Source organism: Pseudomonas mandelii (assembly GCF_024138395.1).
In the GTDB taxonomy this organism is placed as follows: Bacteria; Pseudomonadota; Gammaproteobacteria; order Pseudomonadales; family Pseudomonadaceae; genus Aquipseudomonas; species Aquipseudomonas mandelii_E.
The window spans coordinates 1-51,736 of sequence record NZ_JAMYDU010000031.1 but is presented as its reverse complement, the minus strand read 5'-3'; the positions used below and the strand labels follow the sequence as shown (position 1 = coordinate 51,736).

Genomic DNA, 51,736 nt, shown 5'->3' with positions numbered 1-51,736 from the left:
ACTCGACAGGATTCGAACCTGTGACCGCTCGGTTCGTAGCCGAGTACTCTATCCAGCTGAGCTACGAGTGCATTTGTGTTTTTATACCAGATCACAACTGGTTGAAGCCAAGTTATTCACATTACTGCAAACAACTCTTAAATGGTGCACTCGACAGGATTCGAACCTGTGACCGCTCGGTTCGTAGCCGAGTACTCTATCCAGCTGAGCTACGAGTGCATTTGTTGCCGCGCATTATAGGCCATTGAATCTTTTTGTAAAGCACTTTTTCTAGTAATTTCAACAACTTACCGAAGAAGCCAGATTACAACGTACTACGCAAATAATGGCGGAGAACGGGGGATTCGAACCCCCGACACCCTTTTGAGGTGTACTCCCTTAGCAGGGGAGCGCCTTCGGCCACTCGGCCAGCTCTCCGCAACACGGGGCGTATCTTAACCAACCTTTTCCCCGTTTGCAAACATAAAAAACGATAAAAATTAATGGCTTGGTTCTTCGTCCTTCTCTTTCTTTATACGCAGGTAAATTTCCTCACGATGCACAGCAACCTCTTTCGGGGCGTTGACACCGATACGCACTTGATTTCCTTTAACGCCGAGCACGGTCACAGTGATTTCGCCATCACCAATAATCAGGCTTTCTGCGCACCGACGAGTCAGAATCAGCATACCTATCTCCTCACGCATTTCATTTCAGGGACAACAGTCTGCAAAAAAAAGGCATTCGACCTACAACCAGAACGGTCGCAGCCCTACATGCCTGAGTATTGACTAGCGCGAGCAAAAGAACAGTTTTGGTACGCGCCATTCAAAAAAACGAAGGGCGCGGTCAGACCGCGCCCTTGGGGAAACGCATTACTCGCCCTGTCGGACCGGCGCATCCAGTTCGAACGCCGTGTGCAGCGCGCGCACAGCCAGTTCCAGATACTTCTCTTCGATCACCACGGACACCTTGATTTCCGAAGTCGAGATCATCTGAATGTTGATGCTCTCTTTCGCCAGGGATTCGAACATACGGCTGGCCACGCCTGCGTGGGAGCGCATGCCGACGCCGACGATCGAGACCTTGGCAATCTTGGTGTCGCCAATGACTTCCCGGGCACCGATCTCGCGAGCAGTGTTTTCCAGCACGGTTTGCGCAGCCTGGAAGTCGTTGCGGTGCACGGTGAAGGTGAAGTCGGTGGTGTTATCGTGCGCAACGTTCTGCACGATCATGTCGACTTCGATGTTCGCGGCACTGATCGGGCCGAGAATCTTGAACGCCACGCCCGGGGTGTCTGGCACGCCACGGATGGTCAGCTTGGCTTCATCGCGGTTGAAAGCGATGCCGGAAATGATCGGCTGTTCCATGGTTTCCTCTTCATCAATAGTAATGAGGGTGCCCGGACCCTCCTTGAAGCTGTGCAGTACGCGCAGCGGAACGTTGTACTTGCCGGCGAATTCCACCGCACGGATCTGCAACACCTTGGAACCGAGGCTGGCCATTTCCAGCATCTCTTCAAAGGTGATCTTGTCCAGGCGCTGAGCCACGGACACCACACGCGGGTCGGTGGTGTAGACGCCGTCGACGTCGGTGTAGATCTGGCATTCGTCAGCCTTCAAGGCTGCCGCCAGCGCCACGCCGGTGGTGTCGGAACCGCCACGACCGAGGGTGGTGATATTGCCGTGCTCGTCGACGCCCTGGAAACCGGCGACAACCACCACACGACCGGCCTTCAGGTCGCCGCGAATCTTCTGGTCATCAATCTGCAAGATACGCGCTTTATTGTGCGCGCTATCCGTCAGAATCCGTACCTGATTGCCGGTGTACGACACCGCTGGCACGCCGCGCTTGATCAGCGCCATGGCCAACAGCGCAATCGTCACCTGCTCACCGGTGGATACGATCACATCCAGCTCACGAGGAACCGGCTGGCCGTCGCCACTGATTTGCTTGGCCAGATCGATCAGACGGTTGGTTTCGCCGCTCATTGCAGACAGCACAACCACCAGGTCATCGCCCGCATCGCGGAATTTCTTAACCTTGTCGGCGACCTGCTCGATTCTCTCGACAGTGCCGACTGAGGTGCCTCCAAATTTCTGTACGATCAAAGCCATTTCAAAGCCGCCTCTGCCCATGAAGGGCGCCCAATAATCACTCAAACAGCGTTCTGGCCCGCCACTAGACCGCGGGCCAGGCACACGGCCTTATAAACCCTGCTCTACAAATGGAACCGTCAGGGCCAATGCAGCATCCAGTGCGCCAGCGTCAATACCACCGCCCTGCGCCATGTCTGGACGACCACCGCCCTTCCCGCCCACTGCCGCAGCAGCCTGTTTCATCAAATCACCGGCTTTGAGTTGGCCAGTCAGGTCTTTGGTCACGCCTGCAACCAGGACGACCTTTTCCTCATGGACACTGCCGAGCAGGATCACTGCGCGGCCGAGTTTGTTTTTCAGTTGATCGACCAGCGCCAGCAGCGCCTTGCCATCCTGACCGTCCAGACGCACGGCCAGCACTTTCACGCCTTTGACGTCCAGGGCAGAAGCCGACAGATCGTCGCCCGCCGCGCTGGCCGCCTTGGCCTGCAACTGCTCGAGTTGCTTCTCCAGCAGACGGTTGCGCTCCAGCACAGCCGACAGCTTGTCGATCAGGTTATCGCGGCTGCCCTTGACCAGGTTGGCCGCTTCCTTGAGTTGTTCTTCAGCCGCATTCAAGTAGGCCAGCGCTGCTGCGCCGGTCACTGCCTCGATACGACGCACACCGGAGGCCACGCCGCCTTCGCTGATGATTTTCAGCAGGCCGATGTCGCCGGTACGGGTGGCGTGAATACCACCGCACAGCTCGACGGAGAAATCGCCGCCCATGCTCAGCACGCGAACACTGTCGCCGTACTTCTCGCCGAACAGCGCCATGGCGCCTTTTTGCTTGGCGGTTTCAATGTCGGTTTCTTCGGTTTCAACCAGGGAATTCTTGCGAATCTCAGCGTTGACGATGTCTTCCAGCGCCTTCAACTGCTCAGGCTTGATCGCCTCGAAGTGGCTGAAGTCAAAGCGCAGGCGCTGACTGTCGACCAACGAGCCTTTCTGCTGAACGTGCTCGCCCAGCACCTGGCGCAATGCAGCGTGCAACAAGTGAGTGGCAGAGTGGTTCAGCGAAGTCGCGTGACGCACTTCGGCATCGACATGAGTCTCGACCGGAGCACCCACGATCAGGCTGCCCGACGCCAACACACCGTGATGCAGGAACGCGCCGCCGGTCTTGGTGGTGTCGCGCACGTCAAAGCGCGAAGCACCGGCCTGCAGGAAGCCGCAGTCACCAATCTGACCGCCCGATTCAGCATAAAACGGGGTCTGATTGAGAACGACCACGCCCTCTTCGCCTTCACTTAATACGTCGACCGATTGCCCTTCTTTATAGAGCGCTACAACTTTGGCCGCGCCCTTGGTGGCGTAGTAACCGGTGAACTCGGTGGCCACATCAACCTTGACCAGGCTGTTGTAGTCCATGCCGAAGGAACTGGCGGAGCGAGCACGGACGCGCTGGGCTTCCATTTCGCGCTCGAAGCCTTCCTCGTCGATGGTCAGGCTGCGCTCACGCGCGATGTCGCCGGTCAGGTCCATCGGGAAGCCGTAAGTGTCGTAAAGCTTGAACACCACATCGCCCGGCACCACGTCGCCTTTGAGTTCGGCCAGATCCTGCTCGAGGATCTTCAGGCCTTGCTCCAGGGTCTTGGCGAATTGCTCTTCTTCGGCTTTCAGGACGCGCTCGATGTGCGCCTGTTGGGATTTCAGCTCTGGGAACGCTTCGCCCATCTCGGCGACCAGTGCCGCAACGATCTGATAGAAGAAGCTGCCCTTGGCGCCCAGTTTGTTGCCGTGACGGCAAGCGCGACGAATGATCCGGCGCAGCACATAACCGCGACCTTCGTTGGACGGCAGCACGCCATCGGCAACCAGGAAGCCGCACGAGCGAATGTGGTCAGCCACGACTTTCAGCGAAGCCTGAGCGTCGTTGGTGCAACCGATGGCCTTGGCCGATGCGGTCAGCAGGCTCTGGAACAGGTCGATTTCATAGTTCGAGTGAACGTGCTGCAGCACGGCACTGATCCGCTCCAGGCCCATGCCGGTGTCCACCGACGGCGCTGGCAACGGGTGCAACACGCCATCGGCGGTGCGGTTGAACTGCATGAACACGTTGTTCCAGATCTCGATGTAACGGTCGCCGTCTTCTTCCGGCGAGCCCGGTGGGCCACCCCAGATGTCGGCGCCGTGATCATAGAAAATCTCGGTGCAAGGACCGCACGGGCCGGTATCGCCCATGGTCCAGAAGTTGTCGGAAGCGTACGGCGCGCCCTTGTTGTCGCCGATGCGAACCATGTGCTCGGCTGGCACGCCGATGTCTTTGGTCCAGATGTCGTACGCCTCGTCATCGCTGGCGTAGACAGTAACCCAGAGCTTTTCTTTCGGCAGGTTCAGCCACTTCTCGGAGGTCAGGAAGTTCCAGGCGTAGGTGATGGCGTCACGCTTGAAATAATCACCGAAGCTGAAGTTACCCAGCATTTCGAAGAAGGTGTGGTGACGGGCGGTATAACCGACGTTTTCCAGATCGTTGTGCTTGCCGCCGGCGCGCACGCATTTCTGGCTGCTTACAGCGCGAGTGTACGCGCGCTTTTCCTGGCCCAGAAAGCAGTCCTTGAACTGGTTCATCCCCGCGTTAGTGAACAGCAGGGTTGGGTCGTTGCCCGGAATCAAAGAGCTGGAGGCTACACGGGTGTGGCCTTGCTCTTCGAAGAAGCGAAGGAAGGCTTCACGGATTTCTGCGCTTTTCATTAGGTTCTTCCACGGAGGCTGCGGCCAAAGGCCTGTGCGAAACGTCAACAGACGAAGCGACGGCAAAGGGCCGCATTATATCGGCGTTAGTGACTAGGTACAGCGTGTTTGTACGTTACAAACAGTCAATTGGACGGCTAACACGGTCAGTTGTGAGAAAAGTCGGCAAATGTGGCGACCACTTGCTCGATTTGCGCACGGCTGACGTCCATGTGCGTGACCATTCGCAGACGACCGGCAGCGCTGAGCTTGATCCCGCGTGTCGCGGCAAAGGCCTTGAGCGCTTCGGCCTTGTCGCCCATCTGCACGTAAACCATATTGGTCTGCACCGGCTCGACCTCATAACCCGCCACGCGCAGACCTTCGGCCAGCCATTGTGCGTTGGCATGGTCATCGGCCAAGCGCTGAATATTGTTATCCAGCGCATAAAGCCCGGCCGCGGCGAGAATTCCGGCCTGGCGCATGCCGCCGCCGACCATCTTGCGCAGACGCCGCGCCTTGGCAATCAACTCGGCCGAGCCGCACAGCACCGAACCGATCGGCGCGCCCAGGCCTTTGGACAGGCAAACCGAAACCGAATCGAAATGCTGAGTGATCTCCCGGGCATCGACACCCAGCTTGACTGCCGCGTTGTAGAGGCGAGCGCCATCCAGATGCAGCGCCAGGCCGTTTTCACGTGTAAAACGACGAGCCTGGGCCAGGTACTCCAGCGGCAGAACCTTGCCCTGCATGGTGTTTTCCAGCGCCAGCAAACGAGTGCGGGCGAAGTGGAAGTCATCCGGTTTGATCGCGGCGGCGACCTGCGCCAAGTCCAGCGAACCATCGGCCTGGACTTCCAGCGGCTGTGGCTGGATCGAGCCGAGCACTGCCGCGCCGCCACCTTCGTACTTATAGGTGTGGGCCTGTTGCCCGACAATGTATTCGTCACCGCGATCGCAGTGGGCCATCAAGCCCAGCAAGTTGCTCATGGTGCCTGTCGGCACGAACAGTGCCTGGGCAAAACCCAGTCGTTTTGCCAGTTCCGCTTCCAGTCGGTTGACCGTCGGATCTTCGCCATAAACGTCGTCACCGGTGGCCGCATTGGCCATCGCGTCGAGCATCCCTGCGGTCGGTTGGGTGACGGTGTCGCTGCGAAGATCGATAACGCTCATGAATCTGGCCTCGGTAAGCAGGGAAATTCCCTTTGGGAATGGAATTACTGCGGTCATGTCGGCGAATAATCAAGCCTTGTTCCAGGAAAAGACTGGTTATGCCAACGGAAAAGTCGATAACAATCATCAGATAGCAGCAATGCACAGGTAAGAAATATGTGTTAAAAACGCTTCGCCGCCAAACAATCTGGCGGCAAAACGTTCTCAGGGCGGGGTGTAACTCCCCACCGGCGGTAATTGCGCGCAATGCGCATAGCCCGCGAGCGCTTGGCGACAGGCACGGCAATGGCCGTGATGACGGCAAGGTCAGCAGACCCGGTGTGATCCCGGGGCCGACGGTCATAGTCCGGATGAAGAGAGAACGGGATTGGCGCCGCCTAGGCTCTGTACCAAAGCGCCGTCCGCAAGCACTTGTGCCTGCGTACCCTTAAATCCCATTCGATTCATAACGCCCTGTTTTTCACACAAACAGGAGTCAGAACATGCAACCCACCGCAATCGATAGCAAAAGCAAAAACCATCAGGGCGAGCGCGTCGCGTTCATCCAGGCCTGCTGGCACAAGGAAATCGTCGATCAGAGCCGTAAAGGCTTCGTCGCCGAAATGATTGCTCAGGGTTATCAGGAGTCGGACATCGATTTCTTCGAAGTCGGCGGCGCCTTTGAAATTCCGCTACACGCCAAACTGCTGGCCAAGTCCGGCCGTTATGCCGGCATCGTCGCGGCGGGCCTGGTGGTCGACGGCGGCATCTATCGCCACGAATTCGTCGCTCAGTCGGTGATCAGCGGCCTGATGCAGGTTCAGCTGGAAACTGAAGTACCGGTGTTCTCGGTGGTTTTGACCCCACACCACTTCCATGCCGGCGAAGAGCATCAGAAATTCTTCTTCGAGCATTTCGTGCATAAAGGTCAGGAAGCGGCGAAGACTTGCGCGGATACACTGCACAAAATGCGTGCGTTGCGTCGCAGCGAACCCCGCGCGGTAGCGGTCTAAACACAAAACCTGTGGGAGCGGGCTTGCCCGCGATAGCGGTGTGTCAGTCACCCTAGTTATCGACTGACAGTCCGTTATCGCGGGCAAGCCCGCTCCCACAAGGATTTATGTCGGGCCAGAGATCAGGGTCAGGCGAGGTTTTTGTCGGTGGTCGGCACGATCAGGATGCCGGCGCGCAGGCCGTTCTTGACCTTGGGGTTCGGGAAGATGATCCGGGCGCCCTTCTCTTCGATGACCCAGCGGGTATTGGCGATATCCTCGGCCAGCACATAACCCACTTTCAACTCCGAAAAGTTTTCAATATCTGCCGGCAGGTTCAGGCGGAAGTTATCGCTGTGCTTGATGATTTCCCGTGCGACGCTGAATAACTGCAAGCCATCCAGCCCTTCGTCGGTGATTGGCGGCTCGGTGCCTTCGATGATCTGCTTCAGGCGGGTTTCAAGAAGGTCGACGTTGACCCCATCGTTCTGCCCGAACGGCCGGGCTTTGCCCAGCTCCAGGGTGAAGGACTCGGCATCGAGCTTGTCGTAGGTGTAGGAGCTGAAGACGATGGAAGGCTTGTTCTGCAGCAGCACCGCTTCCATGCCGGCGGCGCGCAGGCGAGCCAGCTCCAGGCGTGAATGCTGACGGCCTTCTTTCCAGGGGTACAACGCGAACTGCTCGATTTTCGAGCCACGGATCGCCGTGTGCAGGTCGTAATGCAGGCGATTGCGATCCGGCAGGCTGAAAAAAGTCGCCGCCAGCCGCTCCAGCTCACAAGCGCGTAACGCCTCGGAACCGCTCGTTTGTTCGTGACGGCCGTTGAACAGCCGATTGACGTCCTGCTCGATAAAACGCTCACCGCGGCGGATAGCCTCGGGGTTGCCGAACAGAAACAGAATACGTGCGCACGGCTTCAAATCACCGCGGGCGATGTCATGCAACAGGCGATCGAGCAGCTCGATCGGCGCTGTTTCGTTGCCATGGATGCCAGCCGATAGCAGCAGGTCCAGGCCATTGTCGCGAGCCTCAGGTGGCCGGACTTCCAGCGCACCTTCGCTCAACCAGCGCATCCGCACGCCTTCGACAGTCAGTTGAGTCTTCTCCGCCGGTTCGCGGCCGGCGAGGGTCAGTTCAAGCAGTTTGCCGAGGGCGAGCATAGAGCGGTTTCCTTAGTGGTCGTGATTGCAATCCGGGCCGTGCACGTGGTCCTCATCATCACCAACGTCGGCCGGTTCCATCTCCAGTTGCAGACTTACCAGATTAGTCGCCAATGGGCGCAGCAGCAGGTTTGCGTATTCAGCGTCACCTTCTTCGACGTCTACGCCGATCAGCAACTGGCCGCGGCCGTCCTGCTGGATCCACAGCTCTTTGCCTTGCCACATGACCGCGACGCGGGTGCAGGAAGTTTCCAGTTGCGTGCCGTCGGTGTCTTCAAGGATCAGCTGCAGGGTATCGCTCATGTTTTACGCTCTCGTCTGGAGATAGCGCGGCGCATTCAATTCATGCGCCGACGTTCAATTGATCTGGAATGGATAAACCGCGCCCAGTTTAAGGATTTGCGTCAGTTCATCCAGTGCCGTCCGGCACTCAAGCAGCAATTGCGGGTCCGCGAGATCGTTTTCGGTCATGCGGTCGCGGTAGTGCTTGTCGACCCATTCGGTCAATGTGCCGTACAACGGTGCCGTCATGATAACCCCCTGGTTGACGGCCGCCAGTTCGGTTTCGTTGAGTGCGACGCGTAACCGCAGGCAAGCCGGGCCACCGCCGTTTTGCATGCTCTGCTTGAGATCGAAAACTTTTACTTCGCGGATCAGGCCGCCAGAGCTGGTCAGGCCTTGCAGGTACTGCCAGACACGCTCGTTGCCACGGCATTCTTCCGGCACGATCAACAGCATGGAGCCATCAGGACGCGACAGCAGCTGGCTATTGAACAGGTAGGAACGAACGGCGTCTTCTACAGTAACCGCAGAACGCGGTACGCAGATCGACTGAAATTTCCCACCGACTTTTGCGAGTTTGCCGTGCAGTTCAGCGAGCATCTGCTCGGTGTCGAGGAAGGCGTCCTCGTGATAGAACAACACTTCGCCGTTACCCACCGCGATTACGTCATTGTGGAACACACCCTGATCGATCACCGAAGGGTTCTGCTGGGCATAGACCACGCCGTCATCGCTCAGACCGTGCAGACGCGCGACGGCCTGTGACGCTTCAAGAGTCTGGCGTGCCGGGTACTTCTGCGGATTCGGGTAACGGGTGTCGAATGCGCTGCGGCCGAACACGAAAAACTCGACGCCGGCTTCACCGTATTCACGGCAGAAACGGGTGTGGTTGGCCGCGCCTTCGTCACCGAACTGCGCCACGGCCGGCAACGCGGCGTGGTGAGCGAAGTGTTTCTGATCGGCGAACATCGCCCCCAGTACGCGACTGGTGGTCGGGTGTTCGATGCTGCGGTGGTATTTGCAGTTCAGATTGGCAGCGGTGAAATGCACGCGGCCATCCGCGGTGTCGGCGCTCGGGCTGACCGTGGCGGCATTGGCCACCCACATGCTCGACGCCGAGCAATTGGCAACCAGCAGCGGCATGGCCTCTTTGGCGGCGCGCTCGATCACTTGAGCATCGCTACCGCTGAAACCCAGGCGGCGCAGCGCGGCTACGTCCGGACGTTCTTGTGGCGCCAAAACGCCTTGCTGAAAGCCCATTTCCATCAGTGCTTTCATCTTCGCCAGGCCTTGCAGCGCGGCTTCCTTCGGGTTCGAAGACTGCTGGCTGTTGCTCTGGGACGCGACATTGCCGTAGGACAGGCCGCCGTAGTTATGGGTCGGCCCCACTAGACCGTCAAAATTGACTTCATAGGATTTCATCAGCGAGGCTCCACGAGAATCTGTTTTTTTAGGCATCAGTAACTATTCTTTGAGACCGCATCGCGGCCTTCGCGGGCAAGCCTCGCTCCTACAGGTTTGTGGTGCGCGCCGATCACGTGAACGACACAAAACCTGTGGGAGCGGGCTTGCCCGCGATTGGGCATCACGCCATCTTCACGCCAGGCGTCAAAGCTGCAGGCAAGGTCAGGCTCGGGGTTTCCAGCGAGGCCACCGGGTACGCGCAGTAATCTGCAGCGTAGTAGGCGCTGGCGCGATGGTTACCCGAGGCACCGACACCGCCGAATGGTGCGCTGCTCGCCGCACCGGTCAGCTGCTTGTTCCAGTTGACGATACCGGCACGGCTTTCCAGCCAGAACTGCTGATAACGCGCTTCGGAATCCGACAGCAGACCGGCCGCCAGGCCATAGTCGGTGTCGTTGGCTTCAGCGATCGCCGCTTCAAAATCAGCGTAGCGGATCACTTGCAGCAGCGGACCGAACAGCTCTTCGTCCGGGCGATCGGCAACTGCCGTCACGTCCAGAATGCCCGGGGTCAGCAAGGCTGCCTGGGCCTGAGGCTGAGTCATTTCCAACAGCGCCACGGCGCCGTTGGCCAGCAGATGTTCTTGCGCATCCATCAGCGCTTTCGCAGCGCCGAGGGAAATCACCGAGCCCATGAACGGCGCCGGTTGCTGATCGAACGCACCGACTTCAATCGTCGAGCTGACCGCTACCAGACGCGCCAACAGCGTGTCGCCCCAAGCGCCTTGCGGCACCAGCAAGCGGCGGGCACAGGTGCATCGCTGACCGGCAGAAATGAATGCCGACTGAATGATGGTGTAAACGGCGGCATCGAGGTCCGCGACCTGATCCACCACCAGTGGGTTGTTACCGCCCATTTCCAGCGCGAGGATTTTGTCTGGACGACCGGCAAACTGCTGGTGCAGGTGATTGCCGGTACGGCTGGAACCAGTGAAGAACAGACCGTCGATGCCCGGGTTCGCCGCCAGGGCAATACCGGTTTCACGAGCGCCTTGCAGCAGGTTCAGCACACCGGCCGGCAGACCGGCTTCGATCCAGCACTTGACCGTCAGCTCAGCGACTTTCGGGGTCAGCTCACTCGGCTTGAACAGCACACTGTTACCGGCCAGCAGCGCCGGCACGATGTGACCGTTCGGCAAGTGACCGGGGAAGTTGTAAGGGCCAAACACCGCAACCACACCGTGTGGTTTGTGGCGCAACACCGCAGTGGCGTCGCCCAGCGGGCCGCTCTTCTCGCCGGTACGTTCGCGGTAGCTCTGCACCGAGATGGCAATCTTGTTGACCATGCTGGTGACTTCAGTTGCCGCTTCCCACAGGGGTTTGCCGGTTTCTTCACCGATGGTGCGAGCCAGCTCGTCAGCGTGATTCTTCAACGCAGCGGCAAAGGCTTCCAGCACGCTGAGGCGTTCTTCCAGGGTACGACGGGCCCAGCCCGGGAACGCCTGACGCGCGGCTTGCACAGCCGACTCGACCTGACCGGCCGTGGCGCCTTCGCCGGTCCACAACACTTGCTGGGTCACCGGGTTTACCGATTGAAAGGTTTCACCCTGACCGGCCAGCCATTCACCGGCGATGTATAGCGAATTCATTATTTCGACTCCCGAGCAGCGGACAACGGAACGGCGCGAACTTGATCGCCGGCGTTGAGTTGAAGACGTTTGGCGGTCAGCGGATCGACCACCAAAGTGCCGGCGGCGAAGCGTGCTGGCGCGGCAGTGATCCGGCAGTCTTCACGCTTGCGGTTATGAATCAGGAACGGCGTGGCGTCGTCACCCGGGGTGCCGATGGCCAGCACCAGCGCCTGGCTGTCGCGCACCGCACGGATCTTGGTGGTTTCGCATTCCACCGCAGGGCCGGCATCGAAGATATCGACGTAGCCTTGATAGCTGAAACCTTCGCTCTTGAGCATCGACAGCGCCGGCTCGGTGTCCGGGTGAACCTGGCCGATCACATTGCGCGCGTCTGGCGACAGGAAGCAGGTGTACAGCGGGAATTTCGGCATCAGTTCAGCGATGAACGCTTTGTTGCCCACGCCGGTGAGGTAATCGGCCTGGCTGAATTCCATCTTGAAAAAATGCCGACCCAGGCTTTCCCAGAACGGCGAACGTCCGGCGTCATCGGACACACCGCGCATTTCGGCGATGATCTTGTTGCCGAACAGTTGCGGGAACTCGGCGATGAACAACATCCGCGCCTTGGCCAGCATGCGGCCGTTGAGGCCACTGCGGAAATCGGCGTGCAGGAACAGCGAGCACAATTCAGAGTTGCCGGTCAGGTCGTTGGCCAGGAACAGCGTCGGAATTTCGCGATAGATGTTCAGCTCTTGCGAGGCGCTGACGGTCAGGCCGACCCGGAAGTTGTACCAAGGCTCACGCAGGCCGACGGCGCCAGCGATGGCGGAAATGCCCACCACGCGGCCGTTGTCGTCTTCGAGCACGAACAGGTAGTCCGCATCGCCCCGCCCGGCTTCGCCGCGGAAGGTCTTCTCGGCCCAGCCGACCCGATGGGCCAGACGTTCTTCGTTGGCCGGCAAAGTAGTCAGGCCGGTGCCGGTGCTGCGGGCCAGGTCGATCAGAGCGGGTAAATCGCTGCTGCGTACGGGACGAACGATCATGCTATCTCCTCAAACGGGCCGCTTGAGCCACCCGTGAAACTCGCTGCTTTACTAAGCATTCACTCTTTATAGGCACAGCAGCAGGCGTTAAACCGCCACCAGGCGCACGCTGGCACCTTCACCGACGCCCAAGGCTTCGGCCGCGTCCAGATCCAGGGTCACCGGTTTGCCCGGCGCGTAATCGAGCTCAAGCAAAACGGCGCGGTAATCCTGCAACTGGGCGTTGGCCACCAGGTATTGACGACCGGCACCTTTGACCGGCTCGCCGATTTTCACCGGGACAACACGGCTCTGGGCGATCGAACGGATCCCCGAGACGCGGGCGTGCAGAGTCGGGCCACCGTCGAAAATGTCGATGTAGTGATCGGTCTCGAAGCCTTCGCGCATCAGGATGTCGAAAGTGATCTGCGCCCGTGGGTGCACCTGGCCCATCGCCTCTTGAGCGGAGTCTGGCAACAACGGCACATAGATCGGGTAATGCGGCATCAGCTCGGCCAGGAACGTGCGGCTTTTCAGGCCACACAGACGCTCGGCGGCGGCGTAGTTGAGGTCGAAGAAGTTGCGACCGATGGCATCCCAGAACGGCGAATCGCCATTTTCATCGCTGTAACCGACGATCTCGGTCACCACGGAATCGGCAAAGCGCTCCGGATGACTGGCTACGAACAGCAAACGGCCACGGGAATTGAGCTCGGCCCAAGGTGAACCTACCAGCTCCGGCTTCACGTAGAAACTGGTCAGCAAGCTGTTGCCGGTCAGGTCGTGGCACTGGGAGAGCACGTGGATCTTGTTGTGAATCTTCAGCTCGCGGGAGGCGTGCACGAACGTTTCGTTACGAAAGCTGTAGAACGGCTCGGAATAACCGGCCGAGGCAACGATGGCCGAACAGCCGACCAGCTTGCCGGTGGCCGTGTCTTCGAGGACGAAGAAATAGCTCTCTTCACCGTTGAAGCTGACTTCGGCGGCGAACGAAGCTTCGCTCGCGGCGATCTTGTCGCTCAGGCGTTCAACGTCATCCGGCAAGGAAGTGACACCAATCGGGCTGTCCGCAGCCAGACGCTGTACCTCGCCCAGATCAGCCATTTGCGCGGGGCGCATCACCAGCATGGTGTCACTCCTTTCTCTTAACTCTTGGGGGAAATAAGCCGAACCCTTGTAGGAGCGAAGCTTGCTCGCGAAGGTGTGTCAGGCACTGTGATGTCGACTGACACACCTTCGTGAGCAAGCTTCGCTCCTACAGAAGAGCGGGTCCGGCATAAAATTGGGTTCGACGCCTGAACAGCTCAGGCGTCGAAGGGACAATCAGGCTTGCGTCAGTTTCGCCGCGGCGCGTTCGAAACGGTCCAGACCAGCATCGATATCGGCCTCTTCAACCACCAGGCTTGGCGCGAAACGAATCACGTCCGGGCCGGCTTGCAGAATCATCAGGCCTTCACGCTCGGCGGCGTTGAAAATGTCTTTGGCCTTGCCTTTCCAGGCATCGCTCAGCACGCAACCGAGCAGCAGGCCCAGACCGCGGACTTCAGTGAAGAGGCCGTATTTCTCGCCGATCTGCTCAAGACGGGTCTTGAACTTGTCGTGCTTGGCATTGACGCCATTCAGCACTTCAGGCGTGTTGATCACATCGATCACCGCTTCAGCGACAGCGCACGCCAACGGGTTGCCGCCATATGTGGTGCCGTGGGTGCCGACGACCAGGTGTTTGGCCAGGTCTTCAGTGGTCAGCATCGCCGCGATCGGGAAACCGCCGCCCAGGCTCTTGGCGCTGGTCAGGATGTCCGGGGTCACGCCGTAATGCTGATAGGCGAACAGCTTGCCGCTGCGGCCCATGCCGGTCTGAACTTCGTCGAAAACCAACAGCGCGTTGTGCGCGTCGCACAGTTCACGAGCACCTTGCAGGTAAGACAGCTCGGCCGGCAGTACGCCGCCTTCGCCCTGGATCGGCTCCAGAACCACCGCACAGGTCTTGTCGGAAACAGCGGCTTTCAGCGCGGCCAGATCGTTGTAAGGCACGTGGGTGATGCCAGTGATCTTCGGACCGAAGCCGTCGGAGTACTTCGACTGGCCACCGACGTTCACGGTGAACAAGGTACGGCCGTGGAAGCTGTTGAGCGCGGCAACGATTTCGTACTTCTCGGTACCGAAACGGTCGTGGGCCACGCGACGGGCCAGCTTGAAAGCGGCCTCGTTGGCTTCGGCGCCAGAGTTGCAGAAGAACACGCGCTCGGCAAACGTGGCGTCGACCAGCTTATGGGCCAGGCGCAAGGCCGGCTCATTGGTGAACACGTTGGACACGTGCCACAGCTTGTTCGCTTGCTCGGTCAATGCAGCGACCAGCGCCGGGTGCGCATGGCCCAATACGTTAACGGCAATCCCGCCGGCGAAGTCGATCAGCTCGCGGCCAGACTGGTCCCAAACACGGGAACCGGCACCACGCACAGGAATGAAAGCGGCTGGCGCGTAGTTGGGAACCATTACCTGGTCGAAATCGGCGCGTTCTACCGCAGCGTGCTCAACGGACATCGGAGTCTCCTGAAGAGGAACACTCGCCTGAAACTGGCGAGCGATGAGGGGATTGTAAGGACAGTTTTCAGCCCGGCCTTGCCGCCAAGCGACAACTTCTTATAGCGCAAACACAGGTTTTGCCCGGGTTTACGGCAATGCGACAAATAGCGTCGCAAAGGCGCAGTTTAAACCGCTGACACAGGTTATAGGCAGGCTCGTCGACGGATGCGGTAAATATGTACCGCACACCGTGCTTCAGCGTTTGTTTTCCTGAGGGTTACCCCCTCGCTAAAGGAATAGCGCATGACCGCCATCGACACCGCTGATTCGCTCAACCCGGACCGTCATTATCTACACCTCAAAAACGCAATTCCCGACTGGCTGGGCAATGTCTCTCCGGCCAGGCGCAAGACGCTGAAGAACACTCAGCCGCAACTTCCGGCCGGACTTCAGGCCGCGCCCGCGGCACACCACCAGGAATTGAAGGCGCTTAATGCCGCGCACTGGACTGCGCAAAGTGAAGTCGATAAACGCCTGGAACACCTGCAAGACGCCTGCGCCTTCGCCGCGCCGATCCTTGAAGCTGCGCTGAAGAGCCGCTTCAATCTGGATCTCGATGTCAGGACAACCTTTCTGCGCCTGTACATTTCCGTGACGGTCCCCTGGTTTACAATCAAGACCGGCGCCCGCACCTGGACGGTGTCGCTGCTCGACGCAGCGCTGCACAATTTCGAAGAAAAGGAAACCGAAGACACCGCCTTCGAAACGGCTTCGACTTTCATTACACAGCCGTCCGCGACCGGCCAGTTCGACACCCTGCCGCTCATCAAGCAGCAACTGAGCATCCCGGCCTTTACGAAACTCTGTCGTGAACTGGACATCGGCGCGCAATACACACGCTATCTCGAAGACGCGCTTGGTTTTGCCGATCCGACCGCCGCATCGTCCCTGCGGCTGAAAATCGATGCCAGCCAACAAGCCACCTTGAAAGCCGCCCTGCAATGGGCGCGGATGAACCGGGACATTTCCGAAAGCTATTTTCGCCTGATTGGCGGTGTGCTCGACGGGCTGCAAGGTTTACGGGTCAATGGGCAGGCCGTGTTGTGTCACGACGTGACCCTGATGTCCGCACCGCTCACCGGTATTGTCGTGTTCGCCCCGGACCTGGATCAGGCGCAAAAAATCGCCCGCGTGGTGGCGTATGTCCCGGATGACCCAGAACACCCAATCAAGGAATACGCCTCGGCCCTTGAGATGGTCATTGAGCTGACCCGTCAGTTGCGTTCGAAGGAGTACCAGCAGTTTTTCAGCCGGTTCGTGAACCATGAGCAACGCGGCTTTTTCTTCGCCAGCCTCAATGATCGGCTGAGCAAAATACAGTGGCACCCGCCCGTCGCAGGCAGTTCGGAACCCACCTGGCGGGAAACGCCCCTTGACCGGCCCAACTTGCAAACGGCCTTCACGCCGTTCAACGACGATCTGTGGCAGCACCTGTATCAGGCCAAACTCAACAAAATCCTGAATGACGCCAAATCCATCGCTGTCCCGACGGCAGACGTCGACCAAAGAGCCCGTTGGGCCTTCTGGGATTCGCTGGTCAACATTGCTTCGTCGATTCTTCAAACCGCGGCGTTCATCGTGGCACCGTTCGTGCCCGTGCTGGGGGAAGCGATGATGGCGTACATGGCCTATCAGCTGCTCGACGAAGCCTTCGAAGGGATCATCGAATGGGCGCAGGGCCGGACCACCGAGGCCTTTGAGCATTTCATGGGCACCGTGGAATCGCTGGTCCAGCTGGGGACGTTTGCAGTCGGCGGCGCGATTGGCGCAGGCGAGTTTCGCAAGGTATTGCCCAAAGAGATCGTCGCCTTCATCGACCGCTTCAAGCCAATCGAATTGGCCGATGGGCAAACCCGGTACTGGGAACCGGATCTCGCCCGCTACAAGCAACAAGACATTCCAGGGGCGGAGTCCACGCCCAATGAACTGGGCCTGCATCAACACCAAGGCAGACAACTGCTGCCCCTCGACGACGCGCATTTTGCCGTGAGTGAAGGCTCGATTCCCGGCGAATACCGCATCGACCACCCGACTCGGCCGGACGCTTATCAGCCGCTGGTGCGACACAACGGCGACGGTGCCTGGCATACCGAGCTCGAGCAACCACTGGAGTGGGACAAACCCATGCTCCTGCGTCGGATCGGCCATTCGGTTGAAACAGTTACGCCAGCCGAACGCGAGCTGATCCTTCAGGTCAGCGGTTACAACGAAGATGCCTTGCGCAAAATGCATGTCGAGCAGCAACCGTTGCCGCCGTTGCTGGCCGACACCATCAAGCGCTTCAGGATTGATCAGGACTTGAAAGCCTTGGTCAATCAGCTGGACAGCAACCTGCCCGCGGATTACCTCAGTGCTGATCCGGCGATTCAACTGCAACTGCTTACGGAGCATGGGCGATGGCCAGAGAGCAAGCGACTGAGCTTCATTGATCAACAGGGAGAAACGCTCTGGCAATCCTCCGGTGAGGAAACCTTGCCGCTGACAGAAATCTGGCAGAACCGTCTGATCGACGGCGACCTGCTCAAAACACTGCTGCATTCGCTTGATGAGGGGGAAATAAAAGCCCTGTTGGGAGAGGAATTTGGTGGCCCGACGCCCTCGCTGCAAGTGCGCACCCGGACATTGAGAAAGCAACTGGCCGAGCTGGCCTGGCAACAACGAACGACAATCTTTGAATCACGCTATCAGGCGCTCGAACGCATCGAGGATCCATTGGCACAAGCCATCAGCCAGTACGACCCTCAATTGCCGGCCAGCATCACCAGAGAATTGCTCAATACGGCCAACGGGGACGAGCTGATTCAAATCAGTGAAGGCCAGTTGCCCCAACGTCAGCAGGATCTTGTACAACTGGCCAATCAGGAAGTACGCCTCACGCGCGCTTATGAAGGATTGGAGCTCGACTCGGTGAGCAACGCTGATTCGGACACTCTGGCGCTTCACAGTCTCAAGAACCTGCCCGGCTGGAGCAGAGACGTTCGGCTCGAAATTCGCGAGCGAAATTACGAAGGATTAATGCTGGACAGCACCGGACCTGCCGATGCGCCGATACAAAAAATCCTGGTGAGACAGACCGACGGCACCTATCAGCCTTATGACAGCCGCGGTCAGCAACTGCATTCGGCGAGTGACTTTTACGCCAGTGTTTTATACGCGTTACCGGACAGCGAGCGCCAGGCCCTGGATATCCAGATCGGTCAGGCGCCGAAGCTTAAAGATGCAATCCGCGAGCGGGCAATGGAGCGCAGCGAACTGCGGGTCGCGATTTCGAACTCGCCGATTGATGAGCCGGTCGTTGATACACTGCGGCTGTTAGGCAATCAAGGTTACCGGCGAAGTGAACGTACACGACGCTCCCGTTTGAGCGTCGAATACTCCCGTCTGACCCGGCAACTCAATCGTTGGGTGCATGATGCACCACACAACAATCCCGCCAGCGGATTGCCATTCACGCCGATCGAGCACATGGCCGTCGTGCGCAACCGCCGGTTTTTCAGGGATGCGGTCCAGCGTTGCTGGCGAGGAGAAACACTTGGGCAAACGGGCCACAGCCTCTACCTGCCAGACGCCATAATAGGCGACTTCCCGACGCTGGACGCAAACTTTGCCCATGTCAGCACGTTGACAATGAACGGCAGCGCCAGCACGGGTGCTTTGGAATCTTTTTTACAAAATTTCTCCGGCTTACGGTTCCTGGACGTCCATAACTTCAACCTGCACAACCTGCCACCGTCCATCGCGTCACTGCCCAGACTTCATCAATTGGTCATGCGCAATTGCGGCATTACCCTTTCTCTCGCCGACCAACGCATTCTTGCTTCGTTGACCGAACTGTCCCTGCTGGATCTGATGGACAATCCGCTGTCGGCCTCGCCCGATATACAAAGGATGCCAGCCTTGCAGTTCCTCAACCTGGCCAACACCGGTATCTCCACGCCTCCCGCCCGTCTGCTGGATCGTCCTCACCCGATAATTGCCAGATTCGATGGCAACCGGATAACCGAACTGCCAGACGCTTTTTTCAGGTTGCCCGCCGAACACGGTGCTCAACTGGATTTTTCAAACAACCCACTCTCTGCAGCTACTCAAGATCGGGTAAAGGTTTACTTCAATCGAACCGGGGTACGTTTCAGAATACTGGCCGAGCCGGCCGATATCGTCCGGACAACAAACCTGTTTACAGGCATGACCGCCGATCAAGCGACTGACTTCTTGTATCGCCTGCCCGGCACGCTGGCTCAAGGACGAGCGCAGCTTTCGCACTGGGAAATCGAAATTACCCGGTTGAACGGCGACCTTGCGCAATGGGTCAACGACGTTCCCGGAGACGCCCCGTTGACCGGGGACATTCTGGATGGCAACCAGCAGACTCACGAACAGCTCGCCAGATCGACGTTCGCTCGAGTACTGGAGCAGGCCTGGCGCAGTCGATTGAACGGCGAATTTGCCGCATCCCTGCGATTCACCGGGGATATGCCGGTACTTTCCGCCGATTTCAGCCATGTTTCAGACCTGACGCTGATGGGTAATGCCGACGTTGTCGCGACCTCCCCCTTCCTGGCGCGCTTCGCGAATGTGCAACGCTTGAACATGCATGGCTTTTCACTGGATCAATTGCCCCGGGCGATCAGCCGTATGCCGCAGCTCAAGACATTGGTACTGGACAGTTGCGCGCTGGTGCTGACACCGGAGATCGAGACCGCGCTTTCGTCGTTGAACAGTCTGGAGACCTTGAAACTGATCAACAACCCATTAGGGACGGCACCCGATGTCTCCATGCTATCGAGATTGACGCATCTGGATCTGTCCAATGGCAGTATTTCCGTTGTTCCTGTCGGCCTGACGACTCAGCCAAATCTGAACAAAGTGTTTTTCGGTGGCAATCACATCACGGAGTTGCCGCAAGCGTTCTTCGAACTCCCGGCCAGTCGCAGCAGCGCGTTCAATTTTGCCGATAACCCGTTATCGAGGGAGACCCGAAACCGGATAAAAACCTACTTCCGGGAACAGGGCAGAGATTTCGGCGTTCGAGCCGACCCAGCGGATATCAGCCTGACCCAAGCGCTGTTTCCAGAACTGGACACGCTGGAGGCCAGTAACGTCATTTATGATTTGCCTGGCACACTCAACGATGGTCGCTTGCAACTTGAACGCTGGAGAGTGGAGCTCAAGCAACTGCTCGGCGACTTGCAGATCTGGCAACGCCAGGTCACCGAACACCACCCGGTCACCGGCCAGTTAGTCGACGTCGGCGCGATAGAGGCAGAGCGTCAATGCAGGGCAGATTTCAGTCAAACAATCGAACAACAATGGCGCCGGCGCGTTGTACCCGAACCGCTGGAAGATCATGGCGTGTCAGGCAACTCTCGAATGCGCGATTATTACTTCGCGACGGACCTGAAGTTCACAGGCGACATGCCATTTCTGACCACCGATTTCAGCCACATTTCAAGTTTGGAACTCAACGGTAACGTTGCACTGCTCGCCACTGACCCGTTTCTGCAGTTGTTTCCCAATTTGATCAGCCTGGATCTGAAGAACTTCACACTTCATCAGGTGCCACAAGCCGTTGCCGGCATGCCCAAGCTGAAAGAGCTGATCATGCGCAATTGCCAGGTAACGCTCGCGCCCGAAGGCCAGGCCGCATTGTCATCGCTCAAGGAGCTTGAAAGCCTGGATCTGAGTGAAAATCCGTTGGCGATCACGCTCAACATGGAGGCGATGCCTGCACTCAACGACATCCGCCTGTCCAATGCGGGTATTCCCGAATTGCCAACCGGCCTCACCGATCGCAAGATCCTGCACACTGCGATTCTCAATGGAAACCAGATAACCGAACTGCCAGAGAACTTCTTCGAGCTTGACCCGTTTATCGCCGATGGCATCAACCTCGCCAACAATCCGCTGTCGTCTGCCAGCCGCAATCGGATAAAGGACTACTACGCTCGAAACGGAAACGACTTTGCCGTGATTGCCGAACAGGCGGACATCGATCGCGCTCGTCTTCTGTTTCCGGAGTTGGGAACCGAAGACGCCAGCCACGTGATTTACAAACTGCCCGGAACACTGGAAGACGGCCGCACCCGGCTATCGCAATGGGAAGTAGAGATAACCCGGTTGACTAGCGAACTCCGGGACTGGGCTGACGACATTCCATCCCATCATCCCAGGACCGGCACCGCTCTGGGTTACGACGATCTGATTGAGCAGCGCAAAAGTAGAACCGGGTTCAGCCAGGCACTGGAACAACTCTGGCGCCAAAGGGTAAGAGTGGCGCCAGAACTGCGGGCCAACACACTGAGTGCGGACCTGCCGTTCATAGGTGATATGCCCGTGTTGTCAGCAGACTTCAGCCATGTCACGGAGTTGGTGTTGAAAGGCAACGATGCCTTGAATGGGACGTCGCGTTTTCTTGATAGCTTTACAGGCCTTTATCAGCTGAACATAAGTGATTCAGCGATAAACCAACTGCCTCAAGCCATTAACGGCATGCCGACACTTGAGATTCTGACGCTAAACAATTGTGGTGTTGTTTTCAGCGAAGAGGGGCAGGCGCTACTCTCGTCGCTGCGCAACCTGGATACACTGGATCTGGCCAACAACCCACTGGGACGAGTCCCGGATGTATCAGCGCTGACAAAGTTGAAACATATCGACCTCTCAAGGACGGGTATCGAGCACATTCCCACCGCGCTGACAAACAATGCGCAACTCGAATACGCTATCTTGAGCAACAACCGGATAACGGAACTGCCTGAAAGCTTTGACGCCTTGCCTGCTGATGTCGCCGAAGGATTTGATCTCAGCAACAACCCACTGTCCGAAAAAACCCGTGAATCTATAAAGGCCTATCACCAGCGAACTGGAACACAGCTTGGGGTCTTGGCGCCTGAAGCCGACATTGATCAAGTAAAAACGCTGTACCCGAACTTCAGTAACCAACAGGCCAGCGAATTCATCTATCGCCTACCGGGTTCGCTGGCCGACGGGCGCCTCGAACTGGCGCGCAAACACGCTGAGCTTGAGGCGTTGCGCCGCGATCTGACCGTATGGATGACCGATATTCCAAATCATCCGCTGACGGGGCAACCTTTAAGTGCCGTGCATCTTCTGCAAGAGCAGCACAAAAGATTGTTGTTCAAAGAAAGCCTGGAACGATGCTGGCAACGAATCGCGCCAGCCACCCCGTTCCTTGAACCCGGTTTCATTTCCAACCTGTCAATCATGGGCGACTTGCCGGTGTTGACGGCGGACTTCGGTCACGTCCGCGGACTCTACTTGATGAGCTCGGACCTCATTGCTCCGTCGTTCACCCGCTTCCTCGATTACTTTCCCAATCTGGAGAGCCTTGCTATCCGGGGCTACCGGTTGAACAACGTACCCGAAGCAGTTTTCAGGATGGGCCAACTGCGGGAAATGAGCCTGTCCGAGTGCCACATCACGCTGACCACGCAAACGCTTCATGCACTGGGTTCAATGGACAACCTGCTAAGTCTGAACTTGAGCAAAAACCCGCTGGGATTAACACCCGACATCAGTCGTCTCGACGCCTTGCTTACGCTGGATCTGAGCAACACCGCAATTACCCAACCGCCAAAGGGTTTGTTCAACAGTCACGGCTTGAGGTTTGCCTATCTTAACGACAATGCAATCACCGAAATGCCGATCGAGTTGATAGAGGCCGACCCTGTTTACACGGCCAATTTCGACTTCAGGAACAACCCACTTTCCCCGCAAAGCCTGGAGAGGGTAGCGGCTTATTACTATAAAACGGGGAATACGCTGAACATCCCTGGAGTGGCCGGAATGCCTCGCCCGCCTGGCTTTGCGCCGGAGGTCGAGCTGGAAAGTTGACAGATCACAGAAAGACGAAGGCCTGGGAGGACACCCCATGGCCTTACTGGGCAAGGCTATCCGCGCTCTGACGGCACCGATGACAATTCAAACGGGCTGCTGCTGCGCCGCTGGTTGCGATCTTCCCGCGGCGTCGCACCGAAGAAATTGCGGTAGGCACTGGAGAAATGTGGCCCCGAAGAGAAGCCACAAGAAAGGCCGATCTGAATGATCGACTTGCTGGTTTGCATCAACATCTGCCGGGCCTTGTTAAGGCGCAGTTCCAGGTAATACTGGCTCGGCACCCGGTTGAGGTACTGCTTGAAGATCCGCTCCAGCTGCCGACGTGACACGCACACATGCTGGGCGATTTCGTCGGTGGTCAGCGGCTCTTCGATGTTGGCTTCCATCAGCAACACGGCTTGCGTGAGCTTTGGGTGACTGGAGCCGAGGCGATTTTGCAACGGAATGCGCTGGCGTTCGCCGCCTTCGCGGATGCGTTCCACCACCAGTTCTTCGGACACGGCACCGGCCAGTTCGGCGCCGTGATCACGGGCCAGCACGGCGAGCAGCAAGTCGAGCACCGACAAACCACCGCAGGCGGTCAGCCGATCGCGATCCCAATCGAACAGATGACTGGTGGCGATGACTTTCGGGAAGCGTTCGGCGAAATCGTCTTGCCAGCGCCAGTGGACAGCGGCGCGGTAACCGTCGAGCAAACCGAGTTGCGCCAACGGGTACACACCGGCCGACAGACCGCCGATTACACACCCGGCACGCACCAGTTGTTTCAGGCCACTACTGAGCGCCGGCGCAAGTGCGATCGGCGGCTCGTCGGCGAGCAGGAACAGTTTCTGGAAGTTTTCGAGCTTGCCGGCCCATGGCTCACCCGGCAATTGCCAGGCGCCTTCGGTCGGCGGTTCGGCCTGCAAAAACGACAGTTCGTAAACTACGTCCGGATGCACACGCTGGGCAACACGCAAGGCCTCCTCAGCCAGCGCAAGCGTCAGAGCTTTAGTGCTGGGCCAAATCAGGAAACCAATTCGATGGGCAGTCATGGCGGGCAATCCGAAACGAAGAACAGAATGAAGGCATGGGCCAATGCTAGCCCGTAAATGAACGCAAATCTTGAAACCGACCTAGATTAAAAATGTGGGAGCTGGCTTGCCGCCCCCCCTGTAGGAGCTGTCGAGTGAAACGAGGCTGCGATCTTTTGATTTGAAAAATCAAGATCAAAAGATCGCAGCCTTCGGCAGCTCCTACATGGGATCGGGGCCAGCCGCTAGGCTGCGAAGCATGCACTATCCAGGTACACAACGGCAGGCCTGATTATTTCAAGCTGCCGGACAAAAATTGCTGCAAACGCTCGGACTGCGGATTGACCAGCACTTCACGCGGGTTGCCGCATTCTTCGACGACGCCTTTGTGCAGGAACACCAGCTGGTTCGACACTTCACGGGCAAAGCCCATTTCGTGGGTCACCACCACCATGGTCCGGCCTTCCTGTGCCAGGGCCTGCATGACTTTCAGCACATCACCGACCAACTCAGGGTCGAGGGCCGAAGTCGGTTCGTCGAACAACATCACCTCAGGCTCCATCGCCAGCGCACGGGCAATCGCCACACGCTGCTGCTCACCGCCGGACATGTGGCCCGGGTAGGCGTCTTTACGATGAGCAACACCGACCTTGTTCAGGTAGTGCTCGGCCTTCTCGCGGGCTTCGGTCTTGGACATGCCGAGCACGTGGACCGGCGCTTCCATGATGTTTTCCATCGCGGTCATGTGCGACCACAGGTTGAAATGCTGGAACACCATCGACAGGCGCGAACGCATGCGCTGCAGCTGTTTCGGGTCGGCGGCTTTCAGCGCGCCGTCTTTGTTGGCAACCAGTTTCAGCTCTTCGTTGTTGAGCAAAATCTTGCCCGCGTGCGGCTGCTCGAGCAGGTTGATGCAGCGCAGGAACGTACTTTTGCCGGAGCCACTGGAGCCGATGATGCTGATCACATCGCCAGCCGCCGCTTTCAGGGACACACCCTTGAGCACTTCGTGACTGCCATAGCGTTTATGCAGGTCTTGGACTTCAAGTTTGTACATGCGGTCGGTTCTCACAAAAACAGTCAGTCAGTCGTTGAGCAAGCGCCCGTGACGCAGCGCTTCGCGCCCCGCCACCTTGGCCAGCCAGAAACCGGGTTGGGCATAACGCAGCCGTTCAATGGCAAACAGCACCCCGGACGTACCAGCACACACCGTGCTGACCCGATCCGATAACGGATCGATCACTTCGAAAATCTCGTCGCCCGCTTCAACCCACTCACCGGGTTTACGCAGAAAACTCACCACGCCAGGATGCGGCGCGAACAGCAATTCGGTGCCTTCGAACGGCAGACCTTCACAAGCGTCTCGCGCAGGTTTTGGCCACTCGCCGCTGATCAAGCCTTGTTCAGCGAGGAACGCCAGAATGCCTTCGGCGTAAGCCTGCGCCTCTGGGCGACCGGTATCGGATTGGCCGCCCAACTCGATGGTCGTCGCCAGGCAGGCCAGTGGAATCGTTGCATCGGGGAACAGACGCGACAGACGCAGCCAAGGCAGCGAGCACGCCTCGTCAAAGGAGCTGCCGCCGGAATCTTCCGCCAGCAGCCCGACCTTGACGTTCAAGTGTGCAGCCAGTGAACGCCATTGCGGCCAGTGTTGCGGCAAGGCATACATGTGCAGCGCCGCTTCGCAATCGCAATGCAAATCCAGCACCACATCGGCGGTGCAGGCATGGCTGAGCAAGATGCGCTGCATACCTTGCAACTGACTCGCGGCAGGCGGCAATGCAGCCAGCACATCGCTCATGGTTTCACGGATCAAACGGATATTGGCGTGAGGATCGTCACCCAAATGCCCTTGCAGCTCAGCGGCCACGGGCTCGCTCAGTTCGACGAAATCCCGGTTGAAATTCTTGCCGCTACCCGCTTCGAAACGCCCTTGATGGTTACCCTGAAGCAATTGACCCAGGCCCAGTGGATTGGCCACCGGCACCAGTTCGATCACACCGTTCAGCAAGCCTTGGGCTTCGAGTTCGGTCAGGCGCTTTTTCAGCTCCCAGGCCGTGCGCATCCCCGGCAGTTCATCGGCGTGCAGGCTGGCTTGAATGTAGGCCTTGCGCTCGCCAGCACCGAAGCGGAACACCGAAATCCGCCGTTCGCTGCCCAGGTGGCTCCACGGCAATGCATGATCGATGCGTTCCATATCAGTGCTTCCGCGGGGCCAGATAGCCCAGCCAGCGGTGCTCGGCCATTTTGAACAGGCGCACCAGAATGAACGTCAGGCACAGGTAGAACACGCCGGCGGTGATGTAGGCTTCGAACGGCAAGTAGAACTGAGCGTTGACCGTGCGCGCGGCACCGGTGATGTCGATCAGGGTCACGATGGACGCCAGACTGGTGGTCTGCAGCATCATGATCACTTCGTTGCTGTACTGCGGCAACGCCCGGCGCAGGGCCGATGGCAGCAGGATGCGCTTGTACATCTTGAAGCGCGACATGCCCATCGCTTTCGCGGCTTCGATCTCGCCATTCGGCGTGGCGCGCAGGCTGCCGGCGATGATTTCCGCGGTGTAGGCGCTGGTGTTGATGGCGAAGGCCAGGCACGCACAGAAGGTCGCGCTGGACAACCAAGGCCACATGAAGCTTTCCCGCACGGCTTCGAATTGCGCCAGTCCGTAGTAGATCAAAAACAGCTGCACCAGCATCGGCGTGCCGCGGATCACGTAGGTGAAGAGCCAGGCCGACATGTTGACGGCGGCATTCTTCGAGACGCGCATCAGCCCCAACGGCAACGCCGCCAACAGACCGAAGAACAGCGACAGCGCGAGCAATTTGAGGGTGGTCACCAGGCCGCCGAAGTACAGCGGCAGTGCCTCCCAAATGACGTTGTAGTCGAAGATCATAGATCAGCCGCCCTTACGCCTACCGAGTAGCGCTTCTCAAGGTGACGCAATGCCAGCAACGAGACGCTGGTAATCACCAGGTACATCGCCGCCACTGCGAGGAAGAAGGTGAAAGGCTCGCGGGTAGCATCAGCCGCCTGCTTGGCCTTGAACATCATGTCTTGCAGACCGACCACCGAAATCAGCGCGGTCGCCTTGGTCAATACCAGCCAGTTGTTGGTGAAGCCCGGAATCGCCAGACGAATCATCTGCGGCACCAACACCCGGAAAAACACCTGAAAACTGCTCATGCCGTACGCCATGCCGGCTTCTGCCTGCCCCTTCGGGATCGCCATGAAGGCGCCACGGAAGGTTTCCGACAGGTACGCACCAAAGATGAAGCCCAGGGTGCCAATACCGGCGGCCAACGGGTTCAGGTCGATGTAGTCGTCATAGCCGAGCATCGGCGCGACGCGGTTGAGCAGGTCCTGACCGCCGTAGAAAATCAGCAGGATCAGCACCAGATCGGGAATACCGCGGATCACCGTGGAATACAGATCGCCTAGCCGGGCCAGCCAGCGAATCGGCGACAGACGCAGCGAAACGCCGATCAGACCCAGAACGATGGCCAAGACCATGGACGACAAGGCGAGCTGAAGCGTCAGCCATGCGCCATCGAGGATGACAGCCCCGTAGCCTTTCAACATGATTCAGGTCCTCGAAAGTTGGGATGAAAAAATGGCGCAAACCTCAGAGATCCTGTTGCTTGCGCCATTTCGGACGTGTTGCGCAGACGATTACTTGCCGTAGATATCGAAGGCGAAGTACTTGTCCTGGATTTGCTTGTACTTGCCGTTCTCACGAATGGCAGCGATCGCGGTGTTGATCTTGTCTTTCAGCGCGTCGCCCTTGCGAACCGCGATGCCTACGCCGTCGCCGAAGTATTTGACGTCGGTGAAGGCCGGACCCACGAACGCGAAACCTTTGCCGGCGTCGGTTTTCAGGAAACCGTCATCCAACAAGGTCGCGTCTGCCACGGTGCCGTCGAGGCGACCGGCGGCCACGTCGAGGTAGATTTCATTCTGCGAACCGTAAGGCTTGATCTCGGCACCCAATGGGGCCAGGACTTCGCGGGCGAAACGCTCGTGGATCGAACCACGTTGCACGCCGATATTCTTGCCCTTCAACTCAGCCAGGCTTTCGCTGACCTCAGTGCCAGCCTTCATGACCAGGCGAGCCGGGGTGTTGTAATACTTGTTGGTGAAGTCCACGGACTTCTTGCGATCTTCAGTGATCGACATGGACGACAGGATCGCGTCGATCTTGCGCACTTTTAGTGCCGGGATCAGGCCGTCGAACTCTTGCTCGACCCATACGCACTTGACCTTCATCTCTTCGCACAGGGCGTTGCCGATGTCGTAGTCGAAACCGACGATGCTGCCGTCCGGCGCTTTGGAGGCGAACGGAGGGTAAGCTGCTTCGATACCGATTTTTACGGGCTTGTCATCGGCGAAGGTCGGCAGGGACAGCACGGACAGTGCCAGGGCGCCAAGCAGCACAAGTTTCTTCATCTTGGGACTCCATCGGTAAAGGGCAAAAACGGCAGAGTGAGCGACAGCCCAATATGCGAATGGGTTAAACAGCAAAGCGGTGCTGCGTCCTGGAACGCGTGCGCTGAATTCAACATTGATTTCACTCATTGATTTCAACGCAGGCAACGACGAGCGAGTGATCGGCATTCTAACGACAGGCCCGAAGCCGATATTTCTTCAATGCGACAACAAATTACAGATGCACCGAGAATGCCGCTTGAGCGCGTTGACAGCCTTGCAATTTCATGCAAGAGCAAAAGACAGTGAACCGATCTATATTGCAAATTGCGGGCCCATTATTGGCAAACCCTTCTAATCCGGCAAGCGCAGCGTTGTGTCTTATTTTTCATGCCGGGTTGAGAGGCCCTGAAACAGGGCTTTGCGTTTCCCAATGCCTCGTTGCCGGGCGCAGGGTTACATATTCGGTTACTTGAAGGGTGATGGGTAACAGTGGGAATTGGCCTACGGGGGAAGCCGATAATTATTGGGCGTCTGATAGATCGCCTTCGCGGGCAAGCCTCGCTCCTACAGGATTGAGTCGATCAAAATTGGCGAAACACAACCCTGTAGGAGCGAGGCTTGCCCGCGAAGAGGCCCGCACAGCCGCCGACGCTCCCAACCTGATCACATGAAAAAAACCCCACCAGACTCAACACCTGGCGGGGCTTCGATGACTCAGGAATCGGCGCTTAGGCGACGTTCATGGTCTTGTGCGTATCAATCAAATGCTGCACCACCCCCGGATCCGCCAAGGTCGAAATATCCCCCAACCCATCGTATTCCGCCGTGGCAATCTTGCGCAGAATGCGGCGCATGATCTTGCCCGAACGGGTTTTCGGCAGCCCCGGCGCCCACTGAATCACATCCGGCGAAGCAATCGGACCGATCTCTTTACGCACCCAGTTTTTCAGTTCCAGGCGCAGTTGCTCGCTCGGCTCTTCGCCACCGATCAACGTGACATAGACATAGATGCCCTGCCCCTTGATGTCATGCGGCACACCGACCACCGCCGCTTCGGCGACTTTCGGGTGAGCGACCATCGCGCTTTCGATCTCGGCGGTGCCCATGCGGTGCCCGGAAACGTTAAGCACGTCATCCACACGCCCGGTGATCCAGTAGTAACCGTCCTCGTCACGACGCGCACCGTCACCGGTGAAGTACATGCCACGGAAGGTCTTGAAGTAGGTGTCGACGAAACGGTCATGGTCGCCATACAGCGTGCGCGCCTGGCCTGGCCACGAATCGAGAATCACCAGGTTGCCCTCGGCAACGCCCTCGATGATGTTACCGAGGTTGTCCACCAGCGCTGGCACCACGCCGAAGAACGGACGTGCCGCCGAACCCGGCTTGAGCGCGTGAGCACCCGGTAGCGGGCTCATCATGTTGCCGCCGGTTTCGGTCTGCCACCAGGTATCGACGATCGGGCAACGGGATTGACCGACATTCTTGTAGTACCAGTCCCACGCTTCCGGGTTGATCGGTTCACCGACCGAACCCAGCAGACGCAAGCTGCTGCCGTCAGCGCCTTCAACAGCGGCCTTGCCCGACGCCATCATTGCGCGAATCGCGGTAGGCGCCGTGTAGAGGATGTTGACCTTGTGCTTGTCGACGATCTTCGCCACCCGGGTGATGTCCGGATAGTTCGGCACGCCTTCGAACAGCAGCGTCGTCGCGCCATTGGCCAGCGGACCGTAGACGATGTAACTGTGGCCGGTGACCCAGCCGACGTCGGCGGTACACCAGTAGATTTCGCCCGGACGGTAGTCGAACACCCGCTCATGGGTCATCGCCGCATACAGCAGGTAACCGCCGGTGGTGTGTTGCACGCCCTTCGGCTTGCCGGTGGAACCGGAGGTATAAAGGATGAACAGCGCTTCTTCGGCGCCCATCTCTTTCGGCGCGCAAACGGTGCCCGCCACTTTCATCAGGTCTTCGTACCAGATGTCGCGATGCTGGTTCCACTTGATGTCGCCACCGGTGCGCTGGCACACGATGACTTTCTGAATGCTGCTGGTTTCCGGGTTGGTCAGCGCATCATCGACGTTGGCCTTGAGCGGAATCTTCTTGCCGGCACGAATGCCTTCGTCAGCAGTGATCACCACTTTGGATTTGCAGTCGATGATGCGACCGGCCAGGGCTTCCGGCGAGAAACCGCCGAACACCACCGAATGAATCGCGCCGATCCGGGTGCAGGCCAGCATGGCGACCACGGCTTCGGGGATCATCGGCATATAGATCGTCACCACGTCGCCGCGGTGCACATCCTGGCCGCGCAAGGCGTTGGCGAACTTGCAGACTTGTTCGTGCAGCTCGCGGTAGGTGATGTTGCGGCTTTCGGCAGGGTTATCCCCTTCCCAAATAATCGCGATTTGATCGCCGCGCTCGGCCAGATGACGGTCGAGGCAGTTGTAGGAAACGTTCAGCGTGCCGTCGGCGAACCATTTGATGTCGACATGGTGATCGTCGAAGGACGTCTGCTTCACCGTGGTGAAAGGCTTGATCCAGTCGAGGCGCTTGGCTTGTTCACGCCAGAAACCGTCCGGGTTGACGACCGACTGCTGGTACATGGCCTTATAGGTGGCCTCGTCAGTCAGCGTGTTGGCTGCTACCTCGGGACGAACGGGATACAAAGAAGCCGCACTCATCTTTCTTACCTCGGTGGAATAGTTGTTTTTGTATGGCCCCAGTTGTAGCCGGGCGGGGCCTATAGAACCATTCGACGATGGTAGTAACAAGCCCCTACAAATTATCGTGACAAGAACAAAACAGGGTCTCTAATACAACGCCGCCCCCTGTAGGAGCGAGGCTTGCCCGCGAAGAACGATAACGCGGTCTGCCTGAAAAACGCCGATTGTTACGAAAACTGTCAAAGGTGTTTATCAAAAGCACGCCTATATGCGCGCCACCCCCAGGCCTAAAATCGGTCTCGCCAACACGGCAACGCGATTAACCCAGTTGCAGCCCCCACGAAGGCAGTTAATCCAAGACTCTTTATTAAAGCTCCACACGCAATCCCAAAAAGATTGCGTGACCCCATTCGACCTCAGAAAGGTAAATCTCAAATGAAAGCTTTATTGGTTCTGGCCCTCAGCAGTCTGTGCGCAACCGCCATGGCAGATGAGGCCCCGGCTGATGTCGCACAGCAGCAGCCAGTCGAGGAATACACCTACTCCACCCACCTGGACATCGCCAAAGTCATATCGATGAGCGAAATCCCGAATGTCTGCGAAGTGGTTCCGGCCAAAATGGAATACGACGACTCCAAAGGTCAGCGGCACATTCTGCGCTACAGCGTCATGGGCAACGGCTGCTCCAACGGCTGATCCGCCCGCAACCCTCAACCCCGGCGCCCACGACCCCTGTAGGAGCTGCCGCAGGCTGCGATCTTTTGATCTTTTCCCCAAAGCTCACCATTAAAGACAGAGGAACCGCTTACCAAACAGATCGACTAAATAGATTGTTTTAAGCATTTATTTGCACTTTTTAATCAAATTATTTGGCGTAGGATGAATTCCACCCAAGGCATACAACGCCAACAAACCTGGAGCCACCACCATGAAAACCAAACTGATCCTCGCCCTGACCCTTTCCGTCCTGGCCGCCAACACCTTCGCCGCCGATGGCTACGACCGCACTGGTTCGGCTGCTTTCACCGAAGCCGCTGTCGCTTCCGACGGTTACGACCACACTGGTTCGGCGTCTTTCGCTTCTGATGGCTTCGATCACACCGGCGCTGCCAAAGTCGCTGCCGATGGTTCTGACCACGTAGGTGCCGCTCGTTTCAGCTGAAAATTGAACGTGACCTCATAGCCCGACTTCGGTCGGGCTTAGTTGTGTCTGAAGTGGTCAAAAATCGACCAAAACCACTACATGTAGTAAAAAACGCCGTTTCTGGTTGTTTTTTGAGCAACTCATTCCAAGAACATTTTCAACCAAAAACTGCACACAATCTCGCCCACAAAAACGTTTCCCCTCCCCTGAAAGCCCCGCCCCACCTGGCTCGGGACACAACCGCAGAGCGTAACGACGCCAACACCCCGTCCTCACCGTCAAAAACCAGCCAAAACAACCCAAAAAAAAACTTCCTCCGCCAAAGCCCTGTAAACCCTCGCTCCAACCTGAAAACGCCCCTCGCCGACCGCTCCGGGTGCCATTTCGCCGCACCACGGGGCTGAAAATTTCCTTATAATGCGGACTTAAACGGGGCTGCAATATTCCCTTACAGGGGTGAAAAGCCAGTCTGAAGCCCACGCGGAAGCGACTCACGTTTTCTGCGCCCATTAGTGGCTTCAGAACACCCGTACAAAATTCTGTTTATTGCCTGCGTTGTACCGCTGCAAAAAACGATTTCCTTTAGATCCAACGCGGCCAGAAACGGCTGTGTGAAAAACCAACCTATCAGTTTTCACACGGGCAATCTGGCCCTCACGCAGGAGACGACACGTCATGCTGAGCTGGGACGAATTCGACAAAGAAGACAGCGGCGAGACCGTGGTAAAAGGCGCCAACGCCGGCCACGCGACTGAAGCCAACATGGACCGACTCGACACCGCTGGTGGTGTCGCCGCTCAAGAAGCTCGCGCTGTTACCGCGACCGACTCTGCCGCAATCGCCCGTGCCAAAGCTGCCCTGGACACCCTCGACGTCGCCGAAGGCCTCGCCGAACTCGAAGGCGCCTCCGCCCGTGTAGCTGTCGATGAAAAGCGCATGATCAATTGCCGCGCCGACCTCAACCAACTCGTACCGTTCAAGTACGACTGGGCCTGGCAGAAGTATCTAGACGGTTGCGCAAACCACTGGATGCCGCAAGAAGTCAACATGACCGCCGACATCGCCCTCTGGAAAGACCCGGAAGGCCTGACCGACGACGAGCGCCGCATCGTGATGCGCAACCTCGGCTTCTTCTCCACCGCCGACTCCCTGGTTGCCAACAACCTGGTCCTGGCTGTGTACCGCCTGATCACCAACCCGGAATGCCGCCAGTACATCCTGCGCCAGGCCTTCGAAGAGGCGATCCACACCCACGCCTACCAGTACTGCATCGAATCGCTGGCCATGGATGAAGGCGAGATCTTCAACATGTACCACGAGATCCCATCGGTCGCGAAAAAAGCCACCTGGGGCCTGAAATACACCCGTTCGATCTCCGATCCGAAGTTCGAAACCGGCACAGTCGAAACCGACAAAGAGCTGCTGCGCAACCTGATCGCCTACTACTGCGTTCTGGAAGGCATCTTCTTCTACTGCGGCTTCACCCAAATCCTCTCCATGGGCCGCCGCAACAAAATGACCGGCGTCGCCGAGCAGTTCCAATACATCCTGCGCGACGAATCCATGCACCTGAACTTCGGCATCGACGTGATCAACCAGATCAAAATCGAAAACCCGCACTTGTGGGATGCCGAGATGAAGGAAGAAGCTTCGCAGATGATCCTGCAAGGTACTCAGCTGGAGATTGAATACGCGCGGGATACCATGCCTCGTGGGGTGTTGGGCATGAATGCGGCGATGATGGAGGATTATCTGAAGTTTATTGCTAACCGTCGGTTGTCGCAGATTGGTTTGAAGGAAGAGTATCCGGGGACTACGAACCCGTTCCCTTGGATGAGCGAGATCATGGACTTGAAGAAAGAGAAGAATTTCTTTGAGACTCGGGTTATTGAGTATCAGACTGGTGGTGCGCTTAGCTGGGATTGATTTCCAAGCTCACCGCGATTTGAATGATAGCGATCTGAATCGTCAAATCGAAAAGCTGAAAGCCCCGACCTGATCGGGGCTTTTTTATTGAACGGAAATAATTTTTTATCCCTACATAACGCCGCTAAATCTCCTACAGAACTTACGGCTGCTTCCGTATTGATGACTATTCAAAGCACCTCTAAGCTCCATTGCAGGTGCCTAAGAAACGCCCAACGTAGAAAGCTTGGTCAATCACAGATTCGCAATTCACCCTTTGGTGGTTTGTCGTTGGAATGTGACGGCTTTGCTCGTTGGGATTTTTTAATTCCACTCTACGTTGGGTCTGGCCCTGCCCCCTTAATACGTAGAGGTCACGGATTATGTCCACTCAACTCGCATCCAGAAATTTATCAACACCAATGAACGACGAGTGGGAGCCTCTCGCATCCACCCTTTTCACTCGCCACGAAATTCATCTCCACGCCCTACTCTTCGAAAACCAAGCCTGGTTTTGCGCACGCGATATAGGGCGGTTGATGGGTAAGTATCTGGATGAACGAATGTCCCGAAAACTCGATACGGATCAGCGACGGATGTTACTAGTACACGCTCACGGGGCAGCAGAGGAACGACTGATGCTCAGCGAATCGGGCGTGTATGCATTACTGGTTTATCACTATTGCCCGGAATATCGCTCACTACGGGAATGGCTGACGCATCAGGTTGTAGCTGCACTACGTGACGCAAGACCAGCGCAGACAGGTGAGCGTCCGACCTTGAGCGTTTTGGATTGGCCACAGATGCAACTGAGCTTGCTGCATTGGCAGAATGAACCATGGATTCGGATGCGGGACATGCCTTGCATCCTGCTGACCCAACCGCAAACCTCTTGGTGGAGGAAAGCTTCACGGCTATTTCTATTTTAGAAAGCCACTAAAGATGGGTGCAGCTTTCTGCACCCATTGATTGGGAGCGTTGAGCATCACGCCGACTGTTCACTCGATTACAACTGCTGAGAGTGAAGCGGGAACCCTTCAGGAGCTCCTAACAATACCCCACGTTCCATATCAAACGGCAGCACCCAAAGCTTGAGTTGCGGTGCAAATTCGAATACCTGCAACGGCGCATCAAACGCAGATCGTCTTGGATAAATCAGCACCAACTCCCCCTCGCCCGCTAGGTATTTGTGGCCATAAGCGAACAACTGATAAAAATCGGACTGCTTCAAACCGTAGCTTTTATCCTCAGCGGAAGAACTCAACCGCTTCCATTTTGTGTCTAGCACCCAGCGTTTATTCTGATGGTGAACCATCAAATCCGGCCGTAATTGAAAGAAGTTTTTGCCTTTGTGCTGACACAAACATTCACTGCGGGCTTGAGTTTGAAGGCGAGCGTCTTGCAGCAAATCTCTGTCAAGACTCGCAGCTACATAGCGCTCAAACAGCTTCTCCATAGGAAACAACAAGCTCATGCCATGCCACTCCCCGGCGACCGCCAAAGGCATCCGTTGCTTGATAATCAGCTCGCACCAGGGCTTCACTAGCACGTAGTGCGCCATCAGTCGCTCGCTGCTCCATTGGTTGAAATCCTGCTGCACATTGCGGTGTGTAGGAACCTCTAACAACACACTTCTTAACTCGTGAGCCAGACGCCAGTTACCAGCATCTTTTGTTGCTTTGCAGACCTCATCTAGCGCGAATTTGAGTAAGCGGTTTTCTGGTCGGTCGGGCAAATAGATATCGTGTCGAATCTGGAAATGGTGCTGGCGTCCAGGGGGTTGGCGCATTTGCTTTACCACATCCAATTGACCACGTAGGAACCGTTGTTCCTCCTCTACGCGCTGATAGTCAAAGCGTAGACCTCGTTTGATCAAGTGATCCAGAGCAAGTAGGAATCGGCCCATGATCCATTCGCTCAACGGTGCATTGAAATTTTGTAGATCAGCCGCGCCGACGTCACGAGTAGGCAAATTTAAAGAGGCTTGGATCATGCGCCTCAATAAAGCTCTGCTCTGCTTGATGCAGTCTTCACGCTCAAAATGTTTGGGGAGAATTTCAAGACGAGTGCCGCAGGGTGTTTCCAACACCCCGACGTAGTTATCGAGTTTTAGTAAACGACGACTCTCAAGCTGAATCAGCGCAGCACCAGTGTTGCTGAATGAAGCATTTAATTTGCACAACCAATCAAAGGCTGAAGCTGATACCTGAGCAAGATCCAACGTCGGTTCAGTGATTTTATCTGTCGTGAGCCTCGCGTACTCACGAACCGTGATGACGGGTTTCACACCGCCGCTCCTTTCAATGCGCTGATAACGGCCGCACCAAGATGGCGAGTATTAAACTCACGACCACTTGCATGGTGTGTTGTCAGACCATGCGCTGCGGCGAGCTCTCGCAAAATAGGTTTAGAAGGGCTGACGATCTTCCCAGACTTTAAAACCTCGATTGATCCGCTTTCAAGCTGACGAACCTGAATGTCGTCTTTTCCAGCTTCGATAGCCTCCTGGACCTTTGGAGGTACTGCTTGGTGATCAATGACACCCCAAAAAGACTCAATCCGAGCAAAGGCATCCTCGTTGATAAGCCATTGGTTATTTTGGTTAGTCAGCACCACTTGATCGCCAAACAAAGATCCTGAGCTGAATAGCGGCTGCTCGATAAAGCGGTTTTCAGGGTCCTTCCGATGATCGTTAAGGACCCACTGAATCCGTAGCCAATCTTCGAAAAAATACTCTTGCAGCAATGGGAGCACTTGCTCGCGAAAGATTTGGCCCAATCGTTCCAGCGTTGGCTCACTCTCTAACGGCATGAAATACGCGTGCCCTAAGCAATGATCTCGGTCTAACAGCATCTCAATTCGTTGATTCATCACTATTAGGAGTTGAGCAATATTGAGTTCCCCCACGGTGACGTCTTTCAGCAGCTCAGGCTTAGGCGGCATTTCGCGGAACGTGAAACGACGACGCAGCGCGATATCTAGACCAGCCAATGAACGATCAGCGGTGTTCATCGTGCCAATGAGGTAGACATTGCTTGGAACGCTGAAATGATCCTTCGAATACGGAAGCGTCACCGTCAATGCCTCATCAGCTCCGGCGCGCTTGGACGGTTCGATTAACGTAATCAGCTCACCGAAAATTCGAGAAATATTGCCCCGATTTATTTCGTCGATGATAAGTACGCGTGCATTGCTGGATTGGGCTGTTGCCTTGACCTCAGCGCGATCAGATGGAGCATCCAAAATGCGCTCGACCAAAACAGGCAAAATATTGTTGTAGCCATTGATCAGAAATGGCTCCAGCTTAGTTTCTGAGATCTTGTCAAAAACCAGCTTGTTGCGAATATCTGAGACGGTTAACCGCCCTGCGCGCACATACTCAGCGAGCGTGTTAAGAATACTCATCCCAATCGGTAGTTCTTTACCATTGGGTTTAACCAAGCTTAGCAACTCAACGGATGCACTCGTGACGATGTATCCCGAGCCAAATGACTCCCCCTTTTGAAATAGAACACCAGGGCTCTTTACCTTGGCTATGGCAGGGTTACACAATTTTTTTAACACGCCATCGACTACGGCATACCGCAGTTGCCCATCCTCCCCGCTTTCCGCACGTAGACCTTCGACAAAGTCCTCGTAGCTGAAGCTTTGATGAAACGTAACGAACTCGATATGCCTATCTGCAGCAAGCTCATCAAAGCGCTTCTTCAGAGCAACCCGATTGTCTTTGTTGGCCTGAAGAAACTCAGGAGCAAGAATTTCCAACGCAACCTCGATGGTCGCGTATGTCTTACCGGTTCCCGGTGGGCCAAACAAGATTTGGTTAAGTGCAGGCGAAGTCATCGAGTCGCTATCCTTGCTACGTGAGCAAAATGGCATCGCGGGTGCACCTCGACCACAGTCGCTACGGCTCGTAGGAACCGAAACTCAACGTAGGAAATAGCGCACAGCCGCAGGAAAATAATCCTACAACGGTAACCACATTGCTATCACGGGTAAAGCCGCACAGATAAGTAGGTCGAATTGCATAAAAAACTGTGCAGGACGAGAGCTTAGCGATTATAAAAACGAACCCTTTGAAGAGCCCGATACCCAATGAAATTCGACCTCGCCTACTGCCTCAGCCTCGACGACAAGCTGTCGATCTATGACGTGCGCGATTTGAATTTCGACGAGACGATGGAGTTCGATTCCGCCAAGGAGCATTTCCAGTGCCCCAACGATGCCTGCCGTTCGGCGTTCGATACGACCAACGTGCTGGGGACGTTCAACGCCAAGAATGTGAATTACGTGCGCACGCCGCACTTCAAGAACATTCCCAGCACGCGGCATGTCGAGGGTTGTCCTTATGTCAGCCTGAAGACGCCGGCGTCTGGCCTGGAGGCGGATGGTGCGGAATCGGATGACAGTCGGGAGGAGCATTTCCCGTCGGAGTTGCTGCTGACTCGGCGTGAGTATGTGCGTAAGCCGTCTACCCCGGCGGTAGCGGCGGATGTTATGCGCGATGAGCCGCGAGAGCCTTCAGGGGCCAGTAACGTCGAGCACACGAGCCGAGAGTCGGCGCCGGACAAGACCAGTGTCTTCGCCCATCCGGTGGAGTGTTTTGTGTCGAACTTCGAGGACAAGGAGCTGCTCAAGCGCATGCCGCTAAAGATTGGCGAGCACACGGCGCCTTATGGGACGTTTTTCAAGAAGATCGAGTATCTGCAGGACAACAAGGGGCTGATTTACTGGGGCAAGATCAAGGAGATCAAGGATTACACCCAGAGCTTTCGCATCGATTTCGAACAGAAGGTCTGGTTCAAGCAAGCGGACGAGGCGAAGAAGAAGCCTTACTCGGTCAACGTTTACCTGAGCAAGAAGCTGATCGACAACTACCGCAAGCGCAAAGCGTTTCTGGAGGAGATCAAGCATGCCGTCGACAGTGAGGCGCAGTTGTATTGTTTCTTTTATGGGGTGACGCCGGAGTTGAAGCAGGTGCCCAGCAAGAAAAACCCCGAACAGACGTTCGGGGTGTTCAGTGCGAATATTGAGAACCTGGATCACTTCATTATTCGTGAATCGCCGGGGTTGGTGCTGAAGTAATCGATCTGGCATGCCTAGGTAAAATTTTATAGGCAATTATAGAGCGATTATAGAAAGGCCCGAGATCGTCGCATCGCGGGCATTTGCTGGATATTCAGGGTTTCAACCTTCCCGCAACTGACTCTCCAGATCCCTGATTTCCTGCTTCACCTCTTTACGCCGATCACGTGCAGCCTGAATAACTTGCTCATCCCGCCCGCAGTATGTGCGTAACCAGTGCGCCATCATTTCCTCGCTCGGATAGTAAGAGTCTTTATGATCTTTACTGCCTCTGAGGAAATCGTTCATCTGCGCGTCGAAGCGGCCGGCCGCATACTCATCCGGCGGTAAGGTGCCCCACTCTGCGGCGCAGTCCTGGAAGAACCAGGCGATATCTTCTATGTGCTTTTGCGCACCGCGATGTCGGCGTTTGTATAGCCGGTACTCGCGATTGCTTTCCTCAAAGCGCTCCATCATCGGCTCATCTTCGACCCAGCGAAGAATGTCGTGCTGCCCCGCATGATGGATCAGGCCATTGATCCATCGCTCGGAAAACCGATGAACAAAACCCTCGACGTCAGCCTTTTTAGCGTCGGCGAAGATCATGCAATAACGGGTTTGCACATGGATGACGAATAACACGTGCTTGCGTTGGACGGTGATGGCGTGGACCAGCCACTGTTCGGTGGACTCACCTTGCTCATCGTCCTCAATGGTGGGCGATGGCGGTTTTTCCACTGGGCTGACTTTTTTACCCTTGTGCACGCGACTGAAGAAGTTGCTGGCCGCTTCGGTGCAGTTGAAGATCAGCATCCTTGGTCCTTTGATTAATAAGGTTATGTCGCTCAGTCCGGTCGCTCAATCTCTTCAACCCACTCAAGCTCGTAAGGCTGAGGAGGATCGACATGACTTTCTACTGCGTGAAATCTTGAACAGTGCGAAGGCCTATTCTTGCGAATAAGCCAACGGATTCCAACCTTACTTGGCGCACATACTCAACATCACCAAAACCAGCAGACCAATATATACCCGCGCATGCACCCGATCCGGTATCCGCCCGATCCACGGTGTGGCCAGCCGGATGCCTATCATCGATCCGGCAGTCAGCACCGCAAACGCCAACACATCCACATAACCGACAAACCACGACCCCAGATCAAACTCGGTAAAACCCGCCATGGCCATGTAAGTCAGCGTCCCGGCCAGCGCGACAGGCAAGCTCAACGGATTGGCCATGGACGTCGCCTGAGACATGCTCAGCCCACAACGGCGCAACATTGGCACGGTCATGACGCTGCCGCCTACGCCGAGAAACGTGGCGATGGTGCCGATGCCTACACCGCCGCCGGACACTTCTGCCCTGCCCAACCGTCGTGGAATTACGGCGTCAGACTGTGTGAGAAAACCGCGCCTGAGCAGGCAGTCCAGAATTGTCACGCCAAGGTAGGCGATGAAGGCATAGCGAATCAGCTTGCCACTCGCCCACATCGCTGCAACCGCTCCGACGATCGCGCCCAGGCCGATGAACCCGCCCAATGGCCACAGATAATGACGAATGAGATTACCGGCGTGGTGATGCTTTGCGGTGGCGATCAGGGCGTTGACGATCATCACGCAGGTCGAGGTGGCCACGGCGATGTGCATCGCCGATTGACTGATGGGGTCGTCGGCACCGTGGCTGGCCGTGAGCATGCGGTACAGCAAGGGCACGACGACGAAGCCGCCGCCGAAGCCGAACAGCACGGCGGTGACGCCGGTCATGCAGCCGAAGAGTGCCAGCAAGAGGTAGAAGAGCATCGCGCATCGTCCGTTGGTTGAGAGTGGTCGACGATAGAGCGATGGGGCTTGGCCTGCTTCAGCAAGTCAGCCAATAATGTTTGCGTTTACGCCAACCGCTGGATACCGCTCGATGCGCAATGTTTCGATTGATTTGCTGGACGCTACACCACGGACGGTGGTGGCTATCGGCACGGATTACCCCGACGGTCGTCTGTTGCCGCGCCATACCCACCGGCGGGCGCAGTTGTTGTACGGCGCCACCGGGGTGATGCAGGTAAGTACGCACGACGGCAATTGGGTGGTGCCGCCGCAGCGCGCGGTGTGGATTCCGCCGGGGGTGGCGCATGAGGTGTTGATGCTGGGGGTGAGCACGCGCAGCTTGTACATCGAACCGGGGGCGGTTGATTTGGGCAATCGCTGCCAGGTGATCAGTGTTTCGCTGTTGATGCGGCATTTGTTGATGGAGGCGGTGGAGGTTGCGCTGGAGTATGACGAGGCCGGGCGCGACGGTGCGCTGATCGATTTGCTGCTGTATGAACTGGCTCGTAGTGCTCATTTGCCGTTGCACATTCCATTGCCTGTCGATATGCGGTTGCTTGGGTTGTGTCAGATGTTTCTGCGGCAACCGAACGCTCACCAATCGCCGCAGCAATGGGCTGATCAGTTGCATATCAGTTTGCGTACTTTTAATCGGCTGTTTCGCCAACAGACTGGATTGAGTTTCAGCCAATGGCGGCAGCGGGCTTGTGTGGTGCTGGCTTTGGCGCGGCTGGCGGTGGGCACGCCGGTAACGCGGATTGCTTTGGATTTTGGTTACGACAGCCCGGGGGCGTTCTCGACGATGTTTCGTCGGGTGCTGGGGCAAGCACCGTCCGTTTGGTTGGAAGGGACGAAATAGCGAGCTCGCGGCAAGCGCAGATCCTGTAGGAGCGAGGCTTGCCCGCGAAGAATGCACCGCGGTTTTTCAGGTATTACGCGTCATCGTTCTTCGCGGGCAAGCCTCGCTCCTACAGGTTTTCTTTACTGATCGGCCTTAACCACTGCCTTGTTCTGACAGCAACTCAAAACTCTGCTCCTTCACATCCTGAGAATCCAGACCGATTTGCACCCGGAACTCCCCCGGCTCGGCGACGTGTTCCAACTGAGCGTTGAAGAACTTCAAGTCGTTCTCGTTAATGCTGAAATGGACCGCTTTCTCCTCTCCGGCCTTGAGCATGATTTTTTGAAAGTTCTTCAGTTCTTTGACCGGCCGGCTGACGGATGCGACGACGTCGCGGATGTACAGTTGAACCACGGTTTCGCCGTCACGCTGGCCGATGTTCTTCACCATGACGCTGGCCACGAGATTATCGGTCTTGCTCAGGGTGGCCGAAGACAGGGCCATGTCGGTCAGGCTGAAGTCGGTATAACTCAGCCCGTAGCCGAAGGGATAAAGCGGCCCATGGGTTTGATCGAAATATTGCGACGTGTAGTTGCGAAGCGCACCCGGCAGGTAGGGGCGACCGGTGTTCAAGTGGCTGTAGTAATTGGGGATCTGCCCCACGGAGCGTGGAAAGGTGATGGGTAATTTGCCGGACGGGTTGTAGTCGCCGAACAACACATCGGCAACGGCGTTGCCTCCTTCAGAGCCGCTGTACCAGGTTTCCAGAATCGCATCGGCCTGTTTATGCTCCTTGCCAATAGAAAGTGGCCGGCCGTTCATCAAGACCAGTACCAGTGGCTTGCCGGTGGCTTTCAGGGCGGTAATCAATTCACTCTGGCGCCCCGGCAGATCGAGGCTGGTTCGACTGGCCGCTTCATGAGACATGCTGCGGGGCTCGCCCACCACCGCAATCACAACATCGGCTTGCTGTGCGACCTTGACCGCTTCGTCAATCATTTCTGCTGCCGGACGAGGGTCGTTTTCGATTTTGGACACGCCCTGGTATTCCAGGTATTTAACGACTTCCTGATCCTCCTCGAGATTGGCGCCTCGGGCATAGATCAGCGAGCCTTGGTTCATTGCGCTTTTCAGCCCGTCGTAGATCGTCACCGATTGCTCGGCCACGCCGCTTGCAGACCAACTGCCCATGATGTCGACGGTACTTTTTGCCAACGGGCCGATGAGCGCAATCACGCCCTCTTTTTTCAGCGGCAAGAGCCCGTTTTCATTCTTCAACAGGACCAATGTCTTGCGTGCCACCTCACGGGCCTGCGCTCTGTGCAGACGGTGTTCGGCATTGTTGTCAGCGGGGTCTTCACTGGCAACGCCGATGCGCCGGTAAGGGTCTTCGAACAGCCCCATGTCGTACTTGGCCCCCAGCACTTCGCGCACCGCGTTATCGATATTGCTTTGGGAAACAGCGCCGGATTCAAGCAGGCCGGGTAGCTCCGGACCGTAGGAGAAGTCGTTCATGCTCATATCAACGCCGGCCTTGATCGCGAGCCTGGCCGCTTCGCGGTGATTTTTCGCAACACCATGCTGAACCAGATCGTTTATCCCGTTATGGTCGCTGATGACCAATCCCTTGAAGCCCCATGCCTTGCGCAGCAGGTCTTGCATCAACCATGCATTGGAAGCGGCTGGCACACCATTTATCGAGTTGAGCGCCACCATCATCGCCCCCGCGCCACCCTCAATGGCCGAACGATAAGGTGGCAGGTAATCCTGGTGCATTCTGGCCAGGCCCATATCGACGCTGTTGTAGTCGCGTCCACCCTCCACAGCCCCATACAACGCAAAGTGTTTGGCGCTGGCCATGATGCTGTCGGGTGCATTCGGGCTTGTGCCCTGGTAGGCCTGAACCATCGCTTTGGCAATGCGCGAAACCAGGTAGGTGTCTTCGCCGAAACCTTCGGAGGTGCGCCCCCAACGAGGATCCCGGGCGATATCTATCATCGGGGCGAAGGTCATATCGATACCGTCCGCACTGGCTTCTTTTGCGGCGATTCGACCGCTTAATTCGATAGCGCCGATATCCCAGCTGGAGGCCAACGCCAGGCCAATGGGGAAAATGGTTCGATGGCCGTGGATCACGTCCCAGCCGAAAAACATCGGTATTTTCAAGCGGCTTTGTTGAGCAGCGTCTTGCATAGGTCGGTTTACGTAACGGCTTACAGAACCGTAGGTACCACCGATTCGCCCGGCGGCGATCTCTTCGCGTATCTTTTCGGGCGTCATCTTTTCATCAATAGCGATCAGCCGCAGTTGGCCGATTTTTTCCTCCAGGGTCATTTGATTTATCAGGTTGCTGACAAAGGCCTCTTTGCTCAACGATGCCATATCAGCCACGACGGGCAGACTTGTAAAACCGATCAGGGCACATAACAGACGTAGTCTTTTCATGATTCCCTTCCCCGCATAACGCTGTGACGAACTGCGTCATAAACGCCACCTTTCCTTGTATTGAAAATCAGAAAGCTGACGTTCAATCGTTGCTGCTGAGGGGAGTTGAAAGCCTTGAGCTTTCAGGGTCCCGCATAGAAACAGCGTAGTCGCTCCGAAGCTCCTGCCTGAGCGAAAAAATTGAATCGATCAAAAAATGAGTTTGATCCGGGCTCAAAACAACTGTACAAAAACACAGTACATTTTGAATCAGCACTCTCGAGCCCGGAGAACACCATGGCCACTCTTGCGATGAAAATCACCCTGGAACGTATCGCCCTCTTCCAGTTCACCCCCGCCCACTGTGCCCAGGCCCGAGCGATGCTGGGTTGGAGTATTGAAGAGTTATCCGAGGAGTCCGGGGTTTCCGTTGACGCCATTCTGCGCTTCGAGGCAGATCGCGATGTGCTGGATGTCACCCGGTTGGCGTTGGCGTATCGGTTTGAGTCGCAAGGTCTGGTGTTCTTTCCGGGATTTGCACCGGGCAGAGGGATGAATGTGCGAGGGTCGACACCGGATCCGGTGGGGCGGGCGGATTATGCAATGGTTGAGTGAGGTGTCAGCAGATGAATGAAATCGATGGAAGCAACAGTAGCGTTTATGACGCACTGGGTGATCCCGATGCTGGAAAGATGCGGGCCAAAGCCGAACACGTCATGAAGATTGGCTTGCTTCTCAAAACCGGTCGGCTGAGCAAGACCGAGGCTGCGCAAAGGCTCGGACTGTCTCAGGAAGAACTGGACGAAATACTGAGTGGAAAATTTCGCGATTTGACCGTGGCAAAGATCTCGAAATATCCAAACCTGCTACTGGAGGGACGCAGATAGATGGGTTGAGGAGTCCGGGCCGCGCGACATCCTCTTTGTAGCAGCTGGCGAAGCCTGCGTTCGGCTGCGCAGCAGTCGTGAATCCGGCTGACACGGTCTGCCTGACGTACCGCAATCTCTGATTTTACGACTGCTGCGCAGCCGAACGCAGGCTTCGCCAGCTGCTACACATTGCATTACGGCGTAACTGACCGGCAGGGCCGCTCCCACGGCAAGCGGCTCGGCAGCACAACATCAAGATCAAGCGTTCTGAGGCTCCATCGGGTCGCTGACACCTTCCAGCCCCAGCCACCAGGCGTGACCACGCTGCGGATCCATCACATGGAACGCCTCACCCATCTGCGGCGTGGTGATCAACACATTCCGCTCCCAGGCCAACGCCACAATACGGTCGAAGGGTTCGTACCAGGCGTGCATTGACAGGTCGAAGGTGCCGTTGTGGATTGGCAGCAACCAACGCCCTTCAAGGTCTATATGCGCTTGCAGGGTTTGCTCGGGCTGCATGTGAACGTGAGGCCACTCGACGTTGTAGGCGCCGGTTTCCATGAGCGTGAGGTCGAACGGGCCGTACTGTTCGCCGATGCGTTTGAAGCCATCGAAGTAGCCGCTGTCGCCACTGAAAAAGATCCGCGTGTCGCCATCGATCATCACCCACGACGCCCAAAGGGTGCTGTTGCCGTCGAACAACCCACGACCGGAAAAGTGTTGCGAAGGGGTGGCGATGAATTGAAGCCCATCGACCTCGGTGCTCTGCCACCAATCCAGTTGACGCACTTTGCTGGCATCGATACCCCATTTGATCAGGGTGTCGCCCACACCCAGCGGGGTAAGGAAGTACTGAGTTTTATCCGCCAGTTTGAGGACGGCCTGATAATCGAGGTGGTCGTAATGATCGTGGGACAGGATCACCGCTTCAATCGGCGGCAAGTCTTCGAGGCTGATCGGCGGCTGGTGGAAACGCTTGGGGCCGGCCCACTGCACCGGTGAAGCGCGTTCGGCGAAGACCGGGTCAGTGATCCAGAATTTGTCTTGCAATTTCAGCAGTACGGTTGAATGACCAAGGCGATAGACACTGTGGTTCGGCGCGGCGAGCAATGCAGCCTGGGTCAGGGTTTGCACTGGGACCGGGGCGGACGGCCGGGTGTCGCGCGGTTTGTGGAAGATGAAGTTCCACAGGATGCGCAAGGTTTTACGAAAGCCTTCGCGCTGCACAGGCGCATGGTTTCGGTACTGACCTTGGGCCTGACGAGAAGCTTCAGGCGTTGAGAGGTCATCCCGTGGGGAAGTTGAGGTGGCCATGACTGACTCCAGAAAAACCGCACGATTGACGGTTTTCCGCTTGGGACGATAAATGGCCAAAGCACGCACGCATCAGCCGCAGACTCTATTTCTTCCTGGGCAGGATTAACAAAACATTACACTGCACAGTGTAGTTTCAAGGTTGCATCAAAGCCGATCACAAGTAAACTTCCAAGTGTAATTCTCCACTTCTTCCTGCCTAAGCGTATTTATGACAGCTCCACAGCGCCTCACTGACCGTAAACGCGAAGCCATCATCCAGGCGGCGATTACCGAATTCCGTGCCAACGGTTTCGACATCACCAGCATGGACAAGATCGCCGCCACCGCTGGCGTGTCGAAGCGCACGGTGTACAACCATTTCCCGAGCAAGGAAGAGTTGTTCGCCGAAATTCTCAATCAATTGTGGGCACGGGTGACGGCCGAACAGGAAACGACTTACCGCCCTGACCTGCCCCTGCGCGATCAGTTGCGTCTGATGTTGCAGGCGAAGATGCAAATGCTGGCCGATGACAATTTTCTCGACCTGGCGCGAGTGGCGATCGCCGCCACCATCCATTCTCCCGAGCGTGCGCAGAACATGGTCGCCCGAATGGGTGAGCGCGAAGAAGGCGTGACGGTATGGATTCGTGCCGCTCAAGCCGATGGCCGATTGAAACCGGTCGCACCCGAATTCGCTGCGCAACAGGTTCAGGGATTGCTCAAGTCGTTTGCGTTCTGGCCGCAGATCTCGATGGGCCAGCCAGGCTTGTCACCCGAGATGCAGCACACCGTGGTGGAGTCGGCGCTGGACATGTTCCTTGCTTGTTATGAGCGCTGAACAGAGCTGCAAAAAATGACAATGTCCGCGGTTTTATCGCTGATCATTCGCCCTGCATAAAACACTGCAATGTGTTTCAGGATGAAACTGGCGCCGGGCTATAGCATCAACACTTCGTAGGCAAAGAGCCGCCGGATCCGACTCAAGGCCACTTCAACGCCCGCCCCAACTCATCGAACAACGTCACCACTGAGCGCAACGCGCGGCAGTCTGGGCGAGTGAGTAACCACAGTGCGGTGTCGTAACCGTGCAAGGGCTCGGTCAATGGTTGCAGTCCGTCACCAATGAGGAAGTCCGGCAACGCCGCAACACCCAGCCCGGCCCGCACCAACTCGGTCACCGATAACATGCTGTTGCAGCGATAGCTCGGTGTCACGCCAGGCAATTGTTGACGTCGCCAGGCGACGGTGGGGTGATCGGGCAGGAAGTCGTCTGGGGCGATCCAGGTCAATGCCGCCAAGTCGTGGGAATCAACCGATTGCAGATAGGCCGCGCTGGCACAGACCCGGTAGGAAATATCCGCCAATCGCCGGCCAACCAAATGCTCGGGCGGTGTGCGGGTCAGTCGCAAGGCAATGTCGGCATCGCGACGGCTGAGATTGGCGAAGTCGTTGGAGGTGCAGAGTTCAATGGTCAACGCCGGGTAAGACGGCATGAACCGCGCCAGCGCCGGCAACAACAAACTTTGCAGGACTGAGTCGGTGCAGGTCAGGCGCACGGTGCCGCTGATAACTTCACCGCCCTGCTCCACGCCAATGCGCGCCGCCTCCAGCGCTTGTTCGGCGCGCTCAGCCTGCTGGGCCAGGCTTTGTGCCAGCGTAGTCGGCAGGTAACCGGCGCGGCTCTTTTCGAACAGTTGCTGGCCCAACGCGGCTTCCAGTCGGCGGACGGCGCGAAACACCGTCGAGACGTCAACTTTCAACAACGCCGAGGCCCGGGCCAGAGAGCCACCGCGCACCAGGGCGAGGATCAGGGACAGGTCCGGGTAGTCCAGTCGATAGTGCGCCGATGCATTGATCACTTGGGATAACGCCAATATTGATTGCGTGAACGCCAATCTATAGTGGGTGCCAGGAATCAACAAGCGTCGAGATCACTCATGGAAACCAACGCCATCCGCATCGCCCTGATCGGCGATTACGACCCACAGGTCACCGCTCACCAAGCGATTCCCGTCGCCCTCGGCATGGCCGCCGAACACTCAGGCAGAGACATACAGTTTCAATGGTTGGCCACCGACAGCATCAATGCCGATACGCCACTGGATGACTTCGATGGTTTCTGGTGCGTGCCCGCCAGCCCTTATCGCGACATGGACGGCGCGTTACGGGCGATCCGTTTTGCCCGCGAGCAGCAGCGACCTTTCCTCGGCACTTGCGGCGGTTTTCAGCACGCGGTACTCGAATTCGCCCGCAACGTTCTGGGTTGGAGCGATGCCGAACACGGCGAAACCTCGCCCGAGGCGACACGGGCATTACTCACGCCGCTGACCTGTTCGCTGGTGGAGGCTTTCGACAGCATTCATTTGGTTGAAGGCTCATTGATCGCCAAGGCGTACGAAAACGCTGAGATTCGCGAAGGATATCGCTGCCGTTATGGTGTGAATCCGGAGTTTGAAAAGGAGCTACTCAAACAACAGTTGCACGCGGTTGGCCACGATTCGGCGGGGGATCTGCGGGCGGTGGAGCTAAAAGATCATCCGTTCTTCGTCGCGACATTGTTCCAACCGGAACGTACTGCGCTCACGGGTATTCTGCCGCCGTTGGTTCGGGCCTTGATCGAGGCGTGTGCGAGGCAAAAATCATGATCGCCCAGACACCTGCAACACCTTACTACGCAGTGATTTTCACCTCGCTTCGCACCGACGGCGATCACGGTTACGAACAGGCCGCCGAACGCATGGTGGAACTGGCCCGGGAGCAACCCGGCTTCCTTGGCGTGGAATCGGCCCGGGGCGCGGATGGGCTTGGGATTACGGTGTCCTACTGGGATAGCGAAGCGGCGATCCTGGCCTGGAAATACCATCCCGAACACAGCGCGATTCGTGAGCGCGGGCGTTCGACCTGGTATTCGACATGTCATACGCGGGTGTGCAGGATTGAGCGGGCGTATGCGTTCAAACAATAAATGATGTGGTGTTCTTTAAATCGCCTTCGCGGGCAAGCCTCGCTCCTACAGGATTCAACACGACCTGTAGGAGCGAGGCTTGCCCGCGAAGAGGCCCGATCTGACACCACAAAATCCTCAACCCCGCACCAAACTCCTCACCGCCGAAATCTGCGGCACTTCCCGCCGGTTCATATACACCCGCAACGGTTCGGTGATGTTGATCCGGTCGTCGATGTTCTGGTCCAGCAGCAGCTGGATCAGTTCGCGTTTGAGCGTCATGGTCTGCCCGGGGCCGGGTGCCCAGACGAATTCACTGGTGGGGATGATGCCATCGTCGGCCACGTCCATGCCGAATGAGTCTTCGCTGAAACGAACGATGTATTGGCCGGTCTTGCGATTGAGGCCGACGAAGCCTTTGAGTTGGTCGGCGGCCTGGCAAATGAGCTGGGATGTGATGCGCATGATAAACCTCACAAAAGGTCGAAAAAGACCGGTGATCGATGGTTTACACGCAGGGCAAGCGAATGGATTTCCCTCTGCCGGGGAAATTACCGAGGCCAAGAGTACTGCAAAGAACCGCACAAAAGCGCTGAAAAATCTGCTTTAAACACATTTATGACGGTCCGGCGATAGCGCAAGCGGCGCTCAGTTGTTAAAAGATACGTCTTTGAAAACCCATCGCAAAAGGACTTCGACCATGCCTGTCACCTTCACCAAGAGCGCCTTGCTGCTGAGCCTGATGCTCGGCCTCGGCCAGGCACAGGCCGCCAGCGAGCCAAGCCCCACCGCACTGGCGACCCGTCTGGGCATTCCGCACCCGGCGGTGATCGCCCACCGCGGCGCGTCTTTCGATGCACCGGAATCCACCGCCGCGGCCTACAAATTGGCGCGCGATCTGGGTGTCGACTACCTGGAACTCGACCTGCAACGCAGCAAGGATGGCGTGCTGATCGCCCTGCACGACAACAACCTGCAACGCACCACCGATGTCGCCACTAAATTCCCTGAGCGCAAGGACAGCCTGGCCAACGAATTCACTATCGCCGAACTCAAAACACTGGATGCCGGCAGCTGGTTCAACCGCGCTTACCCGGATCGCGCGCGTCCGAGCTACGTGGGCCTGAAGATCCTGACCCTGGACGAAATCATCGACATCGCCCAGGGCAACCCGCTGCACAAGCCGGGCCTGTACATCGAAACCAAGGAGCCAAAACAGTTTCCCGGCATTGAGCGCGACCTCAAGGATAAATTGCAGGACCGCGGCTGGCTGAGCCCAACCGGTTCGAAACTGGCGAAGAGCAATTTGGCGGTCGGTCAGGGCAAAGGCAAAGTCGTGCTGCAAACTTTCGAGAAGAGCAGCCTCGAACTGCTTGAGAAGGAAATGCCGCAAGTGCCGAAAATCCTGCTGCTGTGGGTGGGCGAAGGCAGCATTGAGCCGAAATCCAAAGTGACGTTCGCCGAGTCCGGTGACAAGGATAAAGCGAGTTACTACGCCAGGCAGGAACCGAAAGACAAAGCCGAGTTTCAGCAATGGGTCGAATACGCCAAGGCTCAGGGCGCTATCGGTACCGGCCCTTCCGCCGCACTGACCAAGGGTGGCGATCAGAGCTATTCCGACCTGGTGAAACCGTGGATGAACCAGTACACCCACGATCAGGGCCTGCTGGTGCATGTCTACACTATCGACGATGCCGTGGATTACCAGAAAGTGACGGATGCCGGTGTCGATGGCATCTTCACCAACCGCGCCAGCGAATTGCTGAAGTTCTATAAGCGTCCGGCGGCGGCGAGCGTTGCGCAGTTGTTGCAGAACAACGGGTATTGATTCGAGACCGTGGCGCCTGCTTCGCGGGCAAGCCATGCTCCCACAGGTTTTTGCGCAGACCTTGTAGGAGCGAGGCTTGCCCGCGAAGCTTTTAAGCTGACGCTACAGGCAATTAAGGGTGAATTAAGTTGCGCGAGCTAACCTGATTCCACTTAAACAGCTCATCCAAGGAAAGAACTTCATGAAAACTTTAACTGCCCTGTTCACCGCTGCTGCCCTGACCCTCACCACTGGCCTGGCCCAGGCCGATGTTCGCGTCGACCAGATCCCTGAGTTGGTCAAGAGCGGCAAGATCAAACCCCTGGAAGAAATGAATCAGGCTGCCTTGAAGTTGCACCCAGGTGCCACGATTACCGACACCGACCTGGATAACCACTTCAACGGTTACGAATATGAAGTTGAACTGCGTATGGCTGACGGCACCGAGTGGGATGTGGACTTCGACGCTGCTACCGGCAAGGTTCTGAGCGACAAACAAGACAAGTGATTCATCTGCAAAAAAGCCGCACGATCTTCGGGTCGTGCGGCTTTTTTGCGTTAGGTGTCTCGTCCTGAATAAGGTTTACACCTTCTGACTTCTTATCAGGAAGGTGCAATGGATACGGGCGCAAAACGCAG

41 protein-coding genes, 2 tRNA genes and 1 riboswitch are annotated in these 51,736 nt (G+C 57.1%); of the genes, 15 read left to right on the top strand and 28 right to left on the bottom strand.

The window, feature by feature from the left end; translation table 11 throughout:
- Positions 1 to 142: 142 nt before the first annotated feature.
- From NHU87_RS26095 to ltaE, 6 genes are all read right to left on the bottom strand, one after another.
- Positions 143 to 219, bottom strand: a tRNA-Arg gene (locus NHU87_RS26095).
- 107 nt (positions 220 to 326) lie between these two features.
- Positions 327 to 417: transfer RNA gene (locus NHU87_RS26090), tRNA-Ser, on the bottom strand.
- A gap of 62 nt (positions 418 to 479) precedes the next feature.
- Positions 480 to 668 (bottom strand): carbon storage regulator CsrA, encoded by a 189-nt coding sequence (csrA, locus tag NHU87_RS26085; protein WP_002554426.1) that lies wholly within the window; start codon positions 666 to 668, stop codon positions 480 to 482.
- Positions 669 to 854: 186 nt separating this feature from the next.
- Positions 855 to 2,096, bottom strand: a complete 1,242-nt coding sequence (locus NHU87_RS26080) for an aspartate kinase (RefSeq protein ID WP_253553734.1) — start codon at positions 2,094 to 2,096, stop codon at positions 855 to 857.
- 90 nt (positions 2,097 to 2,186) lie between these two features.
- Entirely contained in the window at positions 2,187 to 4,811 is a 2,625-nt protein-coding gene (gene alaS, locus NHU87_RS26075) for an alanine--tRNA ligase (protein ID WP_253553731.1), read from the bottom strand.
- 146 nt (positions 4,812 to 4,957) lie between these two features.
- Positions 4,958 to 5,962, bottom strand: coding sequence for a low-specificity L-threonine aldolase (gene ltaE, locus NHU87_RS26070; protein ID WP_253553728.1), 1,005 nt, complete (start codon positions 5,960 to 5,962; stop codon positions 4,958 to 4,960).
- A gap of 196 nt (positions 5,963 to 6,158) precedes the next feature.
- A riboswitch (FMN riboswitch) is annotated at positions 6,159 to 6,329 on the top strand.
- Positions 6,330 to 6,444: 115 nt separating this feature from the next.
- On the opposite strand from ltaE, the gene NHU87_RS26065 reads away from it, so the two are divergent.
- On the top strand, positions 6,445 to 6,954 hold the full coding sequence (locus NHU87_RS26065; protein ID WP_008071834.1) for a 6,7-dimethyl-8-ribityllumazine synthase: 510 nt from the start codon (positions 6,445 to 6,447) through the stop codon (positions 6,952 to 6,954).
- Positions 6,955 to 7,082: 128 nt separating this feature from the next.
- Here the strand turns inward: NHU87_RS26065 and astE are convergent, their stop codons facing one another.
- The 7 genes from astE to NHU87_RS26030 form a co-directional block, all read right to left on the bottom strand.
- Positions 7,083 to 8,093, bottom strand: coding sequence for a succinylglutamate desuccinylase (gene astE / locus NHU87_RS26060; protein WP_253553725.1), 1,011 nt, complete (start codon positions 8,091 to 8,093; stop codon positions 7,083 to 7,085).
- Positions 8,094 to 8,105: 12 nt separating this feature from the next.
- Entirely contained in the window at positions 8,106 to 8,396 is a 291-nt protein-coding gene (locus NHU87_RS26055; RefSeq protein WP_007904718.1) for a hypothetical protein, read from the bottom strand.
- A 54-nt stretch (positions 8,397 to 8,450) separates the two neighbouring features.
- The gene (astB, locus tag NHU87_RS26050) at positions 8,451 to 9,797 is read right to left on the bottom strand and encodes an N-succinylarginine dihydrolase (protein ID WP_253553722.1); all 1,347 of its coding nucleotides are present in this window, start codon (positions 9,795 to 9,797) and stop codon (positions 8,451 to 8,453) included.
- 163 nt (positions 9,798 to 9,960) lie between these two features.
- Complete coding sequence (gene astD, locus NHU87_RS26045) at positions 9,961 to 11,430, bottom strand: succinylglutamate-semialdehyde dehydrogenase (protein WP_253553740.1); 1,470 nt, start codon at positions 11,428 to 11,430, stop codon at positions 9,961 to 9,963.
- The gene (gene astA, locus NHU87_RS26040; protein WP_253553719.1) at positions 11,427 to 12,452 is read right to left on the bottom strand and encodes an arginine N-succinyltransferase; all 1,026 of its coding nucleotides are present in this window, start codon (positions 12,450 to 12,452) and stop codon (positions 11,427 to 11,429) included. The genes astD and astA overlap by 4 nt, the downstream gene beginning before the upstream one ends.
- A gap of 87 nt (positions 12,453 to 12,539) precedes the next feature.
- The gene (gene aruF / locus NHU87_RS26035) at positions 12,540 to 13,559 is read right to left on the bottom strand and encodes an arginine/ornithine succinyltransferase subunit alpha (RefSeq protein ID WP_253553716.1); all 1,020 of its coding nucleotides are present in this window, start codon (positions 13,557 to 13,559) and stop codon (positions 12,540 to 12,542) included.
- Between the two features lie 195 nt (positions 13,560 to 13,754).
- Complete coding sequence (locus NHU87_RS26030; RefSeq protein WP_253553713.1) at positions 13,755 to 14,975, bottom strand: aspartate aminotransferase family protein; 1,221 nt, start codon at positions 14,973 to 14,975, stop codon at positions 13,755 to 13,757.
- Positions 14,976 to 15,260: 285 nt separating this feature from the next.
- Between NHU87_RS26030 and NHU87_RS26015 the strand changes: the two genes are divergently transcribed.
- Positions 15,261 to 22,871 (top strand): dermonecrotic toxin domain-containing protein, encoded by a 7,611-nt coding sequence (locus NHU87_RS26015; protein WP_437180858.1) that lies wholly within the window; start codon positions 15,261 to 15,263, stop codon positions 22,869 to 22,871.
- Between the two features lie 56 nt (positions 22,872 to 22,927).
- On the opposite strand, the gene argR is transcribed toward NHU87_RS26015, so the two are convergent.
- The 7 genes from argR to acs all read right to left on the bottom strand — a co-directional run bounded on the left by argR (position 22,928) and on the right by acs (position 31,000).
- Entirely contained in the window at positions 22,928 to 23,908 is a 981-nt protein-coding gene (argR, locus tag NHU87_RS26010; protein ID WP_253553706.1) for a transcriptional regulator ArgR, read from the bottom strand.
- Between the two features lie 271 nt (positions 23,909 to 24,179).
- Entirely contained in the window at positions 24,180 to 24,944 is a 765-nt protein-coding gene (locus NHU87_RS26005; protein ID WP_253553704.1) for an ABC transporter ATP-binding protein, read from the bottom strand.
- 27 nt (positions 24,945 to 24,971) lie between these two features.
- The gene (locus tag NHU87_RS26000) at positions 24,972 to 26,084 is read right to left on the bottom strand and encodes a M14 family metallopeptidase (protein WP_253553702.1); all 1,113 of its coding nucleotides are present in this window, start codon (positions 26,082 to 26,084) and stop codon (positions 24,972 to 24,974) included.
- Between the two features lies 1 nt (position 26,085).
- Positions 26,086 to 26,784, bottom strand: a complete 699-nt coding sequence (locus NHU87_RS25995) for an ABC transporter permease (RefSeq protein ID WP_253553699.1) — start codon at positions 26,782 to 26,784, stop codon at positions 26,086 to 26,088.
- Positions 26,781 to 27,470, bottom strand: coding sequence for an ABC transporter permease (locus NHU87_RS25990; RefSeq protein WP_253553697.1), 690 nt, complete (start codon positions 27,468 to 27,470; stop codon positions 26,781 to 26,783). The genes NHU87_RS25995 and NHU87_RS25990 overlap by 4 nt, the downstream gene beginning before the upstream one ends.
- A gap of 90 nt (positions 27,471 to 27,560) precedes the next feature.
- The gene (locus tag NHU87_RS25985) at positions 27,561 to 28,334 is read right to left on the bottom strand and encodes an ABC transporter substrate-binding protein (protein ID WP_253553694.1); all 774 of its coding nucleotides are present in this window, start codon (positions 28,332 to 28,334) and stop codon (positions 27,561 to 27,563) included.
- A gap of 710 nt (positions 28,335 to 29,044) precedes the next feature.
- Positions 29,045 to 31,000 (bottom strand): acetate--CoA ligase, encoded by a 1,956-nt coding sequence (gene acs, locus NHU87_RS25980; RefSeq protein ID WP_253553691.1) that lies wholly within the window; start codon positions 30,998 to 31,000, stop codon positions 29,045 to 29,047.
- Positions 31,001 to 31,417: 417 nt separating this feature from the next.
- On the opposite strand from acs, the gene NHU87_RS25975 reads away from it, so the two are divergent.
- The 4 genes from NHU87_RS25975 (at position 31,418) to NHU87_RS25960 (ending at position 34,960) form a co-directional block, all read left to right on the top strand.
- Positions 31,418 to 31,678 (top strand): DUF2790 domain-containing protein, encoded by a 261-nt coding sequence (locus NHU87_RS25975; protein ID WP_253553688.1) that lies wholly within the window; start codon positions 31,418 to 31,420, stop codon positions 31,676 to 31,678.
- Between the two features lie 232 nt (positions 31,679 to 31,910).
- Positions 31,911 to 32,144, top strand: a complete 234-nt coding sequence (locus NHU87_RS25970; RefSeq protein WP_253553685.1) for a hypothetical protein — start codon at positions 31,911 to 31,913, stop codon at positions 32,142 to 32,144.
- Between the two features lie 657 nt (positions 32,145 to 32,801).
- Positions 32,802 to 34,052 carry a ribonucleotide-diphosphate reductase subunit beta gene (locus NHU87_RS25965; protein ID WP_007905373.1) on the top strand — a complete coding sequence of 417 codons (1,251 nt, stop codon included), beginning with the start codon at positions 32,802 to 32,804 and terminating at the stop codon, positions 34,050 to 34,052.
- 362 nt (positions 34,053 to 34,414) lie between these two features.
- Positions 34,415 to 34,960 carry a BRO-N domain-containing protein gene (locus tag NHU87_RS25960; RefSeq protein WP_437180857.1) on the top strand — a complete coding sequence of 182 codons (546 nt, stop codon included), beginning with the start codon at positions 34,415 to 34,417 and terminating at the stop codon, positions 34,958 to 34,960.
- A 77-nt stretch (positions 34,961 to 35,037) separates the two neighbouring features.
- Here the strand turns inward: NHU87_RS25960 and NHU87_RS25955 are convergent, their stop codons facing one another.
- Both NHU87_RS25955 and NHU87_RS25950 read right to left on the bottom strand, forming a co-directional pair.
- Complete coding sequence (locus NHU87_RS25955; protein ID WP_253553682.1) at positions 35,038 to 36,318, bottom strand: McrC family protein; 1,281 nt, start codon at positions 36,316 to 36,318, stop codon at positions 35,038 to 35,040.
- The gene (locus tag NHU87_RS25950) at positions 36,315 to 37,874 is read right to left on the bottom strand and encodes an McrB family protein (protein ID WP_253553679.1); all 1,560 of its coding nucleotides are present in this window, start codon (positions 37,872 to 37,874) and stop codon (positions 36,315 to 36,317) included. The genes NHU87_RS25955 and NHU87_RS25950 overlap by 4 nt, the downstream gene beginning before the upstream one ends.
- A 252-nt stretch (positions 37,875 to 38,126) precedes the next feature.
- Between NHU87_RS25950 and NHU87_RS25945 the strand changes: the two genes are divergently transcribed.
- A complete protein-coding gene (locus tag NHU87_RS25945; RefSeq protein WP_253553676.1) occupies positions 38,127 to 39,116 on the top strand; it encodes a hypothetical protein in 990 nt (329 codons plus the stop codon).
- A gap of 102 nt (positions 39,117 to 39,218) precedes the next feature.
- On the opposite strand, the gene NHU87_RS25940 is transcribed toward NHU87_RS25945, so the two are convergent.
- A complete protein-coding gene (locus NHU87_RS25940) occupies positions 39,219 to 39,908 on the bottom strand; it encodes a DUF6933 domain-containing protein (RefSeq protein ID WP_253553673.1) in 690 nt (229 codons plus the stop codon).
- 165 nt (positions 39,909 to 40,073) lie between these two features.
- A complete protein-coding gene (locus NHU87_RS25935) occupies positions 40,074 to 40,892 on the bottom strand; it encodes a sulfite exporter TauE/SafE family protein (RefSeq protein ID WP_253553670.1) in 819 nt (272 codons plus the stop codon).
- A 112-nt stretch (positions 40,893 to 41,004) separates the two neighbouring features.
- Here NHU87_RS25935 and NHU87_RS25930 point away from each other — a divergent pair, with 112 nt between their 5' ends.
- Positions 41,005 to 41,772 (top strand): AraC family transcriptional regulator, encoded by a 768-nt coding sequence (locus NHU87_RS25930; protein ID WP_253553667.1) that lies wholly within the window; start codon positions 41,005 to 41,007, stop codon positions 41,770 to 41,772.
- 135 nt (positions 41,773 to 41,907) lie between these two features.
- Here NHU87_RS25930 and bglX read toward each other — a convergent pair whose 3' ends face one another.
- Positions 41,908 to 44,136, bottom strand: coding sequence for a beta-glucosidase BglX (gene bglX / locus NHU87_RS25925; protein ID WP_437180859.1), 2,229 nt, complete (start codon positions 44,134 to 44,136; stop codon positions 41,908 to 41,910).
- A 339-nt stretch (positions 44,137 to 44,475) separates the two neighbouring features.
- Here bglX and NHU87_RS25920 point away from each other — a divergent pair, with 339 nt between their 5' ends.
- Together NHU87_RS25920 and NHU87_RS25915 are read left to right on the top strand one after the other, a co-directional pair.
- Positions 44,476 to 44,793 carry a helix-turn-helix domain-containing protein gene (locus NHU87_RS25920; protein WP_253553661.1) on the top strand — a complete coding sequence of 106 codons (318 nt, stop codon included), beginning with the start codon at positions 44,476 to 44,478 and terminating at the stop codon, positions 44,791 to 44,793.
- An 11-nt stretch (positions 44,794 to 44,804) separates the two neighbouring features.
- A complete protein-coding gene (locus NHU87_RS25915) occupies positions 44,805 to 45,065 on the top strand; it encodes an XRE family transcriptional regulator (protein WP_253553658.1) in 261 nt (86 codons plus the stop codon).
- A gap of 240 nt (positions 45,066 to 45,305) precedes the next feature.
- Here the strand turns inward: NHU87_RS25915 and NHU87_RS25910 are convergent, their stop codons facing one another.
- Positions 45,306 to 46,364: an MBL fold metallo-hydrolase gene (locus tag NHU87_RS25910; protein WP_253553655.1), complete on the bottom strand. Its 1,059-nt coding sequence runs from the start codon at positions 46,362 to 46,364 to the stop codon at positions 45,306 to 45,308.
- Between the two features lie 211 nt (positions 46,365 to 46,575).
- Between NHU87_RS25910 and NHU87_RS25905 the strand changes: the two genes are divergently transcribed.
- Entirely contained in the window at positions 46,576 to 47,184 is a 609-nt protein-coding gene (locus NHU87_RS25905) for a TetR/AcrR family transcriptional regulator (protein ID WP_253553652.1), read from the top strand.
- Positions 47,185 to 47,326: 142 nt separating this feature from the next.
- On the opposite strand, the gene NHU87_RS25900 is transcribed toward NHU87_RS25905, so the two are convergent.
- Entirely contained in the window at positions 47,327 to 48,268 is a 942-nt protein-coding gene (locus tag NHU87_RS25900; RefSeq protein WP_253553649.1) for a LysR family transcriptional regulator, read from the bottom strand.
- A 15-nt stretch (positions 48,269 to 48,283) separates the two neighbouring features.
- Here NHU87_RS25900 and NHU87_RS25895 point away from each other — a divergent pair, with 15 nt between their 5' ends.
- Together NHU87_RS25895 and NHU87_RS25890 are read left to right on the top strand one after the other, a co-directional pair.
- Positions 48,284 to 48,991: a CTP synthase C-terminal region-related (seleno)protein gene (locus tag NHU87_RS25895; protein ID WP_253553647.1), complete on the top strand. Its 708-nt coding sequence runs from the start codon at positions 48,284 to 48,286 to the stop codon at positions 48,989 to 48,991.
- Positions 48,988 to 49,311: an antibiotic biosynthesis monooxygenase family protein gene (locus NHU87_RS25890; RefSeq protein ID WP_253553645.1), complete on the top strand. Its 324-nt coding sequence runs from the start codon at positions 48,988 to 48,990 to the stop codon at positions 49,309 to 49,311. The genes NHU87_RS25895 and NHU87_RS25890 overlap by 4 nt, the downstream gene beginning before the upstream one ends.
- 117 nt (positions 49,312 to 49,428) lie before the next feature.
- On the opposite strand, the gene NHU87_RS25885 is transcribed toward NHU87_RS25890, so the two are convergent.
- The gene (locus tag NHU87_RS25885) at positions 49,429 to 49,755 is read right to left on the bottom strand and encodes a DUF2025 family protein (RefSeq protein ID WP_253553643.1); all 327 of its coding nucleotides are present in this window, start codon (positions 49,753 to 49,755) and stop codon (positions 49,429 to 49,431) included.
- A 235-nt stretch (positions 49,756 to 49,990) separates the two neighbouring features.
- On the opposite strand from NHU87_RS25885, the gene NHU87_RS25880 reads away from it, so the two are divergent.
- Together NHU87_RS25880 and NHU87_RS25875 are read left to right on the top strand one after the other, a co-directional pair.
- Positions 49,991 to 51,118, top strand: coding sequence for a glycerophosphodiester phosphodiesterase (locus NHU87_RS25880; RefSeq protein WP_253553641.1), 1,128 nt, complete (start codon positions 49,991 to 49,993; stop codon positions 51,116 to 51,118).
- A gap of 181 nt (positions 51,119 to 51,299) precedes the next feature.
- On the top strand, positions 51,300 to 51,605 hold the full coding sequence (locus NHU87_RS25875) for a PepSY domain-containing protein (RefSeq protein ID WP_253553639.1): 306 nt from the start codon (positions 51,300 to 51,302) through the stop codon (positions 51,603 to 51,605).
- Positions 51,606 to 51,736: the final 131 nt, after the last annotated feature.

Excerpts from the sequence above, each read along its gene's own strand:
- csrA (WP_002554426.1), bottom strand. The coding sequence starts at position 668 with ATGCTGATTCTGACTCGTCGGTGCGCAGAAAGCCTGATTATTGGTGAT.
- NHU87_RS26080 (WP_253553734.1), bottom strand. The coding sequence starts at position 2,096 with ATGGCTTTGATCGTACAGAAATTTGGAGGCACCTCAGTCGGCACTGTC.
- alaS (WP_253553731.1), bottom strand. The coding sequence starts at position 4,811 with ATGAAAAGCGCAGAAATCCGTGAAGCCTTCCTTCGCTTCTTCGAAGAG.
- ltaE (WP_253553728.1), bottom strand. The coding sequence starts at position 5,962 with ATGAGCGTTATCGATCTTCGCAGCGACACCGTCACCCAACCGACCGCA.
- NHU87_RS26065 (WP_008071834.1), top strand. The coding sequence starts at position 6,445 with ATGCAACCCACCGCAATCGATAGCAAAAGCAAAAACCATCAGGGCGAG.
- astE (WP_253553725.1), bottom strand. The coding sequence starts at position 8,093 with ATGCTCGCCCTCGGCAAACTGCTTGAACTGACCCTCGCCGGCCGCGAA.
- NHU87_RS26055 (WP_007904718.1), bottom strand. The coding sequence starts at position 8,396 with ATGAGCGATACCCTGCAGCTGATCCTTGAAGACACCGACGGCACGCAA.
- astB (WP_253553722.1), bottom strand. The coding sequence starts at position 9,797 with ATGAAATCCTATGAAGTCAATTTTGACGGTCTAGTGGGGCCGACCCAT.
- astA (WP_253553719.1), bottom strand. The coding sequence starts at position 12,452 with ATGATCGTTCGTCCCGTACGCAGCAGCGATTTACCCGCTCTGATCGAC.
- aruF (WP_253553716.1), bottom strand. The coding sequence starts at position 13,559 with ATGCTGGTGATGCGCCCCGCGCAAATGGCTGATCTGGGCGAGGTACAG.
- NHU87_RS26030 (WP_253553713.1), bottom strand. The coding sequence starts at position 14,975 with ATGTCCGTTGAGCACGCTGCGGTAGAACGCGCCGATTTCGACCAGGTA.
- NHU87_RS26015 (WP_437180858.1), top strand. The coding sequence starts at position 15,261 with ATGACCGCCATCGACACCGCTGATTCGCTCAACCCGGACCGTCATTAT.
- argR (WP_253553706.1), bottom strand. The coding sequence starts at position 23,908 with ATGACTGCCCATCGAATTGGTTTCCTGATTTGGCCCAGCACTAAAGCT.
- NHU87_RS26005 (WP_253553704.1), bottom strand. The coding sequence starts at position 24,944 with ATGTACAAACTTGAAGTCCAAGACCTGCATAAACGCTATGGCAGTCAC.
- NHU87_RS26000 (WP_253553702.1), bottom strand. The coding sequence starts at position 26,084 with ATGGAACGCATCGATCATGCATTGCCGTGGAGCCACCTGGGCAGCGAA.
- NHU87_RS25995 (WP_253553699.1), bottom strand. The coding sequence starts at position 26,784 with ATGATCTTCGACTACAACGTCATTTGGGAGGCACTGCCGCTGTACTTC.
- NHU87_RS25990 (WP_253553697.1), bottom strand. The coding sequence starts at position 27,470 with ATGTTGAAAGGCTACGGGGCTGTCATCCTCGATGGCGCATGGCTGACG.
- NHU87_RS25985 (WP_253553694.1), bottom strand. The coding sequence starts at position 28,334 with ATGAAGAAACTTGTGCTGCTTGGCGCCCTGGCACTGTCCGTGCTGTCC.
- acs (WP_253553691.1), bottom strand. The coding sequence starts at position 31,000 with ATGAGTGCGGCTTCTTTGTATCCCGTTCGTCCCGAGGTAGCAGCCAAC.
- NHU87_RS25975 (WP_253553688.1), top strand. The coding sequence starts at position 31,418 with ATGAAAGCTTTATTGGTTCTGGCCCTCAGCAGTCTGTGCGCAACCGCC.
- NHU87_RS25970 (WP_253553685.1), top strand. The coding sequence starts at position 31,911 with ATGAAAACCAAACTGATCCTCGCCCTGACCCTTTCCGTCCTGGCCGCC.
- NHU87_RS25965 (WP_007905373.1), top strand. The coding sequence starts at position 32,802 with ATGCTGAGCTGGGACGAATTCGACAAAGAAGACAGCGGCGAGACCGTG.
- NHU87_RS25960 (WP_437180857.1), top strand. The coding sequence starts at position 34,415 with ATGTCCACTCAACTCGCATCCAGAAATTTATCAACACCAATGAACGAC.
- NHU87_RS25950 (WP_253553679.1), bottom strand. The coding sequence starts at position 37,874 with ATGACTTCGCCTGCACTTAACCAAATCTTGTTTGGCCCACCGGGAACC.
- NHU87_RS25945 (WP_253553676.1), top strand. The coding sequence starts at position 38,127 with ATGAAATTCGACCTCGCCTACTGCCTCAGCCTCGACGACAAGCTGTCG.
- NHU87_RS25940 (WP_253553673.1), bottom strand. The coding sequence starts at position 39,908 with ATGCTGATCTTCAACTGCACCGAAGCGGCCAGCAACTTCTTCAGTCGC.
- NHU87_RS25935 (WP_253553670.1), bottom strand. The coding sequence starts at position 40,892 with ATGCTCTTCTACCTCTTGCTGGCACTCTTCGGCTGCATGACCGGCGTC.
- NHU87_RS25930 (WP_253553667.1), top strand. The coding sequence starts at position 41,005 with ATGCGCAATGTTTCGATTGATTTGCTGGACGCTACACCACGGACGGTG.
- bglX (WP_437180859.1), bottom strand. The coding sequence starts at position 44,136 with ATGGCATCGTTGAGCAAAGAGGCCTTTGTCAGCAACCTGATAAATCAA.
- NHU87_RS25920 (WP_253553661.1), top strand. The coding sequence starts at position 44,476 with ATGGCCACTCTTGCGATGAAAATCACCCTGGAACGTATCGCCCTCTTC.
- NHU87_RS25915 (WP_253553658.1), top strand. The coding sequence starts at position 44,805 with ATGAATGAAATCGATGGAAGCAACAGTAGCGTTTATGACGCACTGGGT.
- NHU87_RS25910 (WP_253553655.1), bottom strand. The coding sequence starts at position 46,364 with ATGGCCACCTCAACTTCCCCACGGGATGACCTCTCAACGCCTGAAGCT.
- NHU87_RS25905 (WP_253553652.1), top strand. The coding sequence starts at position 46,576 with ATGACAGCTCCACAGCGCCTCACTGACCGTAAACGCGAAGCCATCATC.
- NHU87_RS25895 (WP_253553647.1), top strand. The coding sequence starts at position 48,284 with ATGGAAACCAACGCCATCCGCATCGCCCTGATCGGCGATTACGACCCA.
- NHU87_RS25890 (WP_253553645.1), top strand. The coding sequence starts at position 48,988 with ATGATCGCCCAGACACCTGCAACACCTTACTACGCAGTGATTTTCACC.
- NHU87_RS25885 (WP_253553643.1), bottom strand. The coding sequence starts at position 49,755 with ATGCGCATCACATCCCAGCTCATTTGCCAGGCCGCCGACCAACTCAAA.
- NHU87_RS25880 (WP_253553641.1), top strand. The coding sequence starts at position 49,991 with ATGCCTGTCACCTTCACCAAGAGCGCCTTGCTGCTGAGCCTGATGCTC.
- NHU87_RS25875 (WP_253553639.1), top strand. The coding sequence starts at position 51,300 with ATGAAAACTTTAACTGCCCTGTTCACCGCTGCTGCCCTGACCCTCACC.